The sequence below is a fragment of the Phaeobacter sp. HF9A genome (assembly GCF_011806385.1).
Classification (GTDB): Bacteria; Pseudomonadota; Alphaproteobacteria; order Rhodobacterales; family Rhodobacteraceae; genus Epibacterium.
Genome location: NZ_JAATOX010000017.1, coordinates 1 through 51,171 on the forward strand (window position 1 = coordinate 1; position 51,171 = coordinate 51,171).

50 protein-coding genes and 1 tRNA gene are annotated in these 51,171 nt (G+C 61.6%); 12 read left to right on the plus strand and 39 right to left on the minus strand.

Annotated elements, in window-relative coordinates; genetic code table 11:
- The 5 genes from HCZ87_RS05035 to HCZ87_RS05055 form a co-directional block, all read right to left on the minus strand.
- The coding region (locus tag HCZ87_RS05035) for an AMP-binding protein (RefSeq protein WP_167642677.1) at positions 1–2,100 on the minus strand (2,100 nt) is incomplete at its 3' end.
- 145 nt (positions 2,101–2,245) lie between these two features.
- On the minus strand, positions 2,246–2,863 hold the full coding sequence (locus HCZ87_RS05040) for a nucleoside/nucleotide kinase family protein (protein WP_167642678.1): 618 nt from the start codon (positions 2,861–2,863) through the stop codon (positions 2,246–2,248).
- Positions 2,860–3,636, minus strand: a complete 777-nt coding sequence (locus tag HCZ87_RS05045; RefSeq protein WP_167642679.1) for an ATP-binding cassette domain-containing protein — start codon at positions 3,634–3,636, stop codon at positions 2,860–2,862. The genes HCZ87_RS05040 and HCZ87_RS05045 overlap by 4 nt, the downstream gene beginning before the upstream one ends.
- Positions 3,636–4,697 (minus strand): ABC transporter permease, encoded by a 1,062-nt coding sequence (locus HCZ87_RS05050; RefSeq protein WP_167642680.1) that lies wholly within the window; start codon positions 4,695–4,697, stop codon positions 3,636–3,638. Before HCZ87_RS05050 ends, HCZ87_RS05045 begins: the two co-directional genes overlap by 1 nt.
- Before the next feature lie 216 nt (positions 4,698–4,913).
- Positions 4,914–5,930, minus strand: a complete 1,017-nt coding sequence (locus HCZ87_RS05055) for a sugar ABC transporter substrate-binding protein (RefSeq protein ID WP_167642681.1) — start codon at positions 5,928–5,930, stop codon at positions 4,914–4,916.
- A gap of 187 nt (positions 5,931–6,117) precedes the next feature.
- Between HCZ87_RS05055 and HCZ87_RS05060 the strand changes: the two genes are divergently transcribed.
- The 3 genes from HCZ87_RS05060 to HCZ87_RS05070 all read left to right on the plus strand — a co-directional run bounded on the left by HCZ87_RS05060 (position 6,118) and on the right by HCZ87_RS05070 (position 8,928).
- Complete coding sequence (locus tag HCZ87_RS05060; RefSeq protein ID WP_167642682.1) at positions 6,118–7,314, plus strand: ROK family transcriptional regulator; 1,197 nt, start codon at positions 6,118–6,120, stop codon at positions 7,312–7,314.
- A gap of 109 nt (positions 7,315–7,423) precedes the next feature.
- Positions 7,424–8,260 carry a sulfite exporter TauE/SafE family protein gene (locus tag HCZ87_RS05065; protein ID WP_167642683.1) on the plus strand — a complete coding sequence of 279 codons (837 nt, stop codon included), beginning with the start codon at positions 7,424–7,426 and terminating at the stop codon, positions 8,258–8,260.
- The gene (locus HCZ87_RS05070; RefSeq protein WP_167642684.1) at positions 8,251–8,928 is read left to right on the plus strand and encodes a FadR/GntR family transcriptional regulator; all 678 of its coding nucleotides are present in this window, start codon (positions 8,251–8,253) and stop codon (positions 8,926–8,928) included. The genes HCZ87_RS05065 and HCZ87_RS05070 overlap by 10 nt, the downstream gene beginning before the upstream one ends.
- A gap of 12 nt (positions 8,929–8,940) precedes the next feature.
- Here the strand turns inward: HCZ87_RS05070 and HCZ87_RS05075 are convergent, their stop codons facing one another.
- From HCZ87_RS05075 to HCZ87_RS05090, 4 genes are all read right to left on the minus strand, one after another.
- Complete coding sequence (locus tag HCZ87_RS05075) at positions 8,941–9,903, minus strand: ROK family protein (protein ID WP_167642685.1); 963 nt, start codon at positions 9,901–9,903, stop codon at positions 8,941–8,943.
- Between the two features lie 197 nt (positions 9,904–10,100).
- Positions 10,101–10,841, minus strand: coding sequence for a DUF1868 domain-containing protein (locus HCZ87_RS05080; protein WP_167642686.1), 741 nt, complete (start codon positions 10,839–10,841; stop codon positions 10,101–10,103).
- Positions 10,842–11,115: 274 nt separating this feature from the next.
- Complete coding sequence (locus HCZ87_RS05085) at positions 11,116–13,884, minus strand: methyl-accepting chemotaxis protein (RefSeq protein WP_167642687.1); 2,769 nt, start codon at positions 13,882–13,884, stop codon at positions 11,116–11,118.
- Complete coding sequence (locus HCZ87_RS05090; protein ID WP_167642688.1) at positions 13,885–14,070, minus strand: hypothetical protein; 186 nt, start codon at positions 14,068–14,070, stop codon at positions 13,885–13,887. It abuts the gene before it with no gap.
- 30 nt (positions 14,071–14,100) lie between these two features.
- Here HCZ87_RS05090 and HCZ87_RS05095 point away from each other — a divergent pair, with 30 nt between their 5' ends.
- Entirely contained in the window at positions 14,101–14,289 is a 189-nt protein-coding gene (locus HCZ87_RS05095) for a hypothetical protein (protein WP_167642689.1), read from the plus strand.
- Between the two features lie 13 nt (positions 14,290–14,302).
- On the opposite strand, the gene HCZ87_RS05100 is transcribed toward HCZ87_RS05095, so the two are convergent.
- From HCZ87_RS05100 to dctP, 6 genes are all read right to left on the minus strand, one after another.
- The gene (locus HCZ87_RS05100) at positions 14,303–16,801 is read right to left on the minus strand and encodes an ATP-binding protein (RefSeq protein WP_175582162.1); all 2,499 of its coding nucleotides are present in this window, start codon (positions 16,799–16,801) and stop codon (positions 14,303–14,305) included.
- A gap of 215 nt (positions 16,802–17,016) precedes the next feature.
- The gene (locus HCZ87_RS05105; RefSeq protein ID WP_167642690.1) at positions 17,017–18,531 is read right to left on the minus strand and encodes a malonyl-CoA synthase; all 1,515 of its coding nucleotides are present in this window, start codon (positions 18,529–18,531) and stop codon (positions 17,017–17,019) included.
- Complete coding sequence (locus HCZ87_RS05110; protein ID WP_167642691.1) at positions 18,512–19,786, minus strand: malonyl-CoA decarboxylase; 1,275 nt, start codon at positions 19,784–19,786, stop codon at positions 18,512–18,514. The genes HCZ87_RS05105 and HCZ87_RS05110 overlap by 20 nt, the downstream gene beginning before the upstream one ends.
- The gene (locus HCZ87_RS05115; RefSeq protein WP_167642692.1) at positions 19,783–21,099 is read right to left on the minus strand and encodes a TRAP transporter large permease; all 1,317 of its coding nucleotides are present in this window, start codon (positions 21,097–21,099) and stop codon (positions 19,783–19,785) included. Before HCZ87_RS05115 ends, HCZ87_RS05110 begins: the two co-directional genes overlap by 4 nt.
- Positions 21,100–21,104: 5 nt before the next feature.
- Entirely contained in the window at positions 21,105–21,647 is a 543-nt protein-coding gene (locus HCZ87_RS05120; RefSeq protein ID WP_167642693.1) for a TRAP transporter small permease, read from the minus strand.
- Between the two features lie 93 nt (positions 21,648–21,740).
- Positions 21,741–22,727, minus strand: coding sequence for a TRAP transporter substrate-binding protein DctP (dctP, locus tag HCZ87_RS05125; protein ID WP_167642694.1), 987 nt, complete (start codon positions 22,725–22,727; stop codon positions 21,741–21,743).
- 132 nt (positions 22,728–22,859) lie between these two features.
- Here dctP and HCZ87_RS05130 point away from each other — a divergent pair, with 132 nt between their 5' ends.
- The gene (locus HCZ87_RS05130; RefSeq protein ID WP_167642695.1) at positions 22,860–23,516 is read left to right on the plus strand and encodes a GntR family transcriptional regulator; all 657 of its coding nucleotides are present in this window, start codon (positions 22,860–22,862) and stop codon (positions 23,514–23,516) included.
- 10 nt (positions 23,517–23,526) lie between these two features.
- Here HCZ87_RS05130 and HCZ87_RS05135 read toward each other — a convergent pair whose 3' ends face one another.
- Positions 23,527–23,847, minus strand: coding sequence for a helix-turn-helix domain-containing protein (locus tag HCZ87_RS05135; protein WP_167642723.1), 321 nt, complete (start codon positions 23,845–23,847; stop codon positions 23,527–23,529).
- A gap of 182 nt (positions 23,848–24,029) precedes the next feature.
- Here HCZ87_RS05135 and HCZ87_RS05140 point away from each other — a divergent pair, with 182 nt between their 5' ends.
- A complete protein-coding gene (locus HCZ87_RS05140; RefSeq protein WP_167642696.1) occupies positions 24,030–24,872 on the plus strand; it encodes an SDR family oxidoreductase in 843 nt (280 codons plus the stop codon).
- Positions 24,873–24,896: 24 nt separating this feature from the next.
- The gene (locus HCZ87_RS05145) at positions 24,897–25,334 is read left to right on the plus strand and encodes a nuclear transport factor 2 family protein (RefSeq protein WP_167642697.1); all 438 of its coding nucleotides are present in this window, start codon (positions 24,897–24,899) and stop codon (positions 25,332–25,334) included.
- A gap of 69 nt (positions 25,335–25,403) precedes the next feature.
- On the opposite strand, the gene rbsD is transcribed toward HCZ87_RS05145, so the two are convergent.
- The 18 genes from rbsD to murA form a co-directional block, all read right to left on the minus strand.
- A complete protein-coding gene (gene rbsD, locus HCZ87_RS05150) occupies positions 25,404–25,808 on the minus strand; it encodes a D-ribose pyranase (RefSeq protein WP_167642698.1) in 405 nt (134 codons plus the stop codon).
- Positions 25,809–25,878: 70 nt separating this feature from the next.
- Positions 25,879–26,616 carry a FadR/GntR family transcriptional regulator gene (locus HCZ87_RS05155; RefSeq protein ID WP_167642699.1) on the minus strand — a complete coding sequence of 246 codons (738 nt, stop codon included), beginning with the start codon at positions 26,614–26,616 and terminating at the stop codon, positions 25,879–25,881.
- Positions 26,613–27,605, minus strand: a complete 993-nt coding sequence (gene yjfF / locus HCZ87_RS05160) for a galactofuranose ABC transporter, permease protein YjfF (RefSeq protein WP_175582161.1) — start codon at positions 27,603–27,605, stop codon at positions 26,613–26,615. Before yjfF ends, HCZ87_RS05155 begins: the two co-directional genes overlap by 4 nt.
- Positions 27,602–28,648 carry an ABC transporter permease gene (locus HCZ87_RS05165; protein WP_254868527.1) on the minus strand — a complete coding sequence of 349 codons (1,047 nt, stop codon included), beginning with the start codon at positions 28,646–28,648 and terminating at the stop codon, positions 27,602–27,604. Before HCZ87_RS05165 ends, yjfF begins: the two co-directional genes overlap by 4 nt.
- Positions 28,648–30,168 carry a sugar ABC transporter ATP-binding protein gene (locus tag HCZ87_RS05170; protein WP_167642700.1) on the minus strand — a complete coding sequence of 507 codons (1,521 nt, stop codon included), beginning with the start codon at positions 30,166–30,168 and terminating at the stop codon, positions 28,648–28,650. The genes HCZ87_RS05165 and HCZ87_RS05170 overlap by 1 nt, the downstream gene beginning before the upstream one ends.
- A gap of 109 nt (positions 30,169–30,277) precedes the next feature.
- Positions 30,278–31,231, minus strand: coding sequence for a galactofuranose ABC transporter, galactofuranose-binding protein YtfQ (ytfQ, locus tag HCZ87_RS05175; RefSeq protein ID WP_167642701.1), 954 nt, complete (start codon positions 31,229–31,231; stop codon positions 30,278–30,280).
- Between the two features lie 275 nt (positions 31,232–31,506).
- Complete coding sequence (locus HCZ87_RS05180) at positions 31,507–31,689, minus strand: DNA gyrase inhibitor YacG (RefSeq protein ID WP_167642702.1); 183 nt, start codon at positions 31,687–31,689, stop codon at positions 31,507–31,509.
- Entirely contained in the window at positions 31,689–32,708 is a 1,020-nt protein-coding gene (locus HCZ87_RS05185; RefSeq protein WP_167642703.1) for a ribonuclease E/G, read from the minus strand. The genes HCZ87_RS05180 and HCZ87_RS05185 overlap by 1 nt, the downstream gene beginning before the upstream one ends.
- Positions 32,705–33,286: a nucleoside triphosphate pyrophosphatase gene (locus tag HCZ87_RS05190; RefSeq protein ID WP_167642704.1), complete on the minus strand. Its 582-nt coding sequence runs from the start codon at positions 33,284–33,286 to the stop codon at positions 32,705–32,707. The genes HCZ87_RS05185 and HCZ87_RS05190 overlap by 4 nt, the downstream gene beginning before the upstream one ends.
- A gap of 175 nt (positions 33,287–33,461) precedes the next feature.
- Entirely contained in the window at positions 33,462–33,680 is a 219-nt protein-coding gene (gene infA / locus HCZ87_RS05195; RefSeq protein ID WP_005978431.1) for a translation initiation factor IF-1, read from the minus strand.
- An 83-nt stretch (positions 33,681–33,763) separates the two neighbouring features.
- Positions 33,764–34,642: a carbon-nitrogen hydrolase family protein gene (locus HCZ87_RS05200; protein WP_167642705.1), complete on the minus strand. Its 879-nt coding sequence runs from the start codon at positions 34,640–34,642 to the stop codon at positions 33,764–33,766.
- A 124-nt stretch (positions 34,643–34,766) separates the two neighbouring features.
- Positions 34,767–35,354 carry a GNAT family N-acetyltransferase gene (locus HCZ87_RS05205; RefSeq protein WP_167642706.1) on the minus strand — a complete coding sequence of 196 codons (588 nt, stop codon included), beginning with the start codon at positions 35,352–35,354 and terminating at the stop codon, positions 34,767–34,769.
- Entirely contained in the window at positions 35,354–35,749 is a 396-nt protein-coding gene (locus tag HCZ87_RS05210) for a ketosteroid isomerase-related protein (RefSeq protein WP_167642707.1), read from the minus strand. Before HCZ87_RS05210 ends, HCZ87_RS05205 begins: the two co-directional genes overlap by 1 nt.
- Complete coding sequence (locus tag HCZ87_RS05215) at positions 35,750–36,205, minus strand: low molecular weight phosphatase family protein (RefSeq protein WP_167642708.1); 456 nt, start codon at positions 36,203–36,205, stop codon at positions 35,750–35,752.
- 3 nt (positions 36,206–36,208) lie between these two features.
- Positions 36,209–36,688, minus strand: coding sequence for a UPF0262 family protein (locus HCZ87_RS05220; protein ID WP_167642709.1), 480 nt, complete (start codon positions 36,686–36,688; stop codon positions 36,209–36,211).
- A 312-nt stretch (positions 36,689–37,000) separates the two neighbouring features.
- Positions 37,001–38,311, minus strand: a complete 1,311-nt coding sequence (gene hisD / locus HCZ87_RS05225; RefSeq protein ID WP_167642710.1) for a histidinol dehydrogenase — start codon at positions 38,309–38,311, stop codon at positions 37,001–37,003.
- Positions 38,312–38,374: 63 nt separating this feature from the next.
- Positions 38,375–38,851, minus strand: coding sequence for a DUF2948 family protein (locus HCZ87_RS05230; protein WP_167642711.1), 477 nt, complete (start codon positions 38,849–38,851; stop codon positions 38,375–38,377).
- Complete coding sequence (murA, locus tag HCZ87_RS05235) at positions 38,851–40,122, minus strand: UDP-N-acetylglucosamine 1-carboxyvinyltransferase (RefSeq protein WP_167642712.1); 1,272 nt, start codon at positions 40,120–40,122, stop codon at positions 38,851–38,853. The genes HCZ87_RS05230 and murA overlap by 1 nt, the downstream gene beginning before the upstream one ends.
- A 244-nt stretch (positions 40,123–40,366) precedes the next feature.
- Between murA and HCZ87_RS05240 the strand changes: the two genes are divergently transcribed.
- Positions 40,367–40,441, plus strand: a tRNA-Thr gene (locus HCZ87_RS05240).
- Positions 40,442–40,716: 275 nt separating this feature from the next.
- On the plus strand, positions 40,717–41,523 hold the full coding sequence (locus HCZ87_RS05245) for a mechanosensitive ion channel family protein (protein ID WP_167642713.1): 807 nt from the start codon (positions 40,717–40,719) through the stop codon (positions 41,521–41,523).
- A gap of 58 nt (positions 41,524–41,581) precedes the next feature.
- Here HCZ87_RS05245 and HCZ87_RS05250 read toward each other — a convergent pair whose 3' ends face one another.
- Both HCZ87_RS05250 and HCZ87_RS05255 read right to left on the minus strand, forming a co-directional pair.
- The gene (locus HCZ87_RS05250) at positions 41,582–42,181 is read right to left on the minus strand and encodes a hypothetical protein (RefSeq protein ID WP_167642714.1); all 600 of its coding nucleotides are present in this window, start codon (positions 42,179–42,181) and stop codon (positions 41,582–41,584) included.
- A 180-nt stretch (positions 42,182–42,361) separates the two neighbouring features.
- Positions 42,362–42,811, minus strand: coding sequence for a YtoQ family protein (locus HCZ87_RS05255; protein WP_167642715.1), 450 nt, complete (start codon positions 42,809–42,811; stop codon positions 42,362–42,364).
- A gap of 224 nt (positions 42,812–43,035) precedes the next feature.
- On the opposite strand from HCZ87_RS05255, the gene HCZ87_RS05260 reads away from it, so the two are divergent.
- The gene (locus HCZ87_RS05260; RefSeq protein ID WP_167642716.1) at positions 43,036–45,399 is read left to right on the plus strand and encodes a methyl-accepting chemotaxis protein; all 2,364 of its coding nucleotides are present in this window, start codon (positions 43,036–43,038) and stop codon (positions 45,397–45,399) included.
- 110 nt (positions 45,400–45,509) lie between these two features.
- Here the strand turns inward: HCZ87_RS05260 and dapA are convergent, their stop codons facing one another.
- Positions 45,510–46,382 (minus strand): 4-hydroxy-tetrahydrodipicolinate synthase, encoded by an 873-nt coding sequence (dapA, locus tag HCZ87_RS05265; protein WP_167642717.1) that lies wholly within the window; start codon positions 46,380–46,382, stop codon positions 45,510–45,512.
- A gap of 138 nt (positions 46,383–46,520) precedes the next feature.
- On the opposite strand from dapA, the gene HCZ87_RS05270 reads away from it, so the two are divergent.
- Positions 46,521–48,485, plus strand: a complete 1,965-nt coding sequence (locus tag HCZ87_RS05270; protein ID WP_167642718.1) for a lytic transglycosylase domain-containing protein — start codon at positions 46,521–46,523, stop codon at positions 48,483–48,485.
- On the opposite strand, the gene HCZ87_RS05275 is transcribed toward HCZ87_RS05270, so the two are convergent.
- A complete protein-coding gene (locus HCZ87_RS05275; RefSeq protein WP_167642719.1) occupies positions 48,441–49,316 on the minus strand; it encodes a DMT family transporter in 876 nt (291 codons plus the stop codon). The genes HCZ87_RS05270 and HCZ87_RS05275 overlap by 45 nt on opposite strands.
- Before the next feature lie 26 nt (positions 49,317–49,342).
- Positions 49,343–50,011 (minus strand): tRNA (5-methylaminomethyl-2-thiouridine)(34)-methyltransferase MnmD, encoded by a 669-nt coding sequence (gene mnmD / locus HCZ87_RS05280; RefSeq protein ID WP_167642720.1) that lies wholly within the window; start codon positions 50,009–50,011, stop codon positions 49,343–49,345.
- 56 nt (positions 50,012–50,067) lie between these two features.
- Between mnmD and HCZ87_RS05285 the strand changes: the two genes are divergently transcribed.
- A complete protein-coding gene (locus HCZ87_RS05285; RefSeq protein WP_167642721.1) occupies positions 50,068–51,108 on the plus strand; it encodes an FAD-binding oxidoreductase in 1,041 nt (346 codons plus the stop codon).
- Positions 51,109–51,171 lie beyond the last annotated feature (63 nt).

Sequence of the window (51,171 nt, forward strand, 5' to 3'; positions counted from 1 at the left end):
AAGCGCGGCGGCAAGCGCCAGCATCCCGCCCTGCATGTCCTTGGCCGTGGCCAGAACCATGCCAAGCGCAAAGGCCCAGCCATAGTTCCACGGGGTTCGGTGATAGTTGTAGTCGCCATCCCAGATCGCATCAATGCCCTGATTTAGGGCAAAGATCGCCACCAGCAGGGCCAGCGCGCTCTGCATCGGGTGCTGGCTGAAGAGCTTTCGCACGCTGGCAAAGGAAAACAGCACCGCAGAGAGTGCGAGCAACTGAACGTAGAACTCTATGAAATAAAACGTATATCCCTGCAACGTATGTGGATCCAGATAGTTGGACACCAGCAGCAAAGGCAGGATTTCGAACCGCTGGGTATAGACCTGCAAGACGGCCACCATGATCAAAGTGGGGATGGCCACATATTTGATGGTGCCCAGCAGGGTCTTGATGCTGCCGGTGCGAATGATCTCTGGCAGCTGGAACCGGGCCACCGAATAACCCGCAAGCAGGACCAGAAAATAGGCGGCACCCCAGTTCGAGCTATAGACAAAGGCCTCGGCGTGCAGCGCGATAATGCAGACCATGAAGAAAGCGCGTGTAAACGTCGGGGATTCCAGGCGGCGCCAAATGGATTTTCGCCGACCGCCGATATACTGCTGCAATTCTGCGGCGGTCAGCGTTTCCCAGTTTTCCGGCAACTGACCAAAGCGCCGCTCGAAGTTCAGGGAAAACTGGATGAAGTGCAACGAGTCACCGCCAAGCGATTCAAACGTATCCTCAGCACGCACCTTTTGGCCCGGAAATTCATGTTGGAACAGCGAGAGCACATCCCCCCCTGCCCGTCCCGTCTCGGAATGCCCCTGCATGGGGGAGCTGGTCGTCTGGGCGGTAAATGCCTCCGCCAGAGCATCCCGTTTGATCTTGCCGGTTTCGGTTGTCGGGAGCGCCTCCACCTCCAAGATATGCAGCGCGTTTCCGACCACCACGCCCATGTCGTGCAAAGCGGCAACCGCCAGATCCCGAACCGCCTCAGTACTGGCAGAAACGCCCTGAACCGCGACCAGCACCCCCTCGCCGCGCTGGGCATCCGGGATTTTGGCAACCGCGATCGGCACATCACCGCTCAGCCCCGCACGGATGCGCTGCTCAAGCTGGTCGGGAACAATCTTGACCCCGCCGCAATTGATCAGGTCATCGGCCCGGCCATCGAAATACAAGATCCCATCGCGCATATGGCCTAGGTCATTGGTTTGCAGCCAGCCCTCGGCGTCCTGCAAATCATGCAGCCCGTCGCCGTCAATCCGCGACTTCGCCACATGCGGCCCGCGAATGCGGATGCGCCCGTCGTTGCTCAGCCCCACTTCGGTGCCCGCAACCGGTTGACCGACCGAGTCCAACAGCGTCACCGGCACGTCGGAGATATTCAAGAACGTGCTGCGGGAGGCTTCTGTCAGGCCGTAGTGCTGAATGATGCGCGCGTTGGGGAACATCTCGCGCACCCGGCGCTTTTCGTCGGCGGTCATATGCTGCGAGCCGATTTCCATCCAGCGCAGCTGTTTGCCTGCCGCGCCGATGATCTCGGGCGCGTTCAGCAAGATCCGCAAGAGTGTTGGCACCGCCGAGAGCGCATTGACCTCGCCCGCAGCCAGCATCCGCGCCAGCTCCATCGGGTCAAAACCGCGAGGCGGCAGATAGGCCTGCCCGCCCACGGCGCTGATCGCGCGGTAACGCCCCGCGCCAAAGCTATAGGTCGCAGGCACCCCGACATATTCGCGTATCTCGGCTGTCATCTGCATCTGCGCGATGATCCGCTCGGCGGTATTGGCGAGATTGGCGTAGGTCAGAAGGATGCCTTTTGGCTCCCCCTCGGTGCCCGAGGTGTAACTGACCTGCGCTGGCAGATTGTCGTGGATCAGGGGATGCTTGGCCCTGTACCAGCCCGATTGCTCTGGGGGCGTGATACATCTGTCGATTTTGATCCCCGGCAGCGCATTGGCGGCGGCCTTGTCGGCGACCATGACCAGAGGGCGGCGCGCGGCATTCAGAGCGAAGATCTGCTCGATGAACGCAAGCGAGTTTTTCCGCACAACGGCGGTTGCGTCTAGTTCTTGAAAACCCATCTGTCCCGCCGCCGTCCTTTTCGAATAGAGCACTGATCACAGCGCCTAGCCGTTCTGCATGACCATAATATGGCCATTAAACGACATCACGGGATCGTCGCCAAGGTGGCGCGGCGACGCGGCACGCCATCACAGATACGTGGCTCTAGAGGGTCCAGACAAGATCGGCAGGCAATTGCGCGGCGGCGATCCGTTCGGCATTGGCCAGATCATTACCGCGCGCGCGTGCCTCGGCCTCGGGTTGGGACAGGCCGTGATCCAGCCAGCGCTGCACCAGCCGGGCCTCCAGCTCTGCCAGCGGGACGTCAAGGCGGATCGCCACATCCCAGAGCGGCGCAAGCTCCCTCCAGCCAGGTTCATCGAGCAGGAGATAATTCCCCTCCACGATCGCGATCCGGCACTGCGGCCCCACCTCCGCCGCGCCCGCGATGGCAATGTCGCGCGCCCGGTCAAACAGCGGATAGACAACGTGATCCTCCGTGCGCAACGCCGCGCAGAGACGTGAAAACCCATTCAGATCAAAGCTCTCCGGCGCGCCCTTGCGGGCCAGCAGGCCCCGGCGCTCCAGCAGGCAATTTTCGAGATGGAAGCCATCCATCGGCACCACCTCGGCCGCCACACCGCGCGCGCTGAGTGCGGCGGCCAGAGGGGCAGAAAGCGTCGATTTCCCGGCCCCCGGCGCACCGCAAAGGCGGCCCTTGCGGCTCAGGTCGAGCCGGTCGAGCACCCCATCACAGAGGCTCTCGATCCGCGCCCCGCTCATGCGGCGCTGAGCTCCGGGTCAGGTTCCTTGGCGCCGGTCATATAGGCCACCGCGTCGGACATCTCGTGCTGTTTGGGATCAATCACGCAGAGCCGCTTGCCCAGGCGGTGCACATGGATGCGGTCGGCGACCTCAAAGACATGCGGCATGTTGTGGCTGATCAGGATGATCGGAATCCCCCGCGAGCGCACATCCTGGATCAGCTCCAGCACCCGGCGGCTTTCCTTGACGCCCAGCGCGGCGGTGGGCTCGTCGAGGATGATCACCTTGGAGCCAAAGGCCGCCGCCCGGGCCACCGCAACCCCCTGCCGCTGCCCGCCCGAAAGCGTTTCCACCGCCTGGTTGATGTTCTGGATGGTCATCAGACCAAGGTCATTCAGTTTTTCCCGCGCGATCTGCTCCATCCGCGAGCGATCCAGCTGGCGCAGGAATTGTCCCCGCCAGCAGGGTTTCCTGAGCTCGCGCCCCATGAACATATTATCGGCAATCGACAGCGCCGGCGACATCGCAAGGGTCTGATAGACCGTCTCGATCCCGGCTTCGCGCGCATCAATCGGCGAGTGGAAATTGACCGGCTTTCCGTCCAGCTCCACGGTGCCCTCATCAGGGATCACCGCACCGGACAGCGCCTTGATAAGGGTGGATTTTCCAGCGCCATTGTCGCCGATCACCGCCAGGATCTCGCCCGGCATCAGGTCAAAATCACAGTGGTCGAGCGCCGTTACCTTGCCGTAGCGTTTGACCAGATTGCGGCCTTTGAGAATGGGTTCCATTATACCGATACCTTTCTGATCCACTGGTCCACGGCCACGGCGGCGATGATCAGCGCGCCAATAAGCAGGTAGGTCCATTGCGCATCCGCACCAAGCAGACGCAGCCCGAGGGTAAAGACCCCCACGATGAGCGCCCCAAAGAACGTGCCCAGGACCGATCCACGCCCGCCAAAGAGCGAAATACCCCCGATCACCACGGCGGTGATGCTCTCGATATTTGCAAGCTGCCCAGAGGTCGGCGAGACCGATCCGATCCGGCCAATCAGGGCCCAGCCCGCAAAGGCGCAGATGAGACCAGAGAGCATATAGACGGAAATCAACACCTTGTCGGTATCAACGCCCGAAAGCTCTGCTGCTTCCTTGTCATCGCCCACAGCGTAGACATGCCGCCCCCAGGCCGTGTGACGCAGCACATACGCCAGCAGAAACACCAGCAGGATCAAAAAGATCACCCCATAGGTAAAGACCGCGCCGCCGACTTTGAACTTTTCGCCAAAGAAATGCAGGAAGGGCGCGTTGGTCGAAATCTCCTGGCTGCGGATCGTCTCGTTGGCGGAATAGAGAAAGTTGGAGGCCAGAACGATCTGCCACATGCCCAGCGTCACGATGAAGGGCGGCAGCTTCATCTTGGAGACCAGCCAACCGTTGATAAAGCCACAGGCGGTGCCGCAGAGCAGCCCGCAGGCCACGCCCATCACCGGTGGCAGCCCGTAGCGAAAGGTGAACTGCCCCATCACAACAGAGCTCAGCACCATGATCGCCCCGACCGAGAGATCAATGCCCGCCGTCAGGATCACCAGAGACTGGGCGCAGGCGACGATGCCAACGATCCCGACCTGTTGCAGGATCAGCGTCAGCGCAAAGGGCGAAAAGAACTTTGATCCCAGCAAGACGCCAAAAATGACAACGGACAGCACCAGCACGATCAAGGGCACCAGCGAGGGTGTCACATGCAGCGCGTGCTGAAACCTCTGGATGAAACTCTGATGGCCCTGGTCGAACTCGGCCACTTGCTCCGGGCTTCCAGCGGCGGCGGCCTCGTAGCTCTGCGGGGTAGACATGACACTCCTCCAATCGCCCGCGTCCTGCGGGGTGGTCGTGGGGGTTTGGGTAGGTTTATTCGGGAAAAACGGCGGCCCATGACCGCCGCCCTTCCTATTTTTCGCGTCGATGTGAGGACGGAGCTCGCATCTGCGCTGCAATCCATTTGGAACCGTCCGGGACCGGCCTGCCTGTGAGCCGCGGGGCAAAGTCTCCCCTGCCCCGCGCGCCCAAGCTTAGCCCCAGCAGAGGTTGGTGCCCTCAGTGGTGTCGATGCTGTCAACGCCATCCACCGGCTTATCGGTCACCAGCGCAACGCCGGTATCAAAGAAATCCTTGCCCGGGGTCGGTTCCGGCTTCACGCCCTCATCGGCCCATTTCTTGATCGCTTCAACGCCCAGCGCCGCCATTTGCAGCGGGTATTGCTGCGAGGTGGCCCCGATCACGCCGTCCTTGACGTTCTGCACGCCAGGGCAGCCGCCATCGACGGAGACGATCAGCACGTCATTCTCGCGACCGATGGATTTCAGCGCCTCATAGGCACCAGCGGCTGCGGGTTCGTTGATGGTATAGACCACATTGATCATCGGATCCTTGGCCAGAAGGTTCTCCATCGCCTTGCGGCCACCTTCTTCGTTGCCTGCGGTCACGTCGTTGCCGACAATACGCGGATCTTCCTCGTCGCCCCATTTGTTCGGATCGCCAAGCTCAATGCCAAAACCAGAGAGGAAACCCTGATCGCGCAGCACCCCAACGGTGGGCTGGCTGACACCGAGGTCAAGCATGGCGATCTTGGCGTTTGCCGCCTCATCCCCCAGGGACGCCGCCGCCCATTGGCCGATCAACTCACCCGCGAGGAAGTTATCGGTGGCAAAGGTCGCATCCGCCGCGTCAATCGGGCTGAGCGGCGTATCCAGCGCAATCACAACCAGACCGGCATCGCGCGCCTGCTGTACGGCGGGCACGATGGAGGAAGTGTCAGAGGCAGTCAGCAAGATCCCCTTGGCGCCATCAGCGATGCAGGTCTCGATCGCCGCCACCTGGGTTTCGTGGTCGCCATCAACCTTGCCGGCGAAGGACTTGAGCTCCATGCCCAGCTCCTCGGCCTTGGCATTGGCGCCTTCTTTCATCTTCACAAAGAAGGGGTTGGTGTCGGTCTTGGTAATCAGACAGGCCGTGATCTTGTCATCCGCATGCGCAGCACTTGCCATCAGACCCACACCGGCAATGGTGGTCAGCAGAAGTTTTTTCATGGTTTCCTCCCAAGAAACACTGTTTCAACTCACTTCGCCCGGCCCTCATAATCCCTGAACCATCGCGACGCTTGCCCAAGAAAGGCGCGATTCCGGTGGCAAAGTCAATAAATAATTCAACTTGATTTATTAATGGATCACCCGCAGTCTCTTCCCCTAAGCCGAGGAGGAGGGCATAGAGCCTGTCATGTCGATGATACGCCCCTATAGCAGCGGCGCGAACCAAAGCGAGGTGCGCGCCTATAACGAACGCTTGATGCTGTCGGTCCTGCATCTGGACGGCGCCCTGCCCGGCAGTGAAATCGCGCGCCGCACCGGCCTGTCGTCGCAAACTGCCTCGGTGATCCTGCGCAAACTGGAACAGGACGGGCTGGTGCTGCGCGGCGAAAGCCAAAAGGGGCGCGTGGGCAAACCCTCGGTGCCGATGGGGATCAACCCGGAGGGTTTGTTTTCCTATGGCATCAAGATCGGCCGCAGAAGCGCAAACCTGCTGCTGATTGATTTTGCCGGCACCATCCGCGCCGAGCGTCGCCTGCGGTATGCCTATCCGCAACCGGCTGAGGTCTTTGGTTTTGTGGCCCGCAGCATGGAAGACATCAACGCCACACTGAGCCCCGATCACATCGCCCGGATCTGCGGCATTGGCGTGGCAACGCCCTTTGATCTCTGGCGTTGGCACGAACAGGTGGGGGCCTCCAAAGCCAGCCTCGAAGCCTGGAAAGAGCTGGATCCCGCAACGGAAATCGGCCGGTTCAGCGATTTGCAGGTCTTTATCATCAATGACGCCACCGCCGCCTGCCGCGCCGAACATATGTTCGGCGGCAGCGGCAATTGGCGCGATAGCCTCTATGTCTTTATCGCCTCCTTTCTCGGCGGTGGCGTGGTGCTGAACAATTCCGTTTATGAAGGAAGCCGGGGAAATGCGGGGGCGCTTGGCCCCCTGCCCTCGCGGCTGCCGGATGGGCAAGAGGCGCGGTTGCTCGACACCGCCTCGATCCAGGTTCTCGAACGGCAGCTGGTGGCGGCGCAGATTGATCCGGAAGTGCTCTGGCAACAGCCGCAGGACTGGAGCAGCATTGCCGAACAAACCACCCATTGGCTGGAGCATACCGCCGCGGCGCTGGCGCGGGCCGCCCTGGCCACCTGCGCGGTCATCGACTTTCAGGCCATCGTGATCGACGGCGCCATGCCCGCCGATATTCGCCGCAGCCTGGTTGAACGGGTCCGCGCAGAGCTGCCGCTGCTGGATTCCCGCGGGCTGATTCTTCCCGAGGTCCAGGAAGGCCATATCGGCGCCAATGCCTCCGCGCTTGGGGCCGCTGCCAAACCACTGATCGCCCAGTACCTGCTGGATTCTCACACCGGCTTTACCCAAACCGCCTGAGCCCTGCCCTTTCCTTGGGTTGACGGCGTCTTGCAGGCTCTCCATAAACCAATTTGAAATTGGTTGAATGCGTCGCAACACGGCGCGAAATGGACAGGACAGGGCAAAGATGCTGGAACTCGAAACATTGCTTCCATTGGTGGGTGTGGCCGCTGGTGCCGGAATTGCGGGTGGCATTCTTGCGGGTTTGCTGGGGGTTGGCGGCGGCATCGTCATCGTTCCCGCGCTCTATTTTGCGCTGTCGCTGACCGGCATGGACCCGGCGCTGACGATGCAGGTCGCCGTCGGCACTTCCCTTGCGACCATCGTCTTTACAGCGCTCTCCTCCGGCTATGGCCACTACAAGAAAGGCGCCATCGACATGGCGCTGCTCAAGCTATGGGCCCCCTCGATCCTGGTCGGCGTCGCGATCGGCGGGGTCTTGGGCGGGCTGGTTTCGGGCAATGTTCTGCTGGTGGTCTTTGCCTGCGTGGCCATGGCCGTATCGCTGGACCTGATGCTGCGCAAACCCAAGGAAACGCCGGAGCCGCGCTCGTTCTCCAAACCGGTCTGGGCTGGGCTCGGCATCTTTGCCGGTGGTGTCTCGGCGATGATGGGTATTGGCGGTGGCTCTGTCTGCGTGCCGACCCTGAGCTTTCTGGGCTATGACATCCGCAAGGCCGTGGGCACCTCTGCCGCCATCGGCTTCATCATCGGCCTGCCCGGTGCGTTGATCTATATGGCAACCGGTTTCGGCGCCGAGGGCCTGCCGCCGCTGTCGCTGGGCTATGTAAACCTGCTGCTCGCCGCCGTGATCATTCCGCTCTCGACCACCTTTGCCCGCGTCGGGGTGCGACTGGCCCACGCCATCCCGCGCCGCGCCCTGAAACTGTGCTTTGGCCTGTTCCTGATGGCCACCTCGCTGCGGATGTTCGTCGATCTCGCGGAGCAAGCCGGATGGTTGTAAAAGAGGCCTCGCTCACGACCCAGGAGCTGCGCAACGCCATTTTGGGCGGCTCCCTTGCAAAGGACGGTCGCCTGATGTCCGAGCGCGTGCTGGCGCAAACCCTTCAGGTGACGCGCAGCCGTCTCCGTGGGGTGCTGGACGATCTCGCGCGCGAGGGATTGGTGTTTCGCCGTCATGGGCAGGGTACATTCCTGCAACCGCCCCCGGCGCAGGCTCCGTCGCGGCTGGACGGGCTGGCGCGCCGCGTTTCACCTGCGGCGCTGATGGAGGTGCGGCTGGAGCTGGAGCCCGCCTTGGCGGCGCTGGCGGCAGAGCGTGGCAGCGCCAGCGACAAGGCTCGGCTGCTGCGCCTGATGGAGGACACCTTGATCGCGCCCGACCTGCAAAGCTATGAGCGCGCCGATGACATCTTTCACTATAAAATCGCAGAGATGGCGGGAAACGAAGTGTTTCTCACCTTATTCGAAGAAATCCGGAGCCTGCGTCAGGCCAAGGACTGGACCGAGGCTCGCCAGGCCAAGCTCGGCGAAGAGAACATGACGGCAGTCTCAACCCAGCACAGCGCCATCGCCAACGCGATTTGCGCTGGCTCCACATCGGCAGCCCGCACAGCAATGTATGAGCATATGCAACAGGTGCGCTCCGTCGTATTGACAGAGACACCCTAGGCTCTGGCCCCTTCAACGGGCGCTGAGATAATTCCTGGCCCCGATCAAACCAAAATCCGGCTGATGATACAGATGCAGCGGCAACTCCTGTCGCCAGCTGCTATGACGCCCGCCTGCATTAAAAGCAGCGATAAAATCTGCATCAAAGATCCAGGGGTTGGCGGCGGCCACGCCGCCGGTCACGAACACGCCGCCCTTGGCCGCGAAGACGAGACCGAGGTCACCCGCGACTCCGGCAAGGTAGCGCGCAAAGAGCGCTACGCTGCGCATCGCCGCGGTGTCGAGCCGGGCCTTGGCGGCCTCAAAGATCTCCGCCCCGGTACAAAGCGGTGCCGTCAGATCCATGCTCTTGGCGACGGCCCGGTAGAAATATGGCAGGCCGGTCCCCGACAGGATCGCCTCGGCCTCCACCGCCAGGCCGGGACCCATGCCGACCTCGGGCCATTCCTCTCGCAGGGCTTGGAAAATCGGCACCTCATCCGCCGCGCGCGGTCCCAGCGCCACATGGCCGCCTTCTCCCGGCACCACGCAAGGATCGCCATTGGACCAGACCAGCGCCCCCACACCAAGCCCGGTGCCAGGGCCGATAATCAGGCAGGATTCCTTGGGAAACACCGGCTGGCCTTGCAGGGTGGTTACATCGCCCGCCGCGACGGTGGCCAGCGACCAGGCGGCCGCCTCAAAATCATTGAGCACCTTGGCGCGCTCAATCTTCAGCGCGCTGGCAATACCCCGTTCAGAAAAGCTCTGATGCGCGTTGGTCAGCTGCACCGCCCCATCGCGCACCACACCGGCGGCCGCGATCACCGCCCGCTCTGGCGCCCCACCGCGATGGGCCGCGAAATCGGCGCAGGCCTGTTCAAGGTTCATGTCGCCCTTGCTGTCATAGCGGGCCTGCTCCAGGATCGCCCCCTGGGCGTTGACTGCCGCCAGACGCATATTGGTGCCGCCAACGTCAGCGATGAGATTCCACATCTTAGCCTCTCCTGCCCCGGCCCCTCTCGGGGCGGTCAAAGCCATTCGTCAGATTGTCGTTTTCCGAAGGTCAAACAGGCTCGCGCGGTGCAGGTCAAGGCTTGCAGCGGTATTTTGTCATGCGGGCTCGCTCTCTTCGGAGTCAGGACGACTTCTTGCGCGAGATGCGCGGCAAGGCAAGAGTTAGCGCAAACAATTTAACCCTGCGCGGCAGATTTTCCCAAATAGGCCACCCGGTCAAAATGATGCATGTCTTCAAAATTCGCAAGTTCGAGCGGACCAAGGTCAATACACGCCAGCCGTTTCGCGTAGCGATCAAACAACATATCGGAAAACGCGATCAGATCCGCCGCCTCTTCGGCGTCCAGCCAGCGCAAGAGATAACACAAGGTGGCATGAAACGTGTAGCTCTCGAAGTGATCCAGCCGCAGGCCGGTCAGGTTGCGCAGGGCAACACGGGTGGCGCGCAGACCGCTCTCTTCTGCGGCGGTGCTGCCCTCCAACGTGACCGAATGCCCCGCATAAAGACTGCGTGCGGAGACCTGACGGGAGAGCGGCAGATCCTGACCAAGCAAACGGGCCTTGAAAACCTCGGTCACCTCGTCCCGACTGGCCCCTTCGGCAATCCCATCGGGCCACTGCGTCTCATCAGGGGAAATGCCCTGAAACACGGTCATATGCAGGCTGGAGGGAGGCAGATAGGTAAAGAGCGCGCCAAAGCTGCTCTGGCGGATATCCTCCTGCATCTCGCAAAGCGCCGCATGCGCGTCGCTATTGGGGTCGATATGGCATATCACCGTATTGCCGGGAAACGGCAGGACCGCGCCGGACGGGGTGAACTTGCCGCCTTTTCCAGGTTCGGTAATGGCCCGCGGCCGCGTGGTTTCGGAATCTGCGCCGGTCAGGAAACGCAGCGGATCGGGGCGAAAAACGGCCATGTGCAAGCTCCTGTTGTCGGCAGCATTCAGTGGGTTTAGCTGCGTTACATGTCAAGCATTTGACAACACCGCAGCCGTCACGCCACCGCCATGGGTTTGGCTCGGGCCCTGTTCATCTCGCATCCGCCAGCATCTGGCCCCACCATCTGCCCCGCAGGACACCGTCATATAGGCGCGCGCCCCTTCTCGGCGCTTTTGCGCGAGGCGGCCTCGCCAGACCTGGGCGAGCCACTGTGTCCCTCGCCTTGGTCCAGATACGCCTTGCCCTTGCCGGTCACGATGTACCCGTCGCCGGTTCGTCATCGTCCCAATTGAAATCGGACCAATCCGTCTCGACAGCCGGTTCGGCCTCGATCTCTTGAAGCGGCGCGGCAGCCACCTCCCAATCATCGCTGGCCGCTTCCCCCCAGCTGGAGGGCGCCGGACCGGCACTCGATGCGCTCACCCCGCGATCACGCGAGATCTGGAAGCGCGCAACCAACCCATCCAGCTTCTGCGCATCGGAATCGAGCAACTGACTTGCCGCCGTGGATTGCTCCACCATCGCGGCGTTTTGCTGCGTCACCTGATCGAGCTGATTCATACCCGTATTGATCTCAACCAGACCCGTGGATTGCTCCTGAGCCCCAGTGGCAATGCCCGAAATCAGATCCGAAATATGTGTCACCCGTTGCAGGATCGACTCCAACGCGCCACCGGCCTTGCCGACCAGCTCGACGCCGCGTTCGACCTGCTTGGAGCTATCGCTGATCAGGGTCTTGATCTCCAGTGCCGCATCCGAAGATCGCTGCGCCAAGCCACGAACCTCAGAGGCGACCACGGCAAAACCGCGACCAGCTTCGCCCGCGCGGGCCGCTTCGACCCCGGCATTTAACGCCAGCAGGTTGGTCTGGAAGGAAATGTCGTCAATTACCGAAATAATCTGGGAAATCTTGACAGAGCTTTCCTCGATTTCAGTCATGGCGGCGACAGCATTTTGCACGATTTCACCGCTGGCCTCCGCCTCTGCACGCGCCTCGTTGGTGCTGTTTTCCACGTCGCGCGCGCCTTCCGCGGCGGATCTTACGCTAGCGGTCATCTCGTCAAGCGCTGCCGCGGTTTCTTCCAATGTGGCCGCCTGGCTTTCAGTCCGGTTTGACAGATCCTGCGACGCCTGACTGATTTCGGTCGCACCGTTTCGGATCGAACTGGAGGTTTCCACCACCTGCCCCATGGTTTCGTTGAGCGTGTCCAACGTCTGGTTGAAATCAGCCCGCAGCTGCTCGTATCCTTCGGAGAGCTCCTCGTCGATGCGCGCCGTCAAATCGCCATCAGAAAGCCGCGACATCCCCTTCCCTAGCGCTGCGACGGCCTTGTCCTGCGCTGCGCGACGCTCCGCGCGCTCCGCGGCGGCCAGTTGCTCCATCTCTTCCTTTTCGACGATACCATCCCGGAAAACAGCCAGGGACCGGGCGATGCGGAAGATTTCCGTGCTGGCGCGTTCAAACCCGGTGATCGGGCTGCGGTCGCCCTCTGCCAATTGTTCGGTACTCGCGCTGATGCGATTCAAGGGGCGCAGGATCATCATCTGGATCATCAATAGTGCAACGCCAAAGACACCAATGGCCAGACCGATCGACGCGAAGAGGTTTCGCTTGGCTGCAACCACCTCGGCGGAAATGTCGCGCGCCATGCCGCCAATGCTGGTCACGCTACGCATTGCCAGCTCCGAGGCCCGATCCGAAATTTCCAATACCGTCTGTTCGGTCTGCAACGTTGCCGCGCGGGCGGCCGCATGTGCGCTCATAGCAACCCGTTTCTGCGCCGCCAATCCGGTCTTGGCATCAGTCAGCAGCGTCAATCGCTGAACCGCATCGCGCACGCGGGCATCCCCGAAATCTTCGTAGAGCGACAGATTCATGCTGGCGATGTCCATATTGGATGCAGCATCCGCAATGTCCTCTTCTGAATCGGCGTTCAGAAGATCCAGCGCTGCGACCTGGAACCCGCCGACCCAAGTGCTGATTTCCATCAGCTTGTTCATGAAGCCGACCTCATTCGTCATCAGGCTGCGCAGCGCATCGCCATTCTCGTGGCTGGCGGTCGCCGCCGCTTGCTCCAAGAGCTGTACGCGCTCGTTTACGGCCGCAGTCAGGATCGCGTCGGTATCCTCCCGCGCATTCATTGCAGAACGGCGCAGTGTCTCGGAGGGGAACAGGCTTTGTGCAATCACGCTTTGCAGAACCTGGGAAGCCGAGCGCAGCACCTCTGCGTCCAGAACCTCCGGGGCTTCGGCCTCGAACTTGTCTGCGATCTCATGCAAACGCGCATCGGAACCCGTCGCCAGCTCGGTCAGACGGGCCAGTGTTTCGCGGTCTTTGGTCCCGCCGAAGGCCACCGCTGTGCCCGCCAGAAGGTTGAGCTCCGCCCTGGCTTCAAGCAGGTCTTGCAGCAGGTTGAAGTCGTGCTCAACCAGTGTTTTCAGAGAGGAATCAATGGAGTTATAAGTGGCAACCGCCCCCTTGTTGAGATCCCCCGCAGCCTTGCTCGACAGTTCGGACATGACCATGCGCAGCTGATCACTGATGTCGTGCAATTCGAGTACACGTGTCTCGATGTTGTGATCACTCTCCAGCTGGGCCCGCCGGGCCTTGGCAAGTGCGGTCAGGGCATCGTTGGCGCGCTTGGCTTCCGCAGAAAACTCTGCTTTCTGTCCCTCATCGAGGGACGCGATCAATTCGTTGAGTTGGGATGATCTTTGGGCGATCTTTTCCTCGGCGGCCTGGATCGCCGCAGTATCCTGCGCCACGACAAGCGCGATCATATTGTCCTTGGTATGGCCCGCCACCGTGGACATCGCACCCGCGCTTTCCAACCCCGGCAGCTCCGCCTCGGTGAGGTCGATCATATCCCCATCAATGCCATCCAGAACCATGAACATCATGTAGGAAAACGCACCGAAGGCGGCAGCCATCAAGAACAGGATAACGCCCATCTTGGCGCGAATGCTGCGCAGTATTCCGAACGGACGACGCGAGGAGCTCAGAGCAGGAGTACCAGTCATTTATTCACTCAATGCAGTTGGAGGCACATCCGGCAGCCGCGCATGGCCGTTGCCGTCAGTATGGAAATGTCTTTGGGATTCTACGACAAAGGACGATGACACGCCGACCATGTGGATCCGGCCCACCACCCCACGCACGAAGGCATGTGGCCGCGCAAACTGGTGCTGACAAATCGCAATATCCATGCGGTTCCCCTCTACCGATAGAGCAGAACCATGACCGCTGAGCCTTTAAGAAATGGTGAAATGACGGCGACGCCTGCCGCTCCGGGACCTGGATTTCAAGACGAAATGCCTCATTACAGGCGAAACATTATGAAAAATTTGATTCAACTTTTGGCTGATTATTGGGCTGAAGACCCGATCAAACCGCTCCTGCATGCGCGGCCACTTCCTCAATCCTAGGCTCAGGCCGCCTTCAGATCGAGGCGATACTGCGATCTTCCTCCCCCACGTCCAGGACAGAGACGATAGAATGCAACAGCTGCTTCTTGTTGACCGGCTTGGACAGAAAGCCATTCATTCCCGCCGCAAGGCAGGCCTCTTTGTCGCTGGCAAAGGCATTGGCCGTCAGCGCGACAATCGGCGGTTGCGATATCGCACAGGACCGGATTGCGCGGGTCGCGCTGACCCCGTCCATTTCCGGCATGGACATATCCATCAACACCACATCCGGCGCTTCCCGCAGGCACAGATCCACCGCTTGCCGCCCGTTCTCCGCCTCGATCAGCTCGACCGACAGCGACGCCAGATACTTGCGGATCAACAAGCGATTGGTGCGGTTGTCCTCCGCCAAGAGGATCCGGCAACCCTCCAGGCGCGACAAATCAGGCGCGTGATCGACTTCGGCCACGACCGCATCGCTTTGCGGCTCCTTGCAGTGCAAGGTCAGCGTAAAACAGCTCCCCTGCCCCGCGGCAGATTTTACTGCGATAGCACCGCCCATTTGCTCTGCCAGATGGCGCGAAATGGTCAGGCCGAGGCCGGTCCCGCCAAAGGCCCGCGTCGTCGCCGCATCCGCCTGCGAGAAGCGTTCAAAAATGTTTTCTATCTGCGCCGCGGTCAGGCCAATTCCGGTATCCTCGACCTGAAAGCGCAGAAGATACGGGTCTGAACCGGCACATGTGACCTCCAAGCTGACATGCCCAGAAGAGGTGAATTTCACTGCGTTTCCAATGAGGTTGACCAGAACCTGTCGCAAGCGCCCATCATCGGTGCGGACCCGTTTGGGCAGATCGGCCGCGTAGCTCACCGAAAGCGACAGCCCCTTTTCGCGGGCAACGGGCCGCAAGACATCAACCGCGCTTTCGATACAGGGGATAAGGTCGAAATCAACATCCGCCAGAACCATCTTGCCGGTTTCCAGCCGCGAGAGGTCCAGAATATCGTTGATGATCTTGAGCAGGGCCTTGGACGAGGTGCGAATGATCTCGACATATTGCCGTTCCTCCTCGCCCAGGTCGCCGTCGGCCAGCAGCTCGGCCATGCCGATGATCCCATTCATCGGGGTGCGGATTTCATGGCTCATATTGGCCAGGAACTCGGATTTTGCCCGATCGGCTGTCTCAGCCACGCTTTTGGCCTCTGCCAGCTCGGCCTCGTGGATTTTGGACTGCGTGATGTCGCGCTCGATCCCGATGATCATGCGCGTCTTGCCCTTGTCATCGCGCACCGGAACAAGATGGGTATCCACCCAGATTTTCTTGCCCGACTTGGTATAGTTCAGAATTTCTGTGCGATATCTCTGCCCGCGATTGATATGATTGGCAATCCTGCGAATAACGTCCGGGTTGCTTTCGGGACCATTCAAAAGCTCGCCCGGCGTACGCCCCAACGCCTCCTTGGCGGAGAACCCCGTCATTTGGCTAAAGGCATCGTTGGTCCAGATAATTCGCCCGTTCGGATCGGTCAGGATAATGCTGTCAGAGGCATTCTGCGCCACTGCAGAGAGCTGCTCCAGCTCCGTCTGCTTGCTTTCCAGCTCCTGTTCGCGCCAGCTCAACTCCATGATCACCTGCCGGCGGTGGGCTGAAAGACGGCACGCCATGAAGGTCGGCCCGATCATGGCAAGCCCCGCACAGGACAGGATCAGGCGCAGCATCCAGAGATTGTCGGGGCGTTGTGGCCACCCACCCCGCGGCACTACCGCCATGCTCCAACTGCCGGTCGGCAAGACGATGTCCGTAACGATAGGAGATTGCGCGTAAATCTCGTCGTTGCCGTAGAAATGCGCGCCAGTCTCGCCCGTGCCATCGCGCCCAGACAGCGCGATATCCAGCGATGTGGTTTTCGCCACGATCCCGGTCGCCTGATAGAGCCATTGCGCATCTATGACTGCCGCCACCATGCCCGAAAATCGGCGCGCGCCGCTCTCGTCCTGGGTAAAGATCGGAAACCTGCCAATGAACCCTGTTCCGCCCTGAACGAGATCAACCGGCCCCGCCAGCACCATATCGCCACTGTCGCGCATGCGGAACACGGCCTCTCGTTGGGCATCATTCTTGCCCAGATCCAGGCCAAGGACCGACCTGTTCGCAGCGTAGGGGTGCACCATTGTCACCACAAGATCCTGGGTCACGGCCACGTTCAGCAGCTCGGGCTTGTCGCCGATGGCATGAGACGCAATCTCGCTGAAACGTGCCTCCGTCAGCTCGGGCTCGGTGGCAACGACTGCGACAAGCCCTTGAACAAGCTGGATATCAGCATTCAATACCCCCTCCAGACGAGAGCGGATCAAACCCGCCTCGGCCTGCACCTGTGCCCGAATATCCTGTTCAAAGATGGTTCGGTTTTGCTTTTCCGCAAACCAAAACGCCCCAATCACAAAGAGGGTAGCCAGCCAGACAGGCTGATACGTGCGATTACATAAAGCATTGCCCATCGCTCGAACCCAATTGGGCACCGCGTTGTCCTCCATCACGATCCGAGCGCCCGCGGGACTCGGTTCTGATATCTTTACAGGTTTTTCTTCCTGATACGTTAATTCATCGCAACTTCATGCACCATGTGGCGAGGGCAGCGATCCCGTGCAGTGCGTGGCCAACCGCACGGGTGCCGCCGCCCTCACACGGAGCAAACCGGGATAGGCCCCTCCCCAATCGCCATTCGAGCCGCAGGGGGAGCGAAGCACAGTCAGCTCGTAAAGAGGTCGTTGAACTGGTCGCGCAGAATATTCTTCTGCACCTTGCCCATGGTGTTGCGCGGCAATTCCTCCATCAGGATCAACTTGCGGGGATGCTTAAACCGCGCCAATTTGGCCTTCACCGCCTCCATCAGCGCATCCAGGTCCGGCGTCTGGCCTGGCTCGGGGATCACGACCCCCAGAACGGTCTCTCCGAAATCCGGGTGCGGGACGCCGATGACGGCCGTCTCCAGAACGCCGTCCCCCTCATCCAGCACCAGTTCAATCTCTTTGGGGTAGATATTGTAGCCACCCGAGATAATCAGATCCTTGTTGCGACCAACGATCTGAACATAGCCGTCAGCATCAATCACGCCAAGATCGCCGGTGATAAAGAACCCATCCTCGCGCAGCTCCGCAGCGGTTTTCTCGGGCATCTGCCAATAGCCCTTGAACACATTTGCACCGCGCACCTCGATTTGGCCGACCTCGCCGTCAGGCAGGGTATCGCCGGTTTCCGGATTGGTGATCTTGAGCTCCACCCCCGGCAGGGGAAAACCGACAGTGCCGGCGCGCCGCTCCCCTTCATAAGGATTGGAGGTGTTCATATTGGTTTCGGTCATACCGTAGCGTTCAAGGATGCGGTGACCGGTCCGCCCTTCGAACTGCACATGGGTTTCCGCCAGCAAGGGCGCCGAGCCGGACACAAACAGCCGCATGCCCGCCGCCAGTTCACGGGTGAAGCGCGCGTCGCCCAGAAGCCGGGTGTAGAATGTCGGAACCCCCATCATCGCCGTGGCCTCCGGCAGCCGCGCAAGCACCACGTCAAGATCGAACTTCGGCAAGAAGATCATGCTTCCGCCCGCCACCAGCGTCACGTTGCTGGCCACAAACAGCCCATGGGTATGAAAGATCGGCAGCGCATGCAGCAGCACGTCGTCAGCCGTGAAGCGCCATTCCCGCGCCAAGGTTTCCGCATTGGACAACAGGTTGTTCTGCGTCAGCATCGCGCCCTTGGACCGCCCGGTGGTGCCGGAGGTATAGAGGAAGGCCGCCAGATCCTCGCCGTCGCGATCAACAGTGGCAAACGCCTGCGGCATCTCGTGCGCCTGGCTCATCAGGCTGCCCGAGCCATCCGCATTCAGGGTTTCCAACTTGGCCCCGAGCTTGTGCGCAATCGGCGCCAGCGTGTCGGATTTTGCGCCATCGCAGACCACCACAGAGGCACCGCTGTTTTCAATAAAATAGGAAAGCTCATCCGCCGTATAGGCCGTATTGAGCGGCAGAAAGATCAGCCCCGCCTGCGCGCAGGCGGCATAGAGCGCCAGCGCCTCGGGGGATTTCTCGACCTGCGCCGCCACCCTGTCCCCCGGCGTCATGCCGGATTGCACCAGCACATGGGCAATCTGTGCGGCCCTGCCGAGAAAACCCTGATGGGTCATCACCGAATGGTCTGGCAAATACAGGAAAGGCGTATCCTTGCCAGCGTGGAGACCAAACAAGCGATCATACAGGGGATTTGCCATCGGGGTGCCTTTCTTGAATTTGGGCATAGGAGGAGGCCAAAGCCGTCACATCAGCGGCGGCTTCGATCTCTCGTGTGTTCGCAAATTTTTCGTGATTTTGGGCGGTTTTAGCAAGATCGTAAAGATAGTTCACCATGGTGCCACCGGATTGCGCGCGCCCCTTCTGTGACGTGTCCGCATCGGCGTGAACCGCATGCAGGATGGCACCATTGCCGAGATGGAAACGCGCCACCGGATCATAGGGCAGACCACCCCGGCCCTTGGCCGTCAGCAAGTAATGGGCAGCAATGGCACGCATGGCCTCGGGGTCTTCCATATCCCAGTCCAGCCCTTCCTGTTGGAGCCAGCGGCTCAGCCCCGGGATTGGCGACAGGGTGACAAAGGTCTTGAGCCCCGGCAGCTCCACCGCGAGATCACTGGCCACCTGTTTGATCAGGGAATTGCCAAAGGAGATGCTCGCCAGCCCCGCCTGACAGTTGGAAATCGAGTAGAACACGGCAGTATCCGCCTCTGCGGCCAGCAGCGCCTCGCGCCCTTCGACCAGCAGATCCTGGATCGAGCCGGGCACGCCGCGCGTCAGCGCCACCTCGACAAAGATCAGCGGCTCGTCCGGCATCGAGGGGTGAAAGAACGCAAAGCAGCGCCGGTCCGCAGGTTGCAGGCGGCGGCGCAGATCATCCCAGCTGTGTATCGCATGCACCGCCTCATAGGCGGTGATCTTTTCCAGAATATGCGCCGGCGTTTCCCAGTTGATGGGGCGCAGCACCAGAAAGCCGCGATTGAACCAACTGGCAAAAAGGTGGCGGAAATCGAGATCCAGCGCCTCCAGTTCCGGCTCCCCGCGCCCAAGCCGCAACAGGTCCGCGCGCATCTGCACCAGGCTGCCGGTGGCATTGGGAACCCGGTTCAGATAGCGGATCAGCTCCTGGCGGCGGGGTTCCGCCGCCGTCATAAACGCTCGGTATGTGGCCTTTGACGGGGTGGCCTCATAGGCGTCAAGCGTGTTGCGCACGGTCTCCGGGTCGATATTCATCGCCTGCGCAATGTGCTGAAAAAAGGCCAGTTTCTGTTCGTCCTCCAGTGCCGGAAACCGGGCCAGGATTTCCTCGGCCAGTGCCAGACCAGAGGTCTCGCCGGCGGAGCTGACCAGTGCCATGGCCAGCTCCTCCAGCGGCCGCCCATCCAACGGCGCCGCACTGGCCCGGCGCTGGCGGCGCTCAAATACGGTCGAAAGAAGCTCGGCAAGGATGCTCATAGCGCGTCCCCCATGACCATATTCGGCAACCAGGTCGCCAGCCCCGGCATCAGGCACAGCAAGATGATCGCCAGGATCATGCAGGCCACATAGGGCAAGGAGCCGGTCAGGATGGTCTTGAGCGGAATATCCGGCGCGATCCCGTTGATGACATAGAGATTCAGCCCCACCGGCGGTGAAATCAGGCCGATTTCCATATTGATGGTCAGCACGACGGCGAACCAGATCGGATCAAACCCGGCAGTGGTAATGATCGGCAGCAAAATCGGCGCGGCCATCAGGATCACGGCCACGGGCGGCAAGAAGAACCCAGCGATCAGCAAGAAAACATTGACCGCCCCCATCAGCACCCAGCGGCTGACGTCCAGCGTGCCGATCCACTCGGCAATCGCCTGGGTGATAAACAGCGAGGACAGCATGTAGGAAAACACCCCGGCGGCGGCGATGATGAACAGGATCATCACCGATTCCTTGGTGCTGTCACGCAGCACCACCCAGAGCGCGCGAGGATGCCAGAGTTTATAGATGATCATCGCGATCATAAGACACAGAAGCGCACCCACCGCAGCGGTCTCCGACGGGGTCGCGATGCCGCCATACATGGCATAGAGCACCCCGAGGATGATCGCCAGGAAGGGCAGCACCCGCGGCAGGATCTCGAACCGTTCCGCCCAGCTATAGCTGCCCGCGCTCAGCCGCCCTGCCTCGCCCGAGCGCCAGGTCGAATAGAGCGACCAGGCCATGAACAGACCTACCAGCAGCAGCCCCGGGATCACCCCGGCCAGGAAAAGCCGGCCGATCGAGGTCTCGGTGGCGATGCCATAGACGATCATCGTGACAGAAGGCGGGATCAGGATGCCCAGCGTCCCCCCGGCAGCGATGGATCCCGCAGCAACGCCTTCGGGGTAGCCGCGCTTGCGCATCTCGGGAATGCCCATCTTGCCGATCGCCGCGCAGGTTGCCGGCGACGATCCCGACATCGCCGCAAATAGGGCACAGGCGCCAAGGTTGGACACCACCAGCCCGCCCGGCACCCGCGTCAGCCAGCGCTCCAGCGCCTCATAAAGATCGGCTCCGGCGCGGGTGGAGGCGATCGAGGCCCCCATGATGATGAACATCGGGATCGAGAGCAGCGCGAAATTATCAAGTTTGCCAAACAGGATTTCCGGCATCAGCTCGAGCGAGCGCGGCCCGTCAAAGATAACCAGAAACCCACCCGACACGATCAGCAGCCCAATGGCCACCGACACGCCGGAGAAGAGAACAAGGATGGTGGCCAGCGCCACAATCCCGCCAAGCAGAAGCGGATCCATCGGTGTCACTCCAGTCCAAAGGGTTTATCAACGCCGGTCAACACGGCAATGAGGTCGGCAATCAGCTGCAACAGCAGCAGCGCAAACCCCACCGGAATCGACAGATAGGGGATCCACAGCCGCACCCCCCAGATGGTGTCGGAGCGCCAGCCCCGCTCATAGGCGAAATGCCAGTAGTCATACCCATACCAGAGCATGATCGCGACAATGGTGATGGAGAGCGCGGAGGTCAGCAGCGCCAGCACAAACCGGGGCCGTGCGGACAGCGCCAGCGGCACCAGATCCACGTTCACATGCCCGCGCAGCCGCTGCACATAGGGCAGCCCGATCAGCGTCGCCGCGATAACCAGATAGACCACCGCCTCTGTTTGCCAGACGGTGGAACCATTGAGCACGAAGCGGACCACGATCATCTGGCAGGTGATCGCCACCGCCGCAACGATCATGCCTGCCGAACACCAGCCCGCCAGCGTCGAAAGCGCGGCTATGGCGCGCAGAAAGGGGTTTCGGCCCGCTTGTGCAATTGTCGCCGAAGTATGACCGGCCATTCTTGTCTCCCTAGGGTAACGGATCAGATCGCCTGAGATCTCAGACAACGATGGGAAGGGCACGGCAGCCTGCCGCCCCCTCCCCGATGCGGATCACTCGACGGCCAGCGCCAGATCGAGCAGATGCTGCCCGTCCGGGACCTCATCGACGAATTGCTTGTAAGAGGTCTCCATCGCCAGCGCGCGCCAGGCCGCGAAATCCTCGGCGGTCATTTCTGCCAGCTCGACACCGGCATCGGCAAAGACCTTGGCCGATGCGGCATCCTGTTTCTTGGCTTCTTCCAGATAGAAGGCCTGAGCTTTTTCCGAAGCCGCCATCAGGGCAGCCTGTTGCGCTTCTGTCAGCCCCTCAAAGGTGGATTTGTTCATCAACAGCGGCTGATACATGAACCACAGCGCCACCTCGCCAGCCGGGGTGTAGCAGCTGACCTGCTCGTAAATCCGATAGGACACGAAGGACGACGAGGACGTATTGGCGGCCTGAAGCACCCCTGTCTGCATGGCGTTATAAATCTCGGAAGACGCCATCGAGGCAATCGACGCCCCGGCCCCTGCCAACATCTGCTCAAAGGATTTTCCCGCCGCACGGGTTTGCAGCCCGGCGACATCCTCGGGTGCGGTGATGCATTTGTCCTTGCCGGCAAAACCGCCCGCCAAATAGCCATGCACCAGCACCATCACATCGTCTTCGGCCATTTTCTCTTCCAGCGCCGCCATGAAGGGCGAGTCGGACAGCCGCGCGGCGTGATCGTGGTTTTTCACCAGCCCCGGCATCAACGTCAGGTTATAGGCCGGCTGCTGTCCGCCGGCGTAGCTGAGCGGCAGAACCGTCATGTCGAGCTGGCCGCGGCTCAGCGGCTTATACTGCTCGCGCGGTTTGAACAGCGATTTGGACCCAAAGATCTTGATCTCCAGATCCACATCGGCCGCCGCCACATCATCGGCAACCATTTGTGCCACCTGGTGGCGGATATCCTTGTTCGACCATTGATGCGACAGGCGCAGCTCGGTTGCCTGGGCCTGCGCCCCGGCAGCGGTCAGGGCAGCGCCCAGCACAGCGGCTTTCAAAATTGATTTCATGTTTTCCTCCCTTGGCTCCCCGCAATCGCGAGGATGAAGGAAACCTAAACGTCAATTGTTTTTATCGTCAATGTTTTTGTATACAAGATTTCAATTCTTGATTTTCAAAAAGATCATGATACGGCTATCGCTATGAACAAACGCCAGGCTGACACCATTGCAGAGCAGATCGAAGAACGGATCTTTGACGGGTCTTTCGCGCATGGAGATCGGCTGGACGAGGTTCGCCTTGCCGAACAATTTGGTGTCTCACGCACCCCTATTCGCGAGGCGATTCAACGGCTTGCCCTATCCGGCCTGGTTGAGCTGATCCCCCGTCGCGGCGCCTTCGTGCGCCAACCCGGACCGGTAGAGCTGATCGAGATGTTTGAAGTGATGGCAGAGCTGGAAGCCGTCTGCGGCCGGCTTGCCGCGCGACGTATTTCAGATGCCGCGCTCACCGAGCTGGCCGAGGCCAACCGCAAATGCCAGCAGGCCGTCGCGCAAAAGGATGCTGATTCCTACTACCTGGAAAACGAGCATTTCCACAGAATCATCTACGAGCAGTCCGGCAACGGCTTTCTCGCGCAGGAAGCCGCCAAACTGCACAAACGGCTGCAACCGTTTCGCCGCTTGCAACTGCGATTTCGGGGGCGGATGGCGCAGTCCATGGCGGAACATGAAAGCATCGTCCAGGCTCTGCGCAGCGGCGAAGCGGAACGCGCCGCAAATGTGCTGCGCGATCATGTTGCCGTGCAGGGCGAGAAGTTCCATCAGCTGATGGCCAACCTGAAAAACACGCCCGGATAGCGCGCCCCGGTCAGGCCCGCGCGGCCTCTGCGGCGCGATCCGCCTGCTGCAAGAGCTGCTCATTCAGCGCGTCTTCCAGGAAATGCGCCAGTGCCGCGATCCGCTCAGAGGCGCCCTCGCCCAGCGGTGTCAGGGAATATTCCACATGCGGGGGCACCACCTTATAGGCCACCCGCCGCACGAACCCGTCCTGCTCCAGCGTCTTCAGAGATTGCGCCAACATACGCTCGCTGACCCCTTCGATCCGGCGACGCAGATCGCTGTAGCGATGGGTGCCGTCCTGAAGCGCCAGAAGCACCAGCACCCCCCATTTGCTGGTCACATGGTTCATCAGCCGCCGCGAGGGGCATTTCTCGCACAGAACATCGGCTTTCTGCGATATCTCGGACAACCTGCGCTTTCCTCATACTAACAAATTTGTGCGTACTTCCATTTCAGAAGTTAGGGATTAGGTTGCCAGCTGTCAACGCCGCCACATGGGCCGCAAAACAGAACTCAATGACGGAGCACATCATGACCCTTGCCGTAACCGGAGCCAGCGGACAGCTGGGCCGCCTCGCCATCGCCAAACTCAAGACCCTGGTCCCGGCGGACTCCATCGTGGCACTCGCGCGCACGCCGGAGAAAATCGCCGATCTGGGCGTTGAGGCCCGCGCCTTTGACTACACCACCCCAGAGACGCTCGCCCCCGCGCTTGAAGGCGTTGAGGTGCTGGCGCTGATTTCCTCCAGCGATTTCAATGACCGCGCTGGCCAGCACCGGAACGTCATCGAGGCCGCCAAATCCGCCGGTGTAAAGCGGCTGGTCTATACCTCGATCCTGAAAGCGGATCAGACGCCGCTCCTGATTGCCCAGGATCACAAGGCAACCGAGGCGCTCTTGGCGGCATCCGGCCTCACCACAACGATCCTGCGCAATGGCTGGTACACCGAAAACTGGACCGGCGCGCTGCCCACCGCGATCGAGGCTGGCGCCCTTATCGGCGCGGTTGGCAATGGTCGCGTCAGCCCCGCCACCCGTCAGGACTATGCCGAGGCCCTGGCCGCGGTGCTGGCGGGCGATGGCCATGACAACAAAATCTACGAGCTTGGTGGCGAGGTATTCACCATGCCGGGCCTCGCCGCTGAACTCTCCAAACAGACGGGAAAAGACATTCCCTACAACAACCTGGACAAGGCCACCTATGAAACCATCCTGCGGGACTTCGGCCTGCCGGACGGTTTTGCCGCACTTCTTGCGGATGCGGATGCCGGTGCCGCAGAGGGCTGGTTGCTTGACGAAAGCGGCACCTTGGCCGAGCTCATCGGTCGCGCTCCGACCCCGATGCACAGCGCCGTGACGGCGGCGCTCGGCTAAGTATCAATCATCAGAGGATTCACCATGAAGCATAAAATCGCTGCCTGCGCCCTTTTGGCGACAACCACTCTCGCCCCGCTGTCTGCCTTCGCGGACACCTCCAAGGAGCTGGTGGTCAAGGCCATCACAGAGCTGTTCATTGATGGCGATGTCGCCGCGATTGACCGCTACTGGGCCGAGGATTACATCCAGCACAACCCGATGTTTCCGTCGGGGCGGGAGGTGATCAAAGGCCTCTTCGGCAACACGCCGCCCGATTTCAGATACGAGATGGGGATGGTGATTGCCGAGGACGACCTCGTCGCGCTGCACGGGCGGTATTCCGGCTTTGGTCCAAAGCCGATGATCGCGGTGGACATCTTCCGCGTTGAGGATGGCAAGATCGCCGAGCATTGGGATATCCTGCAAGAAGAAGTGCAGGACACGGTCTCTGGCAATCCGATGTTTACACCGGGGGAATAATCCCGCGCGGCACGCAGGCCGCATGACACCACCGCCTGCCGCGCCAGCGGCAGGCCCGCGTCAACGCCGCTAGAACGCCACGCCGCTGATCAGGATGATATTGGCATATGGCGTGATCTCGCCACTGCGCAGAATCGCGCGCGACTGGCGGCTACGGTCCTTGAAGGCCGCGTGCGACAGCTGCTGTGCCGCGATCTCCTTGTCCGGGGACCAGAGGTCAAGCTCGGCCCGGAAACGCTCCTCCACGGGGCCGCGTGCCTCATGAGCCCAGATCGCGCCTTCGATCACCAGCTCCTGCCGGAGGGTTTCCAGCACATCCCAGAGCGAGGGCTTGCCGAATGTCAGCGAGAGGTCAATCACCTGCACCCCAGCGGGACAGGGCAGCCCGGCATCACAGATCGTAATCTCGTCCAGATGCCCCAGCCGTGCCACAAGCGCGCTGATGTCGCGATTGAGTATGCCGTGTTTTTTCATGATACGCCCAGCCCTGCCACCTGTGTCCTGCAAAGGATAGCAGTCGCGATCCCCCTGCCGCAACGCGCATTCAGGAATGCGCCCGATCCACCGCCGGAACAGCATTCCAATAGCCGTCCTCGATCACCTGCCGCATGGCCTCTCGCGCCTCTTGCGGGGTGCCCGATGCGATCGCGGTGACAATCTCGCGATGGCGCGAGGCCACGATTTCGCGCCGCTCGGCAAAGCCGCGCCCGTGTTCTGACATGAACAACGAATAGAGCGCAGTTTGCACAAGATCCCCCAGCGACTGCAAGAAGCGGTTGCCCGACATGCGCAGCACCTGCTTGTGGAACTCGTAATCGGCCAGTGCAAATTCGGTCCGGCTGCTGGCCCGGGCCAGTTCGTCACAGAGGCCGAACAGATGGTCGCAATCCAATCCGTTCACCCGCCCCGCGGCCTGTGCGGCGGCGGCGGGCTCAAAGATCATGCGGATCTCGAACAGCTCCTCGTAGAACCGGGTCGGGTTCTTGACGCTGGCGTGCCAGCGCATTACGTCCTGATCAAACATCGACCATTCATCGGCGGGCCGCACATGGGTGCCGACCTTGGCCTTGGACTGGATCAACCCTTTGGCAATCAATGTTTTCTTGGCCTCACGCACCACCGTGCGCGAGACGCCGAACATCTCGCACAGGTCGGGGTCGAGCGGGATCATGGTTTCCGACGGATATTCCCCGGCCACGATCGCACGACCCAGCTGCTCCACCACGAATGCCGTGTGGTTGCTTGCGCGCTCGGCCCCGCCCCCGGCCTGAACCAGGGTCATGAGGGAGCGGCGGAGCCAGTCACTGTTCGTTGTCTTGCCTGCGTTGCCCACGTCAGCCCTTTCTGGAGGAGGATGAACGCAAAGAGCAGCCCCCCGATCACGATCTTTGTCCACCAGCTCGACAAGGTGCCGTCAAACACGATGTAGGTCTGGATCAGGCCCATAATAAGGATACCGAAAAAGGTCCCGGCGACAAAGCCATAGCCACCGGTCAACAGGGTTCCCCCAATCACCACGGCGGCGATTGCGTCCAGCTCCACACCGACAGTGGCCAGCGAGTAACCGGCGGAGGTATAGAGCGAGAAGACGATGCCGGAAAGCCCTGCCAGCCCGCCAGAGATCGCATAGATGCCGATCGTGGTCGAGGCCAGCGGCACCCCCATCAGCCGTGCGGCCTGCTGCCCGCCGCCCAGGGCATAGACATTCTGGCCAAAGCGGGTGCGATGGGCGACGATGATCCCCACCAGGAAGGTCAGCACCATCACCCCGCCGATCAGGCGGAACCGCCCGCCCGAGGGGGCTTTCCAATAGAGATCCTGAAGCACGTCATAGAATTCATGCGTGATCGGCACGGATTCGGTGGACAGGACATAGGCCGCCCCGCGCGCAAGAAACATGCCGGCCAGCGTCACGATGAAAGGCGGCATTTCCAGGTAGTGGATCAGCGCCCCCATCGCGCCGCCAAAGGCGGTTGTGATCACCAAGACCAGCGCAAAGGCCATCAGCGGATGGATCGACGTTTCGCGCAGGATCACCGCCAGAAACACACCGGTAAAGGCGATCACCGATCCGATCGACAGATCAATACCGCCAGAAAGGATCACAAAGGTCATCCCGACCGCGGCTATCCCGAGAAAGGCGTTGTCGGTCAGCAGGTTGGCCACCACGCGCGTGGACAGCATCGACGGGTAGGCATAGCCACAGAGCGCAAAGGCCAGCACAAAGGTTGCAAGGGTTATGATCAGCGGCAAATGGGTGGAACGGATCATTGCGCCGCCTCCTCTTTCGGTTTGGATTGCCCAGGGTCCTGGCGGGGTTCCGTCGCCCGCAGCATATAGAGCAGATAGCTGATGCGCGGCGACTGGATCACCAGGATCGCGAGGATCAACAGCGCCTTGATCACCAGGTTGAATTCGGGCGGCAGGCCAGACAGCAGGATCACTGAATTCACCGACTGGATGATCAACGCGCCAATCAACGATGCCAGGATCGAGAACCGCCCGCCCAGCAGCGAATTGCCTCCGATCACCACCGCAAGGATTGCATCCAGCTCCAACCAGAGGCCCGCATTGTTGGCGTCCGCGCCCTTGATATCGGCGGCAACGATCACCCCGGCCAAAGCCGCACAAAAGCCCGAGACCAGATAGACGCAGATCAGCAAGACACGCGAGTTGATCCCGGCAAGGCGCGAGGAACGTTCGTTGATGCCGATGGATTCGATCAGCATGCCCAGCGCGGTGCGGCGCACCGCCAGCATCATCAGCACGCCCAGAACGATCCAGATCAGGATCGGCGTCGGCACGCCTGCGATGGTGCCCGCGCCGAGGTGGATCAGCCCTTCGTTCATAAAGGTCAGGATCTTACCCTCGGTGATGAGCTGGGCAATGCCCCGCCCGGCCACCATCAGAACCAGCGTCGCGACGATCGGCTGGATGCGCAGCACTGCAACCAGCACCCCATTCCACATCCCACAGAGCCCGCCTGTCGCCAGCGCGGCCAGCAGGGCCGTGCCCCAGCCGTGCCCGTCCACCACCATGGAGGCCGCGACGGCACCGGAAATCGCCATCACCGCCCCTACCGACAGGTCGATGCCACGGGTGGCAATGACCAACGTCATGCCAATGGCCAGAAGCGCAACCGGCGCGCCCCGGTTCAGCACGTCAATGAGGTTGCCGAACATGCGGCCGTTGCGAAAATCAATGTGAAAGAAATCCGGCAGCACGATCACATTGAGCAGCAAGGCCACGCCAAGAATGATCAATTGTGGTGTAATCCGGCTCAACACCGAGGATTTGGGTCCAGGCATCAGCATCAGGCTGTCTCCACTGTGGCGGCGGCCTCGTCGGCAATCGCGCGCACAATATTATCGGGGGTGATCTGGTCGCCGGTCAGCTCGCTCACCTGTCGGCGATCCCGCAGCACAACCACGCGGGTGGAATAGGCCACCAGCTCCTCCAGCTCGGAGGAGGCAACCAGCAGCGCCATGCCGTCTTCGCGCAATTGTTCGATCAGGGCGATGATCTCGGCATGGGCGCCGACGTCAATGCCGCGTGTCGGCTCGTCCAGGATCAGGAATTCCGGGTTGGTCGCCAGCCAGCGCGCCAAAAGCGCCTTTTGCTGGTTGCCACCGGACAGCAGCCGGATCGGCATGTCGAGGCTGGCCAATCGGATATCAAGCGCCCGCACGTAGCTTTCGGCGATCTCGTTGATCTTGGCGCGCGGGATCGGGCGCATCCAGCCCTGCCGCGCCTGAAGGGCCAGGATGATATTGTCGCGCACGGACAAATCACCCACGATGCCTTCGGTCTTGCGATCCTCGGGACAGAGCGCAAAGCGATGTGCCACCGCATCCCGCGGCCGGTTGATGGTGATGTCCTGACCGCGCAGCTTGATCTTGCCGCCATCGGCCTGCACCACGCCAAAGATCAGATTGGCAGTCTCTGTCCGCCCCGAACCAAGCAGCCCGGCCAGACCGACAACCTCGCCTTCGTGCAGCTCCAGCGAAAACGGTTCGATCATGCCCCGTTTGGACAGGTTTTGGATTTCAATCAGCGTTTTGCCGACCGCGCCGGTCTTGCGTTCCTGCACCCGGGCCTCCAGCTGACGCCCGAGCATCAGGGTCACCACATCCTTGGGCGTGACATCCTGAAGGAGCCGGGTGCCCACCACGCGGCCATTGCGCAGCACCGTCGCCCGGTCAGAGATATCAAAGACCTGATCGAGGAAATGGGTGATGAACACGATCGCCAGACCGCGCGCCTTGAGCTGGCGAATGACGGAAAACAGCAGCTGTACCTCGTCGCGGTCCAGGCTGGCGGTGGGTTCATCAAGAATGAGAACCTTGCCGGACATCTCGACCGCGCGGGCAATCGCGACCACCTGCTGGATGGCCACGGAATAGGCGCTCAGGGGTTCTGCCGGGTCGATATCCAACCCGTAGCCAGACAACGTCGCCCGTGCCGAGGCGTTCATCTTGCGGCGCGACACGATCCCGTAGCGCACGGGCTGTCGCCCCAGAAACAGGTTCTCTGCCACCGTCAGATTGGGCAACAGGTTGACCTCCTGGTAGACCGTGCCGATGCCCAGCTTCTGACTGGCCGCCGTCGACTGCGGGTTCACCTCTTGCCCATCAAGCGTGATGGTGCCGCCGTCGCGCTGATAGGCGCCGGTCAAGCATTTGATCAACGTGGATTTTCCCGCACCGTTTTCGCCAAGCAGCGCGTGAACCTCACCCGGGTACAAGCGCAGCTCTACATCGTCCAGCGCAATGGTTCCGGGGAAAAACTTGGATATACCCTGTGCATGCAGCACCGGGCGAATGTCATCAGTCATAATCAGACTCTTACCGGATGGACCGTATTCTGCCTACGAAAAGGATGCCGGGCCACAAGAAGCCCGGCACCCGGACGAGACGTGAAGGAGGGTCTCGTCAGAAAGATCCTCAGTAGCCGAGGTCTTTCTTGGCTTCATAGATCGCCTGGTTGTCGTCAGCCGAGGTGAACAGGCGGGATTCGGTCTGGATCCACTTGCCCGGCTCGGTGCCATCGGCGAGATAGGCTTCCAGCGCATCAAGCGCAGGACCGGCCATGTTGGGGGTCAGTTCGATCGTGGCGTTCATTTCGCCATTGGCAATCGCCAGATGCGCGTCCGGAACGGCGTCGATCGCAACGATCTTGATGTCCTCGCCCGGCGCCAGCCCGGCTTCCTTGATGGCCTGGATCGCGCCCACTGCCATGTCGTCGTTATGGGCATAAAGCGCGCAGATGTTCTCGCCGCCTTCTGCCTTCAAGAAGCTTTCCATCACGACCTTACCCTGCGCGCGGGTGAAATCCCCGGTCTGGCTGCGCACGATCTTCAGGTTGTCATGGCCCGCGATGCCTTGCTCAAAGCCGGTTTTGCGGTCGATTGCCGGCGACGAGCCGGTGGTGCCCTGAAGCTCCACGATACGGCAGTCTTCGCCCGCCATCTCGCTCACCAGCCATTCGCCAGCCACCTTGCCCTCATGCACCAGATCCGATGTCACCGCGGTCAGATAGAGCGACTTGTCCGCGTCCACAGTCCGGTCCAGCAGAACCACCGGAATATCGGCGTCCTGGGCCTCTTCCAGAACCTCGTCCCAACCGGTTGCAACAACCGGCGCCACCAGGATCGCGTCGACCCCTTGAGCAATAAAGCTGCGAATCGCCTTGATCTGATTTTCCTGCTTTTGCTGTGCGTCAGCAAATTTCAGATTGATCCCGCGGCGCTCTGCTTCCTGCTTGGTCACGGTCGTTTCTGCCGCACGCCAACCGGACTCAGATCCAATCTGGCTAAACCCGATGGTCATATCCCCGGCCATGGCGGCAACAGGTGAAAAAGCGATAGCAGTCGCCAAAAGCGTGTTTTTAAGTTTCATGATTTCCTCCCTAGCGAAGCAACCTCCCGCTTCGCCACATCATTAAGTATTATTTTATTACCTTTGTAAACCGTGATGTGAACATGACCTTGAGCGCACCAGCAAAGGACAGGGTCCAACAGCTGGTGCGCTAGATTAGATATTTGATTTAAAATGATATTTTTACATTCCCGGCAAGCCGCTTAGACATGCGGTCAGGAATGAGAGGCCACAACAGACCCGCTTCTTGTCGGCACCGCCAAGAGATTTCCGCAACCCCAGCGCGACTCCCCGCGCTAGTGCTCGGTCTGAGAGTCTCTCTCCAGAGTGTCCAAGGCCTCCTCCAGATCGTCCTGATCTTCGCTCGGCACCGAGTAGGCGCCATTCAACCATTTCGCCAGGTCAAGATCGGCGCAACGCTTGGAGCAAAACGGGCGATAGGCATGCACCGTGGGCTCGCTACAGATCGGGCAGGACATCACAACACCTCGGACAATGGCAAACGACCGCGCTTGCGCTGCAATTCGAAATGGCCAAGCGTCGTCCATCCCAGCAGCGAGGTTTCCTCCGGGTCGGTCTTGAAGGCCGCGCGCAACGCGTTTTCAAAGGCGCGGCGGTCTTTTTTCGGCATCGGGGCGACGTCAATCACGATCTGACCGCCCAACCCCATGCACCGCAGCGCACGCGGCAGCCCACGGGCACAGGCCATATTGGCCTTCACCCCCGCCGCAAGCGAAGTGTCGCTGCCGGTGTTCACGTCAACAGCCACCAGCGCGCGCGTTGGCTCCACATAAAGGAAGCCTCCCCCGCCAAGGGCAATACGCCCGCTGCGCAGCTCATCCAGCGCTTCCAGCACGCCGCAGCGATCAAAGCCACCCGCGGCCTGCTCCACCTGCGCCGGTTCAACCCACTCGCGCCAGGCGGTAAGATGCGGCGCATCGCCTTCGTGCAAGGTCTCGACCTCGGTGCCGAGATCATCGACCACCTGCCGCGCCGCAGTGACCATGGCGCCGATATCCTCGGCAATCTCCTCCGGGTCCGCCCCGGCACAGGCGGAGCGCAGGATCAGGCCAAACCCGGCGCCTTCCATTTCCTCATGCGCGATTTCCAGCAAGCGATCCCGCTCATCCTCATCGCGAATGGCGCGAGAGATATTGAGCCCCGGCGCATCCGGCGTGACAATGGCATAGCGGCTCTTGAACAACAGCTTTTGCGTCACCGGCAGCGCCTTGCCCGACTCCGCATAGCCGCTCACCTGCACCAGCAGCAATTGCCCCGGGGCCAGCCCCTTGACCTGCCGCAAGAACGCTGGCCCATCCGGCGTGGTCAGGAACATGCCGCCCTGCCCCTTCACCGGCCGATCCGCGCGCGCGCGGTATATGGTCCCCGGCAGCGGTGCCTCGCCCGCAATGAGGAAATCCTCAAGCGTGCCATCCACCATCAGCGCGGCAGCTTCCTGCCCGTTGATATGGTCGAGAATAATCTGACGGCCCTTCATTGCATCTGATCCTTGTAGAGCGGGTACCCCGCAGCCTGTAACAGCACCGCCGTTTCCGCAAGCGGCAGGCCGACGATGCCGGTAAACGATCCGCTGATCCAGGGAATGAGCGCCCCGGCCGGACCCTGAATGGCATAGGCCCCCGCCTTGCCCTCCCAGTCCCCGGTGGCGAGATAGCCGTTCAGCTCCTCATCCGACAGGCGTTTCATCTTCACCTGGCTGACCACGTCGCGCTGCCAGAGCTGATCGCCCCGCCGCAGCGCCACCGCCGTAATCACCCGATGCCGCCGCCCCGAGAGCGCCAGCAGGAATTGCGCGGCCTCGCCAGCATCGCGTGGCTTGCCCAGAATGCGACGCCCCAGCGCCACCGTGGTATCCGCACAAAGCACAAGATCCGACGCCTCTGCCGCAACCGCGCGCACCTTGTCACGCGTCACCCGCATGCAATAGTCGCGCGGCAACTCCCCCTTCAACGGGGTTTCATCCACATCAGGGGGGCGCACGTCATCCGGCACGATACCCAATTGCCCCAGCAGCTCCAGCCGTCGGGGACTGCCCGATCCGAGAATGAATGCCATCGCCAAACTCCTTGTTCTGCCCCCTCATAGGCAACGACATCATCGCTGCAAAGAGGTGCGCCAGACTTTCATCTTTTCTAAAATATCCCCGCCGGAGGCCGCTGCCCCACAGGGGCAGCCAAAACAAAAGCCCGGCACCAAGGGCCGGGCTCTTCCTGTCTTGTCGGACCCCGCCTTACTTGAAGCGGTAGTTGATCCGGCCTTTGGTGAGGTCATAGGGGGTCATTTCCACCTGGACCTTGTCGCCTGCGAGGACCCGGATGCGGTTTTTGCGCATCTTGCCTGCCGTATGAGCGATAATTTCATGGCCGTTTTCCAGCTCGACCCGAAACGTCGCGTTTGGCAGGAGTTCCTTCACGACACCGGGAAATTCGAGCGTATCTTCCTTGGCCATGTTGTCTCCATATCTGTGTTACCCCGAAAATTTCGGGACGTGCGCTTAAATGAGCGCATTTCTCCTGATTTTCAAGTGCGCTTTTATAGCAAGTCTTGGTAAACGACCCGTTGAATGCGGGTTTCCTGCTCGTCCCAATGGGTTCTGTTGCGCACAACACCGGTTTCGCGCACCTGTCCGATCAAACCAGGGGCCAGTTCGGCATAGGTCCAGCCGGGCTGATTCAGCTTGCCCTCGGCCAGCACGCCAGTGCTTGGAAAGCCCGTATCGGGTGGGCCAAAGATGCCGCCCATGCCGCTACTGACATCCACCGCCTCCGACCACTCCGCCGTTCCCACGATCGAGGCCATCGCCGTCACGCATTGCTGCTCCAGCGCCCGCGCCATGGCGCCGATCCGCACCCGCCAATAGCCCGCCAGCGCTTCGGTGCAGGAGGGCACAAGGATGATATCGGCCTCCGCCAGCGCCCGCGCCAGAAGGGGATATTCGCTGTCATAGCAGATCAGCACCCCGATCTTGCCCAGCGCGGTATTAAAGAGCTTCAGCGGCCCGCCGGACATGATCCCCCAGGGATCCCGCTCGAACATGGTCATGATCTGCTTGTCCTGATGATCCCGCTGCCCGCTGGGGGCATAGAACTCGGCCCGATTGACGGGCCGCGCGAAACCCGCCTCAACCGGGGCAGAGGCCCCAAGAATATAGACCCCATGCGCCGCCGCCAGCTTCAGATGCAGCGCCGCTACGTCTTCCATTTTTTCAGACACCGACCGGATCGAGGCCTCCAGATCCCCGGCAATCGCCGCGCCATCCAGTGTCGCCAGCTCCATCGCGGCATATTCGGGAAACACCAGCAAATCAGCGCCTTGCCCCGCCGCCTCCCCCACCCAGGACGAGAGCTTGTCCTCATATTGCGCCCAGCTCTCGAGATAATCGAGCGGATACGCCGCGGTTGCGATTTTCATGCCAGATCTCTCCCTTTGCGTCACGTGCCAGCCCTAGAGCATCGCCCTAGCGCATTCAATCAAAACGGAAAAGACGCAGCTCATCGCAGGATCAACGCCCCAACACCGCGCCGGCGACCTGATGCTACAAATCGCGGATCCAGAACTGGAGCGGCTTTTTGGTGCTCTCGCTTTGATCGATATCTTTCCAGGTGAACTCGGCCACGACGCCGGGCAGCGGTGCATAGCCCCGCTTGCGCCAGAATGGATCCAGCGGCGCGTAATCCTCGGGTCGCAAAGGATGGTCGGCGGGCCGCTGCACCCCGCAGAAGGCCGCCTTCTTGAAACCAAGCGCCCGAGCGTGCGATTCGCGTGCGTCAAAGAACCCGTGCCCGGCCCCCTGCCCGCGATATCCCGGCAACAGCACCGATTCGGCGCAGTAGAAAATCTCGTCCAGATCCAGCCCGCTGCCCGCAAAGGCCGCCGCAAAATCAACGGCGTGATCGGCGAGCGGCACCCCGGTCGCGGCCCCAACCAGGGTCTCGCCCTCAAAGGCGCCCACCACGATCGCGCTGGCACTGTCCCGATAGCTTTGCAGATAGGTCCGCTCATAGGCGAGATCCCCATCATAGAGATAGGGCCAGGCGCGAAACACCTCGATTCGCAGCCGTGCGACATCCTCCAGCGCGGCCTCCAGCGCCGCGCCGCTCAAGGGCACGATTCGCAAGGACATCAGGCCGAGACCTGTTTGATCCAGTCAGAGAGGTTGTAATAGGTGGTCACCCGGGTGATCAGCCCGTCCCGCAGGTCAAAAAACGACCCCGCCGGCAGCTTGTAGCTCTGCTGGCGCGCCTCGGGCAGCCCCGCGTCGGTCTCCAGATAGGTGCCGTTCACAGTATATTCCGCCGCCGCGCGGGCGGCATCCGGTGTCGCAAAGATCACCATATCGGTGAGTTCTTCGCGATAGCAGCGGCTCATATGGGCGCAGAATTCGGCGAATTTTTCCTTGCCGACGCGGATGTTGCCCTCGTTGACGTGATGCGCCACGTCCTCCGCAAGGCAGGCGATCATGCCCTCGGTGTCTCCGGCGTTAAAGGCGGCAAAGTAGCGGGCGATGGTGTCGTTCATTCAAGTCTCCGTCGGAGGGCCCCAGCGCGTAATCAGACGCTCCAGGATCTGGTCTCGGGTTTGTCTGTAGCTCTCTAACTTGGCCTCCCGGCTTTCGCCCAGCCCAGTTGGGTCCATTATTGGCCAATATTCGACATCGAGGTGAAAAAAACGGGTCAATTCCAACGCCCGGCGCTGGCTCGCGGGCGACAAGGCGATCACCAGATCATAAGAGGATATATCATCGCCCCATTGCTCCATCTCGTCAAAAGAGCGCGACCGGTGGCGCGACAGTTCGACGTCGATTTCCTGACAGACGGCGATGCAGAAACCGTCGATTTCCAGATCGTTCTTGACCCCGGCGGATTGAACGTAAGTGCCGGTGCCATAGAGCTTTTTCATGATCCCCTCGGCCATCGGGGACCGGACCGCATTGTGGTCACAGCAGAACAGGACGGACTGCGGCAGCTCCTCCACGCATCAGCCTCCGAAATGCAGGACGCAAATCAGCGTGAACAGGCGGCGGGCGGTGTCTGTATCGACCTCGGCCTTGCCCTCCAGCCGCTCTTGCAGCACCCGACTGCCTTCGTTGTGGATGCCGCGCCGGGCCATGTCGATGGTCTCGATCTGGCTCGGCGGCAGGGTTTTCACTGCGTTAAAATAACTCTCGCAGATTTGGTAGTAATCCTTCACCACCTGCCGAAAGGGCGACAGCGACAGGTGAAACTCCGCCGCCTTGTCGCCACTCTCGGTGGTGACGTCAAAGACCAGCCGCTTTTCACGAATCGAAAGACCCAGATGATAGGGGCCATCCGGCAGCCCCCGCTCCTCGCGCTTGGGCAGGCTAAAGCTGTTCTCTTCGATCAAATCAAACAGGGCCACCTTGCGCTCCTGCTCGATCTCCGGCGTTGGCGGCGGCAGGTTGCGGTCGTCAAGTTCAATGTGGCTGATCCGGCTCATGGCTCTGGTCCCAGTTTATCTCTCATAGGGAAATAGCGGATCGTTCGCCCGCACACAATTGCGCGCAATCCCCTGCCCTCACAATCCCCGCGCAAGTGTCGCGTGAGCGCGTCATTAAAACGAACGGGCTGCTGGCAAAACAGGTCTGTCGCGCCTTGGCGTCAACCATCTGTTAACCTTAGTCGCGCTCTGATCGACCCGTGTCACGGCTTTGGGATTTGGCTCTGGCACCGAACAGGCTCAGCGCAGCGGTGGGCAGCCCGCCGCGCTGAGCCTCCATATTGCCCCCCTGCGCGGGATCGCTTGATGGCCTCACTCCGGGCTGTTCAGACTCTCCAGCCGTGCCAGAACCGACAGGCCGTGTGCCTCCAGGCTTTCGCTTTTTGCCAGCGTTGCCGCCGCGGGACCAATGGCCTTCAACGCGTCCGGGGTCATCTGGCTCAGGGTGGTGCGCTTGATGAAATCCATCACCGAGAGGCCGGAGGAAAACCGTGCCGAACGCGCGGTCGGCAACACGTGGTTTGGACCGCCGACATAATCGCCGATTGCTTCGGGCGTGTAGTGGCCCATAAAGATGGCACCGGCGTGAATGGTCTTGAGGCTCAGCGCGGCCGGATCCGCCACGCAGAGCTCCAGATGCTCCGGTGCGATCCGATTGGACAGCGCCGCCGCCTCATCCAGGTCGCGCACGGTGATCACCGCGCCGAAATCGCGCCAGCTGGCGCCCGCAATCTCGCGCCGTTGCAGGGTTTCCAGCCGTTTCTCGACCGCCGTGGCCACCGCCCGGCCAAACTCCGCATCATCGGTGATCAGAATCGACTGCGCGCTTTCGTCGTGCTCGGCCTGGCTCAGCAGATCCAGCGCGATCCAGTCCGGGGTGTTGGTCTTGTCGGCGATCACAAGAATTTCCGAAGGGCCCGCGATCATGTCGATGCCGACCTTGCCGAACACCCGCCGCTTCGCCGCCGCCACAAAGGCATTGCCGGGGCCGGTGATCTTGTCCACGGGCGCGATGGTTTCGGTGCCATAGGCCAGCGCCGCGATCGCCTGCGCGCCACCAACGCGGTAGATCTCGTCGACGCCGGAAATCCGGCAGGCCAGCAAGACCAGCGGGTTGATCTGCCCATCCGGCGTCGGCACCGTCACCGCAAGCCGCTCCACGCCCGCGACCTTGGCCGGGATCGCGTTCATCAGCACGGACGACGGATAGCTCGCAAGACCGCCGGGCACATAAAGCCCCGCCGCCGAGACCGCCGACCAGCGCCAGCCCAGCGTCGCGCCGGTCTCGTCAGTCCAGCTTTGGTCCTCGGGCATCTGTTGCGCGTGATAGGCGCGGATCCGCTCTGCCGCGAGTTCAAGTGCGGCGCGCTCTGCTTCGGAGACGCCCGCGATGGCGGCATCCACCTCGGCCTCGCTGATGCGCAGCTCGGTGGCCTCCGACAGGGTCATCCGGTCGAATTTCGCCGTCAGATCCAGCAGCGCCTGATCGCCCCGATGCCGCACATCCCCAATAATATCTGCAACGATCGCATCCACATCCGGGCTGTCTTCACGCTTGGCGCCCAGAAGCGTGGTGAAGGCTTGTTCAAACGTGGCATCCGTGGTGTCGAGGAAAACGGGCATGGCGGCCTCCTTCAGGGTTTGGCCCTGCTTAAACCGCCACCCTGCCCGCCTCAAGCCTGTCTGTCAGTCCCCGTGCTGCGGCACGTGGCCCGAGGGGGCGCGGTATGGACGGGTGACATCCTTCAGCGTGACCTCCAACGCCTCGACCGAAAGGCGAATCGCGCCGTCGCCCGCCAAGGTCAGCAGAACTTGCCCAGCGCCGTCCTCATCGGGCTCAAAGCTCACCGCCAGCAGGGAGAGGATGATGTCCTTGTCGGTGCGGTCCACCCCCTGCGAGGCCACCGCCAGCACATTCTCCACCACCAGAAGCGACTGCACCCGCTCATAGGCCCGCCCCCGCCGTTCCGCCGCCGTGCGGTCCTCCCAGCGGAAGCGGTTCAGCAGAATCGCAAAGCGGCGCGCGGAGGGGCGCCAGGTCATTTCCGTGACCGGGAACACCGCATCCTGCGCCAGCGAGGAAATCACCTCCAGGTCGGCGGCCTCATAGGCCCCGAGGTTCAGCGGGCGTTCTCGCCCGTCGTCAAAGCGCGCATCCGACATCATTCTTCCTTGATGCGTTCGATTTTCGCACCCACGGCAGAGAGCTTGCGCACCACATGCTCATAGCCGCGATCAAGGTGATAGACCCGGCTCACGCGGGTTTCCCCTTCGGCCGCCAGACCGGCGAGAATCAGTGACACGGAGGCGCGCAAATCTGTGGCCATCACCGGCGCACCTTTCAGCTGTTTCACCCCTGTCACCGTCGCGGTGCCGCCGTGGACATCAATCTGAGCGCCCATACGAATCAGCTCCGGCGCATGCATGAAGCGATTCTCGAAGATTTTCTCTTCCAGCGTTGCCACCCCGTCGGCGGTACACATCAAGGCCATCATCTGTGCTTGCAGGTCGGTGGGAAAACCCGGGAAGGGCTCGGTCACCACATCGACCGCGCGCACGCGGTCCATTTTTCGCCTTACTTTCAGACCCTTGTCGGTTTCGGTGATCTCCACCCCGGCCTCTTCGAGCTTTTGGCAGAAGGCCTCCAGCAGGCTTCGCTTTCCGCCCAAGAGCTCCACCTCGCCGCCACAGATCGCGGGGGCCAGCATATAGGTGCCCAGCTCGATACGGTCGCTCACCACCGGGTGAGTCGCGCCGTTCAGCCGATCCACACCCTGGATGGTAATCGTATCGGTGCCGTCGCCCTCGATCTGCGCCCCCATGGCACGCAGACAATTTGCCAAATCAATGATCTCGGGCTCCCGCGCGGCGCGTTTCAGCACGGTTGTGCCCTTGGCCAGGGTCGCGGCCAGCAGCGCGTTTTCCGTCGCACCGACCGACACAAAGGGAAACTCCACCACGCCGCCGCGCAGCCGCCCGCCGGGGGCCTTGGCATGCACATAGCCATCGCGCAGATCCATCTCTGCGCCCATAGCTTCCAGGGCTTTCAGGTGCAGATCCACCGGACGGGCGCCAATCGCACAGCCGCCGGGCAGTGACACCACCGCATGGCCATCCCGCGCCAGCATCGGACCCAGCACCAGAATCGAGGCCCGCATCTTGCGCACAATGTCATAATCCGCCGTGTGGTTGTTGAGCCCATGGCTCGACATCGCCAGGACCTTGCCCCCCTGAAGCGCCGAGACCTCGGCCCCCAGCGATTGCAGCAGAGCGGTCATGGTGCGGATGTCACTCAGGCGCGGCGCATTGGTCAATGTCAGCGGCTCGTCGCTGAGCAATGTCGCCGGCATCAACGTCAAACAGGCGTTCTTTGCGCCCGCAATCGGGATCTCTCCGTTGAGCGGCCCGTTGCCGGTTACCAAAATCGAATCCATCTGCTCTATCCTTTCGCGTCGCCGGAAGCGTCGTCTTTTTGCGTTGACCGGGCCTTTGCCTGTGCCTTGCGCCGGGCCATATTCGCCTTCAGCGCCGCTTTCAGGCGGTCCTCACGAGAGGGTTCAGACGGGGTGCCGGAGGGTTTCTTTTTCTCTGCCATGAAACTTCTCTAACTTAGTCGAAAAAAAGCGTCCAGATGCTCTTGCATCCCCCCGCGAATATGCATAGAAGCCCGCTCACGGCGCTGCTGTAGCTCAGAGGTAGAGCACTCCCTTGGTAAGGGAGAGGTCGAGAGTTCAATTCTCTCCAGCAGCACCATTACCCCCCTATACGACAAAACTGCAGCATGCACCTCAATATCTGGTGTATAGCCGGGCTTTACGCCACATGCCCTGGCGGGCCGCAGATGCGGAATGGAAGCGGTGTCAGTCGCGCGGGTTTCAGGCGAGTCTCAAAAACCGCTCGATTTCCACCGGCAGTTTGACGCAAAAAGGAAGCGAGCAGGACCAAAAACCTGCCGCGATCAATACATCGCTTCCGTCAGGCCGGTCCTTTGGCAGCGGCCTGAGCAACGCAGCAAGATGGGGACTGACATGGAACAAATAATAGAGCAAGCGGGCGCAATGTGGCCGCTGATCATCAGCGGCACCAAGGCGGTGGTGGTTCTGATCATCGGCTGGATGGCCGCTGGGATGATTTCATCTGCCGTGCGCAAACGTATCAATAAAACACCGCGAATCGACCCGACTCTCGGGAACTTTGCCGCCAGCGCTGTGCGCTGGGTGCTGCTGGCGATTGTGGCTGTTGCCGTATTGGGCATTTTCGGCATCGAGGCGACCAGCCTTGTCGCCATGCTCGGCGCCGCAACCCTGGCCATTGGCCTGGCCCTGCAAGGCACGCTGAGCGATCTGGCCGCCGGCGTGATGCTGGTATTGTTTCGCCCCTATAAGCTGGGGCAATTCGTGGATATCGGCGGCACATCGGGCACCGTGAAGGATCTCAATCTCTTTGTGACCGAGCTGGTGACCGCGGACAACGTGCAGATAATCGTGCCCAACGGCAAGGCCTGGGGCGCAATCATCACCAACTTCTCGGCGCATGACACGCGTCGGCTCGATATCACCTATGGCATCGACTACGGCGACAATATCGAGACCGCCAAGGGCATTATTCTGCGTTTGGCCGAAGCGGACGCGCGGGTTCTGTCGGATCCCGCCCCCTGGGTGCGGGTGACCAACCTCGGGGACAGCTCCGTCGACGTCACCACCCGCCTTTGGTGCAAGGCCGAGGACTATTGGGAACTGAAATGGGCGATGATTCAGGGCGTGAAGGAAGCATTTGACGCCGAGGGCATCTCCATCCCCTATCCGCATAGCGTGGAAATCCAAAAAGAGGGCTGACCCGGCAGAAAACCGGATCACCAAACGGGGCGCTGCGGCGCCCCGTCCTGTTTCACGCTCAGATCGCCACCCCTTGTTTCAAGGCCGATGCCCAGCCCATGCCCGGCATCCTGTCTTGCATTGCGTTTCGCCCTGCGCCGGATTGGCGTGCGCCCTCGCCACCTTGGGCGCCTGCGGTGTCGGAAACGGACGGGCGGCGCGGCGCCACGCCATAGTGCAACGTGCGGCCGTCATCGGTCACAAACGCCCAACGCGCCAAAAGCAACTGAAGATGACGCCGCTCCTGCCCCGTCTCATCGCAGGAGGTCACCGCGCGCCATGCGCCCTCGCATTGCACCGGCAATTGGATATCCGTAATCGGACGCATCTCGACCCCGCGGCGACTGTCAGCAGCCTGGGCCTGGGCGAACATATAGCGGAGCTGACTATAGAGGGCCTGGAAATGGGGCCGCCGACGTCCGGCAAAAACCGCCGTCACCTTGCCACCCTCGGCGTTGAGCGCCTGCACGGTGCAATCCCCGCGCGAGGTGGTGCCAAAAACCGGCACCATCGCCAACTGCACCTGAATAAGCCCGCCTTTGAACAGGCCGGAATCTTCGTATTCGGGGGAAACTTTATGACGCGCGCGCCGGTCGAGTTTGGGAGCGTTAATCAACATGGCATCTTATCAATTAGCTGGAATCGGGATTCTGACACATCTGTGCATTCGCATATAGTTCAGCGCCTTCGTTAATAATCTGTGTCGTCAGACCCGCAATTCCGCGCCTTCACCGCTCTAGCCCCCCGCATCATATCGACCGCCCCCTGCGCCAAGCGGGCGGTCAATGCCTTGGACTGCTCAGCCCGGGAGCTTACCTGTTGTCACATAGGTCAGAATGTCCACCACCTGACGGGGGGACTGGGCGACGGCAAGCGCGGCGGCATGAACTTCCTTCAGCGCATGCGCATGCTCGGGCTCACTCAGGACCACAAGGGACTTGCCCAAAGCAGCCGCATATCCCGCGTCAAAGGCCGCGTTCCATTGCTTGTATTTCTCACCGAAGCGCACAACCACCACATCGGCCTCCTCGATCCCCTTGCGGGTGCGAATCGCGTTGAGCTTGGCCCCCTTGTGGTCGTGCCAGAACGTCGAGTCCTCCGCCCCGAGAATCGCGACTCCGCAATCGTCCGAGGCATCGTGATCCGTGACGGGCCCGTCAAAACGCGCATCAAGCGCCTGTGCGCCTTCAACGATTTCAGCGCGCCAATCGCTGTGAATTTCACCGGAAAGATAAACATTTAGGGTCATTTTGTGCTCCTGTTGTCTGGGCAATATCGAAACTGTCGCCACAAGACCTAGCCGCTTCGTTGCGGCGCGCCAACCCGGGGCACCAACCCAGAGCACAGATCCGCGACAGCGTAAAATCTGCGTGTGCCTGAGCGCCGTTAAGCGGAAGGAAAAGAAATTACGACAGGCTTCGACTGTCTTTGCGCGCACCCGCCTAAGATACGTCCTTCGAAGGGGATCTGTGTATGAGTATGTTCCTGCGGTTCTGGAAAAACACCGCCATGAGCCTGAAGCTGCCCGTGACCATCGCGGTGCCAGCGATTGTTCTCCTCCTCGTGGCGGGCAGCGTGGTAACGATTCGCGCGGTAAGCGAATTCAGCGATGAACAGCGGGTGGCCTATCGCACCCTCCTGAACGAACGTGCCAACGCGTTGGAGACCTGGCTGAACGACCTGAACGCAGAGGTCGGCGCCCTGGCGCTGAACGGGTCCGTCAACCTCGGGATCAAGGACTTTGGCCGTGGCTGGATGCCGGTCGACGGCGAGGAACCATCGGCCTATCTGCGCCGTCTCTACGTGGATGAGAACCCCAATCCGTCCGGACAGCGAGACGAGCTCCTGGCCGCCGAGGACAAATCGGTCTGGACGCTCCGCCACAAGAAATACCACGAAGGATTTCGCGCCTATCAACAGGCCCGCAATTTCCATGATATGTTCCTGATCGGCCCGAATGGAAACGTGATCTACTCGGTCTTCAAAGAGAGCGATTTTGCCACCAATCTTCTGGACGGGCCCTATAAGGACAGCGGCCTGGGCGAGGCCTATCGCGGCGCCCGGGAGCTGGAAAGCGGCCAGGCCTTCATGAGCAGCCTGAAAGGCTATGGGGCAAGCAATGGCGCACCGGCGATTTTCATTGCCGCTCCGGTGTATAACGGCATGTCCTTTGCCGGTGTCGTTGCGGTTCAGGTGCCCGTCACCCGCATGAATGAGATCCTCGCGCAATCCGATCTTCTGGGGGAAACGGGCCTTGTTTACATGGTCGATAGCAATGGCATTGCCACGTCATCCTCGCCACATGAAGGCGGGCATCAGGTGCTCGAGCCGCTGCCCACAACCGAGGCCATCTCTGCCGCGATCACCGGTGAGCAACGCTATCTTCCGCATACGCCGGGCCTGGAGGATGGCGACGTGATTGCAGTTACGGACAGCATTCGGATCCCCAACGGGGAATCCTGGGGCGCGGTCCTTGAAATCAATTACGACGAGGCCACGACCCATGTCACAGCCCTGATCCGAAACTCCTTGCTGACGGCGCTTGGCGTCTCTCTGGGCGTTTTGTTCTTCTCTTGGCTTGCCGCGCGCACCGTGACGCGCCGGGTGGAGGCGCTGAACCACGACATGCACGCGGTTGCCGATGGCAAATACGACACCATCATCAGAGGCACCGACTATGGCGATGAATTCGGCCAAATCACGCGCACGCTAGAGGTGTTCAAGGGCGACCTGAAGGTGGCCGAACAGGCCGAACAGGAACGCCAGCACAAACAGGCGGAACAGGACGAGGTTGTCGCGCAGCTCAGCGGCGGGTTGGTGCAACTGGCGAAGGGTAACCTGACCCATGAGATCACCACCGCCTTCCCCGAAGAACATGAAAAGCTCCGCCTTGATTTCAACAGCGCTGTCTCCCGCCTCTGTCTGTTGGTCAACGAAGTCATTGACGCGGCACAAAGCATCCGCGCCGGCGCACTGGAGATCAATCGCTCCTCCGGCGATCTGTCGCAACGCACGGAAGCCCAGGCCGCCACGCTGGAAGAAACCGCCGCGGCGCTGGACGAGCTCACTGCAAGCGTAAGATCCTCCGCCGAGGGGGCCCAAAGCGTGGACGGCATCGTCAAGGAGGCGCGCTCCGAGGCGGATCAGAGTGGCACCGTGGTTCAAAACGCGGTCACGGCCATGACCGAGATCGAGACCTCGGCGAACCAGATTTCGCAGATCATCGGCGTCATCGACGACATCGCCTTTCAGACCAATCTGCTGGCACTGAACGCAGGGGTCGAAGCCGCCCGCGCAGGAGAGGCAGGCCGTGGTTTCGCCGTTGTTGCCGCCGAGGTGCAAACCCTGGCGCAACGCTCCGCCAATGCGGCAAGCGAGATCAAGGCGTTGATTCAGAACTCCGGCGAGCAGGTCGGCCGCGGTGTGGACCTGGTTGGCAAGGCCGGACAAGCGCTCGAAAGCATCGTCGCCCGAGTGTCGCATATTGCGAGCCTGATTTCAGAAATCGCCGAAGGTGCAGGGGAACAATCCACCGGTATTGCCGAAATCAACACCGGCATGTCGCAGCTCGATCAGGTCACCCAGCAAAACGCCGCGATGGTCGAAGAGGCCACCGCCGCCAGCCAGTTGCTGAATAATGACGCTGACAAGCTGGCCGACCTCGTATCGCGATTTGAAACCGGGCGGAGCGATCCGCACCACCGCGAAGACATGCCCGTGATCAAACCGACCGCCCATGGCGACGTCTGGGACACAGAGGATGACATCATCCTCCCCGCAGCGCCGGCCGAAGCCCACGATGGCAATGCGGCACGGGCAATCTGGCAGGACTTCTAAAGTCGAGACATTCTTTTTCGACGCATCGAAGGCGCGATCGCCGCGACAATAGCATCAGGAAGAACAGCCCGCAGAACCGGGGCTGTTCTTCCTCATCAATCCTGGCCCGTTCAGATCAAACCGGCAAATGCCATCGCCGCGTCGATCTGCGCCTTGGTGCTGTCTGCCAGCTCGGTCAGCGGCGAGCGCACCTCTTCGGAGCACAGCCCCAGTTTTGACAGGCCGTATTTCGCGCCCACCAGCCCCGGCTCGACAAAGATCGCCTCGTGCAACGGCATCAGACGATCCTGATATTCCAGCGCTTTTTTGTAGTCGCCCGCCAGGGTCGCGGCCTGGAATTCGGCGCAGAGCTTGGGTGCCACATTCGCAGTGACAGAGATACAGCCAACACCGCCATGGGCGTTAAAGCCCAGCGCCGTGGCATCCTCGCCGGAGAGCTGGATGAACTCCGCACCGCAGCTGGCCCGCTGCTGGCTGACGCGGGCCAGATCGCCGGTTGCATCCTTGACGCCGACCATGCGCGGCAGCTTGGAAAGCTCGCCCATGGTGGCCGGGGTCATATCCACAACCGAACGGCCGGGGATGTTGTAAATGATAATCGGAATATCGACACAATCATGAACAGCGGTGAAATGCGCCACCAGGCCGCGCTGTGTCGGTTTGTTGTAATAGGGCGTGACCACCAGCGCCGCGTCGGCACCGACCTTGGCGGCAAACTCGACCAGGCGAATCGCTTCGGTGGTATTGTTGGATCCCGCCCCCGCGATCACCGGAACCCGACCGGCGGTGGTCTCGACCACCACTTCGATCACGCGTTCGTGTTCCTCATGGGTCAGGGTCGGGCTTTCACCGGTGGTGCCCACCGGAACCAGACCGGCGGAGCCTTCCGCAATATGCCATTCCACCAAGTGTTTAAGCTTTTCCAGGTCCAACTCACCATTGCGAAACGGGGTGACGAGGGCTGGCATAGAGCCTTTGAACATGGGAATGCTCCAACTTTGGGTTTATGGACGGGCAAAAGCTTGCCCGGAGACACGCGCTGTCGGGGATTTGAGTTGCGCCCCTCTCCACACGCGGTATCGTCACAGCCTCTATCCCCGGAATGCTGGAAAAAGCAAGAGATGACACGCAGACTCGCCAGCTCGTTGTTGATTTGCGCGACCCTTTTTGGTGCCCCCGTTGCCGCGCGCGGGCTGGAGAGCGCTTGGTCCCTGATGCAGGATAAGAACTGGCTTGAGGCCCTGCGCGATGCGGGCGAGGTCGGCTCTATTGATCGTGATATTATTGCCTGGCACTGGCTGCGCAGCGGCGAGGGTAACCCGCGCGCCATCCTGGGTTTTCTGGAGCGGCGCCCCGACTGGCCCGGGCTCGATTATCTGCGCCGCCAGAGCGAAGAACCGATGGCAGAGGCCGACACCGCCAGCATCCTGACCTTCTACGACGGCTATGCCCCCCAGACCCCCGAAGGCGCGTTGAGCCTCGGCGAGGCGCAGATCAAGGCCGGGCAAAAGACCAAAGGCGAGGCCAGCCTTATAAACGCCTGGCGCAGCATGGCGATGCCAGAAGAGATGCAGAACGCCTATCTGTCGCGCCATGGCAAGCTGCTCGCCCCGCATCACGCGGCCCGGCTGGAGCAACTGCTCTGGGACGGGCACAAGGTTTCAAGCCGCCGCATGCTGGATCTGGTGGATGACAACAGCCGCCGCCTCGCCGAGGCGCGGCTGGCGCTGCAAGAACAGGAAAACGGCGTCGATGCCAAAATCGCCGCTGTGCCCGCCAGTTTGCAGGACGATCCCGGCCTTGCCTATGACCGGTTTGCCTGGCGGGACGCCAAGCGGCGGCAAGACGATGCCATCGCCATGATGCTGGAACGCTCCACCTCTGCCGAGGCTTTGGGCCAACCTGCCAAATGGCTGAACCGGCGGCGTGATTTTGCCCGCCAGCTGATGCGGGACGGCGAGAACACCCGCGCCTATAAGCTCGCCGCCTATCACTTTGCCAGCGCCGAGGATGGCTATGATTATGCCGATTGCGAATGGATTGCAGGCTATATCGCCCTGCGCAAACTGAACGACGCGGAGCTTGCCGCCTATCATTTCACCCGTTTCCTGGCGGCGGTCAAAACCCCGGTTTCGGTCGGCCGCGCGGGCTATTGGCTGGGCCGTGCCTATGCGCAGATGGGCGAGATCGACAAGGCCCATGCGGCCTATCGACTGGGCGCGAAATACCAGAGCTCTTATTACGGGCTGCTTTCGGCCCAGGCGCTTGGGCGCGGCTTTGATCCCGCCCTTGCCGCGCCGCGCGATGTGGACTGGAAACAGGCGCCCTTCCTCAAATCCTCGGTCTATCGGGCCGGCTTGGCGCTGTTGCAGGCTGGCGAGCTGTCGCTGGCAGAGCGCTTCCTGACCCATCTGGTCGAGGGCCTGCCGCCGGAACAGGCGCTGCAATTGGGGCAGATGGCGGTGGACATGGATCAGCCGCATCTGGCGGTGATGATCTCCAAACGCGCCGCGCAGGATGGGCTGGAGCTTGCCGGCGCCTATTATCCGCTGCATCCGCTTGCCAAGATGGATCTGCCCATGGCACCCGAGATGGCGCTCGCCATTGCCCGACGGGAGAGCGAGTTTGACCCGGTGGTGATCAGCCACGCCGGCGCGCGCGGATTGATGCAATTGATGCCTGCCACCGCCCAGCTGGTCGCGGGCGAGCTGGACATTCTGCCGGATCACAAGACCGCCCGCCTGACCGAGGACTGGCCCTATAACGCCCGCCTTGGCAGCCAGTATCTGGCGCGGCTTGCGGCGGAGTTCGATGGCAATGTGGTGCTGATGGCGGCGGGCTACAACGCCGGGCCACCCCGTCCGACTGCCTGGATGAAGCGCTACGGCGATCCGCGCGACCCATCTGTGGATGTGATCGACTGGGTGGAACATATCCCGTTCAACGAGACCCGCAACTACGTGATGCGGGTCACCGAGAGCCTGCCGGTCTATCGCGCGCGGCTGGGGCAAAACCCCCTGCCCGTCCCCTTTACGCAGGAGCTAGCGGGCCGCACGCTTCAGGTTTTCGCGCCAAAAGGTGAATAGCCCGGCCGCCACCACCAAACCGGCGCCGATGACCACATTGATCCGCAGATCCTCGCCAAAGACAGCAAGCCCGATCGCCGCGGCCCAGGGCAGCTGCATATAGGCAAAGGGTTGCACGGCGCTGGCCTCGGCCATCTCGTAGCATTTGATCAACAGCCAATGCCCCAGCGCGCCCATCACGCAGAGCAATGCCATCCAACCCCAATCCGGCGCCGTCATGGGTTGCCACCACCAAAGCCCCAGCGGCGTGACAAAGATCATGCCATAGACGCCGGTGTAGAAAAAACTGGTCGCGGTGCTGTCACGCCGCGCCACATAGCGGGTCAACAGACCATAGAGCGCAAAGCTCAGCGCCGCCGCCAGCGGGATCAGCGCCGCCAGTTGGAACACGCCCGAACCCGGTTGCAAGATGATCAGCACCCCGATGAAACCCAGGCCGATCGCCGCCCAGCGGCGCCAGCCCACCTGCTCCCCCAGGATCGGCCCCGAAAGCGCCGCAATCAACAGGGGATAGCAGACAAACACCGCATGGCTCTCTACCAGCCCCAAGACCGTAAAGGCCGTCACCATGATGCAAATCTCGGCCACCAGCACAAAGGCGCGGAAGATCTGCACGCCGCGCTGGCTGGTCTGCGCCGCCTTACGCAGAGAGCCGCTCTGTTTCAGGGCGACCGCGATCACAAAGGCCGCAAAGAACCAATAGCGGATCGTGATCACCATAAAGACGTTGTATTCACTCGCCAAATGGCGCGAAATCCCGTCTTGCAGGGCAAAGACGATGGTCGCACCGATCATCAGCAGGATGCCCATCCTGGTGTCGTTCTTGCTCATGACCTGCTGCATCCCTGTTTCATGGTTCAGACCTTCCGTGCCTTGGTCATATGTCGTTTGCGGCCAAATCCGGGGGTACGCTCCACCTGAAACCCGGCAGCCTCCAGCCCGCGCCGCACAAAACCGGCCGCCGTATAGGTCGCGGCCGTGCCATCGGTGCTTGTGTGATCGGCCACCGCCTGCATCAGATCCTCTTGCCAGAGTTCCGGGTTCTTGGCGGGGGAAAACCCGTCCAGAAACCAGGCCTGCGCCTGCCCGGCCCAGGCAGGCAGGGTCTCGCGCGCATCGCCGAGGATCACCTCCAGCTGCAATGTGCCCAGATCACAGCTGCCGCCGCCCTGCCATTGCGCCAGGAAGCGTTCGGCCCAGGGGCCAACGGCGGGAAAGGCTTCCAGCGCGCGCATCATATCGGCAGGCGCCATGGGGAAGGCCTCGAAACTGGTGAAACGCAGCGCGCCGCTCTGGCCGCTCTCCTCCCAGGCACGCCAGGCCGCCAGCATATTGAGCCCGGTGCCAAAGCCCAGTTCAGCAATCTGAAACCCGGGGGTAAAGCGCGCGGGCAGATCATTGCCCGCAAGAAACACGTGCTCTGTCTCCAAAAGCCCGTTCTGGAGCGAGAAATACGGGTCATCAAACTGATCCGAGACCGGCAACATGCCGTCCCGCCAGCTCAGCCGGGCCTGCTGGTCTGTCATGGCGATTTCCTTTAGGGATCGTGCGGACAGGGCGAACCTGACGAAAGGGCATGGAAATGGCAACTGCTGAAATCACCATTCGCGGTGCGGGGATTTTTGGCCTCTCGATCGCCTGGGTCTGTCATCAGCGTGGCGCAAAGGTGCAGGTGGTAGATCCCAACGGCCCCGGCGCGGGCTCCAGCGGCGGGCTGGTCGGCGCTCTCGCCCCGCATGTGCCGGAAAACTGGAACCCCAAGAAGGCGTTTCAGCTTGAAAGCCTGCTGATGGCCGAAGAGTTCTGGGCCGGGGTTGAGGCCACAGGTGGGGTCTCGGCGGGCTATGGACGTCTGGGGCGGTTGCAACCCATCAACGATCAACGCGGGCTGGAGCTTGCCGGGGCGCGCTGCGAAAGCGCTGCGGCGCTCTGGCAGGCGCGCGCCACCTGGCAGGTGCGGCCCGCGTCCGAGTTCGGCCCCTGGTGCCCGCCCAGCGCCACCGGCTTGGTGATCCACGACACGCTCTCGGCCCGGATGCACCCGCGCCGCGCCTGCGCTGCCTTGGTTGCCGCCCTGCGCGCGGGCGGCGTCGAGGTGGTCGGCGACGCGCCGGAAAGGGGTCAGGTGCTGCATGCCACCGGCTATCAGGGCTTGCTGGATCTTAACGCCCTGTCGCCGCGCGCTCTCGGCAATGGCGTCAAGGGACAGGCCGCGCTGCTGGGCTTCGATGCGGGCCCGCTGCCACAGCTCTACGTGGACGGGCTACATCTCATCCCTCACGCAGATGGCACCCTGGCGATTGGCTCCACCAGCGAGCGGGAGTTCTCGCGACCGGATGACACCGATGCGCAGCTTGATCAGGTGATCACCCGCGCTATCGCCGCGCTGCCGCAACTGGCCGGGGTCAAGGTCCTGGAACGCTGGGCCGGAGTGCGCCCGCGCGCCCGCTCCCGCGCGCCAATGCTGGGGGCATGGCCGGATCGCGAAGGCCATTTCATCGCCAATGGCGGCTTCAAGATCGGTTTTGGCATGGCGCCCAAAGTGGCCGAGGTCATAGCCGATCTTCTGCTGGACGGGCAGGATCATATCCCGGAGGGGTTCCGCGTCTCGGATAATTTCTAGGTTCCCAAATCGCCAGAGAGTTTGCGCTTTGCTTTGCAAATCGCCCGGGGGCAGGGCCGCGCC

Bases quoted from the DNA above. Each gene is read 5' to 3' on its own strand.
- HCZ87_RS05040 (WP_167642678.1), bottom strand. From the start codon at position 2,863: ATGAGCGGGGCGCGGATCGAGAGCCTCTGTGATGGGGTGCTCGACCGG.
- HCZ87_RS05045 (WP_167642679.1), bottom strand. From the start codon at position 3,636: ATGGAACCCATTCTCAAAGGCCGCAATCTGGTCAAACGCTACGGCAAG.
- HCZ87_RS05050 (WP_167642680.1), bottom strand. From the start codon at position 4,697: ATGTCTACCCCGCAGAGCTACGAGGCCGCCGCCGCTGGAAGCCCGGAG.
- HCZ87_RS05055 (WP_167642681.1), bottom strand. From the start codon at position 5,930: ATGAAAAAACTTCTGCTGACCACCATTGCCGGTGTGGGTCTGATGGCA.
- HCZ87_RS05060 (WP_167642682.1), top strand. From the start codon at position 6,118: ATGTCGATGATACGCCCCTATAGCAGCGGCGCGAACCAAAGCGAGGTG.
- HCZ87_RS05065 (WP_167642683.1), top strand. From the start codon at position 7,424: ATGCTGGAACTCGAAACATTGCTTCCATTGGTGGGTGTGGCCGCTGGT.
- HCZ87_RS05070 (WP_167642684.1), top strand. From the start codon at position 8,251: ATGGTTGTAAAAGAGGCCTCGCTCACGACCCAGGAGCTGCGCAACGCC.
- HCZ87_RS05075 (WP_167642685.1), bottom strand. From the start codon at position 9,903: ATGTGGAATCTCATCGCTGACGTTGGCGGCACCAATATGCGTCTGGCG.
- HCZ87_RS05080 (WP_167642686.1), bottom strand. From the start codon at position 10,841: ATGGCCGTTTTTCGCCCCGATCCGCTGCGTTTCCTGACCGGCGCAGAT.
- HCZ87_RS05085 (WP_167642687.1), bottom strand. From the start codon at position 13,884: ATGACTGGTACTCCTGCTCTGAGCTCCTCGCGTCGTCCGTTCGGAATA.
- HCZ87_RS05090 (WP_167642688.1), bottom strand. From the start codon at position 14,070: ATGGATATTGCGATTTGTCAGCACCAGTTTGCGCGGCCACATGCCTTC.
- HCZ87_RS05095 (WP_167642689.1), top strand. From the start codon at position 14,101: ATGACCGCTGAGCCTTTAAGAAATGGTGAAATGACGGCGACGCCTGCC.
- HCZ87_RS05100 (WP_175582162.1), bottom strand. From the start codon at position 16,801: ATGGAGGACAACGCGGTGCCCAATTGGGTTCGAGCGATGGGCAATGCT.
- HCZ87_RS05105 (WP_167642690.1), bottom strand. From the start codon at position 18,531: ATGGCAAATCCCCTGTATGATCGCTTGTTTGGTCTCCACGCTGGCAAG.
- HCZ87_RS05110 (WP_167642691.1), bottom strand. From the start codon at position 19,786: ATGAGCATCCTTGCCGAGCTTCTTTCGACCGTATTTGAGCGCCGCCAG.
- HCZ87_RS05115 (WP_167642692.1), bottom strand. From the start codon at position 21,099: ATGGATCCGCTTCTGCTTGGCGGGATTGTGGCGCTGGCCACCATCCTT.
- HCZ87_RS05120 (WP_167642693.1), bottom strand. From the start codon at position 21,647: ATGGCCGGTCATACTTCGGCGACAATTGCACAAGCGGGCCGAAACCCC.
- dctP (WP_167642694.1), bottom strand. From the start codon at position 22,727: ATGAAATCAATTTTGAAAGCCGCTGTGCTGGGCGCTGCCCTGACCGCT.
- HCZ87_RS05130 (WP_167642695.1), top strand. From the start codon at position 22,860: ATGAACAAACGCCAGGCTGACACCATTGCAGAGCAGATCGAAGAACGG.
- HCZ87_RS05135 (WP_167642723.1), bottom strand. From the start codon at position 23,847: ATGAACCATGTGACCAGCAAATGGGGGGTGCTGGTGCTTCTGGCGCTT.
- HCZ87_RS05140 (WP_167642696.1), top strand. From the start codon at position 24,030: ATGACCCTTGCCGTAACCGGAGCCAGCGGACAGCTGGGCCGCCTCGCC.
- HCZ87_RS05145 (WP_167642697.1), top strand. From the start codon at position 24,897: ATGAAGCATAAAATCGCTGCCTGCGCCCTTTTGGCGACAACCACTCTC.
- rbsD (WP_167642698.1), bottom strand. From the start codon at position 25,808: ATGAAAAAACACGGCATACTCAATCGCGACATCAGCGCGCTTGTGGCA.
- HCZ87_RS05155 (WP_167642699.1), bottom strand. From the start codon at position 26,616: ATGACCCTGGTTCAGGCCGGGGGCGGGGCCGAGCGCGCAAGCAACCAC.
- yjfF (WP_175582161.1), bottom strand. From the start codon at position 27,605: ATGATCCGTTCCACCCATTTGCCGCTGATCATAACCCTTGCAACCTTT.
- HCZ87_RS05165 (WP_254868527.1), bottom strand. From the start codon at position 28,648: ATGCTGATGCCTGGACCCAAATCCTCGGTGTTGAGCCGGATTACACCA.
- HCZ87_RS05170 (WP_167642700.1), bottom strand. From the start codon at position 30,168: ATGACTGATGACATTCGCCCGGTGCTGCATGCACAGGGTATATCCAAG.
- ytfQ (WP_167642701.1), bottom strand. From the start codon at position 31,231: ATGAAACTTAAAAACACGCTTTTGGCGACTGCTATCGCTTTTTCACCT.
- HCZ87_RS05180 (WP_167642702.1), bottom strand. From the start codon at position 31,689: ATGTCCTGCCCGATCTGTAGCGAGCCCACGGTGCATGCCTATCGCCCG.
- HCZ87_RS05185 (WP_167642703.1), bottom strand. From the start codon at position 32,708: ATGAAGGGCCGTCAGATTATTCTCGACCATATCAACGGGCAGGAAGCT.
- HCZ87_RS05190 (WP_167642704.1), bottom strand. From the start codon at position 33,286: ATGGCATTCATTCTCGGATCGGGCAGTCCCCGACGGCTGGAGCTGCTG.
- infA (WP_005978431.1), bottom strand. From the start codon at position 33,680: ATGGCCAAGGAAGATACGCTCGAATTTCCCGGTGTCGTGAAGGAACTC.
- HCZ87_RS05200 (WP_167642705.1), bottom strand. From the start codon at position 34,642: ATGAAAATCGCAACCGCGGCGTATCCGCTCGATTATCTCGAGAGCTGG.
- HCZ87_RS05205 (WP_167642706.1), bottom strand. From the start codon at position 35,354: ATGTCCTTGCGAATCGTGCCCTTGAGCGGCGCGGCGCTGGAGGCCGCG.
- HCZ87_RS05210 (WP_167642707.1), bottom strand. From the start codon at position 35,749: ATGAACGACACCATCGCCCGCTACTTTGCCGCCTTTAACGCCGGAGAC.
- HCZ87_RS05220 (WP_167642709.1), bottom strand. From the start codon at position 36,688: ATGAGCCGGATCAGCCACATTGAACTTGACGACCGCAACCTGCCGCCG.
- hisD (WP_167642710.1), bottom strand. From the start codon at position 38,311: ATGCCCGTTTTCCTCGACACCACGGATGCCACGTTTGAACAAGCCTTC.
- HCZ87_RS05230 (WP_167642711.1), bottom strand. From the start codon at position 38,851: ATGTCGGATGCGCGCTTTGACGACGGGCGAGAACGCCCGCTGAACCTC.
- murA (WP_167642712.1), bottom strand. From the start codon at position 40,122: ATGGATTCGATTTTGGTAACCGGCAACGGGCCGCTCAACGGAGAGATC.
- HCZ87_RS05245 (WP_167642713.1), top strand. From the start codon at position 40,717: ATGGAACAAATAATAGAGCAAGCGGGCGCAATGTGGCCGCTGATCATC.
- HCZ87_RS05250 (WP_167642714.1), bottom strand. From the start codon at position 42,181: ATGTTGATTAACGCTCCCAAACTCGACCGGCGCGCGCGTCATAAAGTT.
- HCZ87_RS05255 (WP_167642715.1), bottom strand. From the start codon at position 42,811: ATGACCCTAAATGTTTATCTTTCCGGTGAAATTCACAGCGATTGGCGC.
- HCZ87_RS05260 (WP_167642716.1), top strand. From the start codon at position 43,036: ATGAGTATGTTCCTGCGGTTCTGGAAAAACACCGCCATGAGCCTGAAG.
- dapA (WP_167642717.1), bottom strand. From the start codon at position 46,382: ATGTTCAAAGGCTCTATGCCAGCCCTCGTCACCCCGTTTCGCAATGGT.
- HCZ87_RS05270 (WP_167642718.1), top strand. From the start codon at position 46,521: ATGACACGCAGACTCGCCAGCTCGTTGTTGATTTGCGCGACCCTTTTT.
- HCZ87_RS05275 (WP_167642719.1), bottom strand. From the start codon at position 49,316: ATGAGCAAGAACGACACCAGGATGGGCATCCTGCTGATGATCGGTGCG.
- mnmD (WP_167642720.1), bottom strand. From the start codon at position 50,011: ATGACAGACCAGCAGGCCCGGCTGAGCTGGCGGGACGGCATGTTGCCG.
- HCZ87_RS05285 (WP_167642721.1), top strand. From the start codon at position 50,068: ATGGCAACTGCTGAAATCACCATTCGCGGTGCGGGGATTTTTGGCCTC.